General features: G+C 60.9%; 47 protein-coding genes. 22 read left to right on the forward strand and 25 right to left on the reverse strand.

What is annotated here, in order from left to right:
- The first annotated feature begins 274 nt into the window (after positions 1-274).
- Positions 275-664, forward strand: coding sequence for a hypothetical protein (locus VC35_RS24730; RefSeq protein WP_046043179.1), 390 nt, complete (start codon positions 275-277; stop codon positions 662-664).
- An 11-nt stretch (positions 665-675) separates the two neighbouring features.
- Positions 676-1,308, forward strand: a complete 633-nt coding sequence (locus VC35_RS24735; protein WP_046043180.1) for a BRCT domain-containing protein — start codon at positions 676-678, stop codon at positions 1,306-1,308.
- A gap of 38 nt (positions 1,309-1,346) precedes the next feature.
- Here VC35_RS24735 and VC35_RS24740 read toward each other — a convergent pair whose 3' ends face one another.
- Complete coding sequence (locus VC35_RS24740) at positions 1,347-2,330, reverse strand: GlxA family transcriptional regulator (protein WP_046043181.1); 984 nt, start codon at positions 2,328-2,330, stop codon at positions 1,347-1,349.
- Positions 2,331-2,419: 89 nt separating this feature from the next.
- On the opposite strand from VC35_RS24740, the gene inhA reads away from it, so the two are divergent.
- Positions 2,420-3,106 carry an isonitrile hydratase gene (gene inhA / locus VC35_RS24745; RefSeq protein ID WP_046043182.1) on the forward strand — a complete coding sequence of 229 codons (687 nt, stop codon included), beginning with the start codon at positions 2,420-2,422 and terminating at the stop codon, positions 3,104-3,106.
- Between the two features lie 286 nt (positions 3,107-3,392).
- Here inhA and VC35_RS24750 read toward each other — a convergent pair whose 3' ends face one another.
- Complete coding sequence (locus VC35_RS24750; RefSeq protein WP_046043183.1) at positions 3,393-3,881, reverse strand: SRPBCC family protein; 489 nt, start codon at positions 3,879-3,881, stop codon at positions 3,393-3,395.
- Between the two features lie 198 nt (positions 3,882-4,079).
- Between VC35_RS24750 and VC35_RS24755 the strand changes: the two genes are divergently transcribed.
- Together VC35_RS24755 and VC35_RS24760 are read left to right on the forward strand one after the other, a co-directional pair.
- Positions 4,080-4,478 carry a GFA family protein gene (locus VC35_RS24755; protein ID WP_046043184.1) on the forward strand — a complete coding sequence of 133 codons (399 nt, stop codon included), beginning with the start codon at positions 4,080-4,082 and terminating at the stop codon, positions 4,476-4,478.
- Between the two features lie 62 nt (positions 4,479-4,540).
- Complete coding sequence (locus VC35_RS24760; RefSeq protein WP_046043186.1) at positions 4,541-4,942, forward strand: lysozyme inhibitor LprI family protein; 402 nt, start codon at positions 4,541-4,543, stop codon at positions 4,940-4,942.
- 119 nt (positions 4,943-5,061) lie between these two features.
- Here VC35_RS24760 and peaD read toward each other — a convergent pair whose 3' ends face one another.
- The 5 genes from peaD to VC35_RS29660 form a co-directional block, all read right to left on the reverse strand.
- Complete coding sequence (gene peaD / locus VC35_RS24765) at positions 5,062-6,180, reverse strand: quinohemoprotein amine dehydrogenase subunit beta (protein ID WP_046043187.1); 1,119 nt, start codon at positions 6,178-6,180, stop codon at positions 5,062-5,064.
- Positions 6,181-6,203: 23 nt separating this feature from the next.
- A complete protein-coding gene (qhpC, locus tag VC35_RS24770; protein WP_008016081.1) occupies positions 6,204-6,527 on the reverse strand; it encodes a quinohemoprotein amine dehydrogenase subunit gamma in 324 nt (107 codons plus the stop codon).
- Between the two features lies 1 nt (position 6,528).
- Positions 6,529-7,959 carry a quinohemoprotein amine dehydrogenase maturation protein gene (gene peaB / locus VC35_RS24775; RefSeq protein ID WP_008056152.1) on the reverse strand — a complete coding sequence of 477 codons (1,431 nt, stop codon included), beginning with the start codon at positions 7,957-7,959 and terminating at the stop codon, positions 6,529-6,531.
- Positions 7,960-8,055: 96 nt separating this feature from the next.
- Complete coding sequence (gene peaA, locus VC35_RS24780; protein ID WP_046043189.1) at positions 8,056-9,636, reverse strand: quinohemoprotein amine dehydrogenase subunit alpha; 1,581 nt, start codon at positions 9,634-9,636, stop codon at positions 8,056-8,058.
- Complete coding sequence (locus VC35_RS29660) at positions 9,636-10,088, reverse strand: hypothetical protein (protein WP_185754850.1); 453 nt, start codon at positions 10,086-10,088, stop codon at positions 9,636-9,638. Before VC35_RS29660 ends, peaA begins: the two co-directional genes overlap by 1 nt.
- A 15-nt stretch (positions 10,089-10,103) precedes the next feature.
- Here VC35_RS29660 and VC35_RS24785 point away from each other — a divergent pair, with 15 nt between their 5' ends.
- Positions 10,104-11,594, forward strand: a complete 1,491-nt coding sequence (locus VC35_RS24785) for an aldehyde dehydrogenase family protein (protein WP_046043191.1) — start codon at positions 10,104-10,106, stop codon at positions 11,592-11,594.
- Between the two features lie 103 nt (positions 11,595-11,697).
- On the opposite strand, the gene VC35_RS24790 is transcribed toward VC35_RS24785, so the two are convergent.
- The 9 genes from VC35_RS24790 to VC35_RS24830 form a co-directional block, all read right to left on the reverse strand.
- Positions 11,698-12,696 carry an acyltransferase family protein gene (locus VC35_RS24790; protein ID WP_046043193.1) on the reverse strand — a complete coding sequence of 333 codons (999 nt, stop codon included), beginning with the start codon at positions 12,694-12,696 and terminating at the stop codon, positions 11,698-11,700.
- Between the two features lie 93 nt (positions 12,697-12,789).
- On the reverse strand, positions 12,790-14,088 hold the full coding sequence (qhpG, locus tag VC35_RS24795) for a flavin-dependent monooxygenase QhpG (RefSeq protein WP_046043194.1): 1,299 nt from the start codon (positions 14,086-14,088) through the stop codon (positions 12,790-12,792).
- Complete coding sequence (gene qhpE / locus VC35_RS24800) at positions 14,085-14,762, reverse strand: subtilisin-like serine protease QhpE (RefSeq protein ID WP_046043195.1); 678 nt, start codon at positions 14,760-14,762, stop codon at positions 14,085-14,087. The genes qhpG and qhpE overlap by 4 nt, the downstream gene beginning before the upstream one ends.
- Positions 14,752-16,470: an ABC transporter ATP-binding protein gene (locus VC35_RS24805; protein WP_046043196.1), complete on the reverse strand. Its 1,719-nt coding sequence runs from the start codon at positions 16,468-16,470 to the stop codon at positions 14,752-14,754. The genes qhpE and VC35_RS24805 overlap by 11 nt, the downstream gene beginning before the upstream one ends.
- A complete protein-coding gene (locus VC35_RS24810) occupies positions 16,470-18,374 on the reverse strand; it encodes a sigma-54-dependent Fis family transcriptional regulator (protein WP_046043197.1) in 1,905 nt (634 codons plus the stop codon). Before VC35_RS24810 ends, VC35_RS24805 begins: the two co-directional genes overlap by 1 nt.
- A 244-nt stretch (positions 18,375-18,618) precedes the next feature.
- Complete coding sequence (locus VC35_RS24815) at positions 18,619-19,644, reverse strand: histone deacetylase family protein (protein ID WP_046043198.1); 1,026 nt, start codon at positions 19,642-19,644, stop codon at positions 18,619-18,621.
- Positions 19,645-19,795: 151 nt separating this feature from the next.
- Entirely contained in the window at positions 19,796-21,025 is a 1,230-nt protein-coding gene (locus VC35_RS24820) for a Zn-dependent hydrolase (RefSeq protein WP_046043199.1), read from the reverse strand.
- Between the two features lie 25 nt (positions 21,026-21,050).
- Complete coding sequence (locus tag VC35_RS24825) at positions 21,051-21,233, reverse strand: hypothetical protein (protein WP_185754851.1); 183 nt, start codon at positions 21,231-21,233, stop codon at positions 21,051-21,053.
- Positions 21,234-21,634: 401 nt separating this feature from the next.
- A complete protein-coding gene (locus VC35_RS24830) occupies positions 21,635-22,408 on the reverse strand; it encodes a ParA family protein (protein ID WP_046043201.1) in 774 nt (257 codons plus the stop codon).
- A 179-nt stretch (positions 22,409-22,587) separates the two neighbouring features.
- Here VC35_RS24830 and VC35_RS24835 point away from each other — a divergent pair, with 179 nt between their 5' ends.
- The 6 genes from VC35_RS24835 to VC35_RS24860 all read left to right on the forward strand — a co-directional run bounded on the left by VC35_RS24835 (position 22,588) and on the right by VC35_RS24860 (position 28,452).
- On the forward strand, positions 22,588-22,857 hold the full coding sequence (locus VC35_RS24835) for a hypothetical protein (RefSeq protein WP_046043202.1): 270 nt from the start codon (positions 22,588-22,590) through the stop codon (positions 22,855-22,857).
- Positions 22,858-23,227: 370 nt separating this feature from the next.
- On the forward strand, positions 23,228-24,079 hold the full coding sequence (locus VC35_RS24840; RefSeq protein ID WP_046043203.1) for a sugar phosphate isomerase/epimerase family protein: 852 nt from the start codon (positions 23,228-23,230) through the stop codon (positions 24,077-24,079).
- Positions 24,080-24,093: 14 nt separating this feature from the next.
- Positions 24,094-25,164: an isopenicillin N synthase family dioxygenase gene (locus VC35_RS24845; RefSeq protein WP_046043204.1), complete on the forward strand. Its 1,071-nt coding sequence runs from the start codon at positions 24,094-24,096 to the stop codon at positions 25,162-25,164.
- A gap of 46 nt (positions 25,165-25,210) precedes the next feature.
- A complete protein-coding gene (locus VC35_RS24850) occupies positions 25,211-26,005 on the forward strand; it encodes an ABC transporter substrate-binding protein (RefSeq protein ID WP_046043205.1) in 795 nt (264 codons plus the stop codon).
- Positions 26,006-26,069: 64 nt separating this feature from the next.
- A complete protein-coding gene (locus VC35_RS24855; protein WP_046043206.1) occupies positions 26,070-27,617 on the forward strand; it encodes an amino acid ABC transporter permease/ATP-binding protein in 1,548 nt (515 codons plus the stop codon).
- A 46-nt stretch (positions 27,618-27,663) separates the two neighbouring features.
- Complete coding sequence (locus VC35_RS24860) at positions 27,664-28,452, forward strand: SDR family oxidoreductase (protein WP_046043207.1); 789 nt, start codon at positions 27,664-27,666, stop codon at positions 28,450-28,452.
- Between the two features lie 69 nt (positions 28,453-28,521).
- Here VC35_RS24860 and VC35_RS24865 read toward each other — a convergent pair whose 3' ends face one another.
- The 5 genes from VC35_RS24865 to VC35_RS24885 are packed head-to-tail and all read right to left on the reverse strand — an operon-like array spanning position 28,522 to position 34,238.
- Positions 28,522-29,355, reverse strand: a complete 834-nt coding sequence (locus VC35_RS24865; RefSeq protein WP_046043208.1) for a class I SAM-dependent methyltransferase — start codon at positions 29,353-29,355, stop codon at positions 28,522-28,524.
- On the reverse strand, positions 29,349-30,506 hold the full coding sequence (locus VC35_RS24870; RefSeq protein ID WP_046043209.1) for an acyltransferase family protein: 1,158 nt from the start codon (positions 30,504-30,506) through the stop codon (positions 29,349-29,351). The genes VC35_RS24865 and VC35_RS24870 overlap by 7 nt, the downstream gene beginning before the upstream one ends.
- A complete protein-coding gene (locus VC35_RS24875) occupies positions 30,503-31,369 on the reverse strand; it encodes a class I SAM-dependent methyltransferase (protein WP_046043210.1) in 867 nt (288 codons plus the stop codon). Before VC35_RS24875 ends, VC35_RS24870 begins: the two co-directional genes overlap by 4 nt.
- On the reverse strand, positions 31,366-32,670 hold the full coding sequence (locus tag VC35_RS24880; RefSeq protein ID WP_046043211.1) for a glycosyltransferase: 1,305 nt from the start codon (positions 32,668-32,670) through the stop codon (positions 31,366-31,368). The genes VC35_RS24875 and VC35_RS24880 overlap by 4 nt, the downstream gene beginning before the upstream one ends.
- Entirely contained in the window at positions 32,664-34,238 is a 1,575-nt protein-coding gene (locus tag VC35_RS24885; RefSeq protein WP_046043212.1) for a glycosyltransferase, read from the reverse strand. The genes VC35_RS24880 and VC35_RS24885 overlap by 7 nt, the downstream gene beginning before the upstream one ends.
- 424 nt (positions 34,239-34,662) lie before the next feature.
- Between VC35_RS24885 and VC35_RS24895 the strand changes: the two genes are divergently transcribed.
- From VC35_RS24895 to VC35_RS24935, 9 genes are all read left to right on the forward strand, one after another.
- Positions 34,663-35,577 carry a GDP-mannose 4,6-dehydratase gene (locus VC35_RS24895; RefSeq protein WP_046043232.1) on the forward strand — a complete coding sequence of 305 codons (915 nt, stop codon included), beginning with the start codon at positions 34,663-34,665 and terminating at the stop codon, positions 35,575-35,577.
- The gene (gene gmd / locus VC35_RS24900; protein ID WP_046043214.1) at positions 35,574-36,545 is read left to right on the forward strand and encodes a GDP-mannose 4,6-dehydratase; all 972 of its coding nucleotides are present in this window, start codon (positions 35,574-35,576) and stop codon (positions 36,543-36,545) included. The genes VC35_RS24895 and gmd overlap by 4 nt, the downstream gene beginning before the upstream one ends.
- Before the next feature lie 3 nt (positions 36,546-36,548).
- On the forward strand, positions 36,549-37,991 hold the full coding sequence (locus VC35_RS24905; protein WP_046043216.1) for a mannose-1-phosphate guanylyltransferase/mannose-6-phosphate isomerase: 1,443 nt from the start codon (positions 36,549-36,551) through the stop codon (positions 37,989-37,991).
- Positions 37,992-38,789 (forward strand): ABC transporter permease, encoded by a 798-nt coding sequence (locus tag VC35_RS24910; RefSeq protein WP_046043217.1) that lies wholly within the window; start codon positions 37,992-37,994, stop codon positions 38,787-38,789. It abuts the gene before it with no gap.
- Positions 38,789-40,048, forward strand: a complete 1,260-nt coding sequence (locus VC35_RS24915; protein WP_046043219.1) for an ABC transporter ATP-binding protein — start codon at positions 38,789-38,791, stop codon at positions 40,046-40,048. Before VC35_RS24910 ends, VC35_RS24915 begins: the two co-directional genes overlap by 1 nt.
- Complete coding sequence (locus VC35_RS24920; RefSeq protein ID WP_046043220.1) at positions 40,045-41,421, forward strand: glycosyltransferase family 4 protein; 1,377 nt, start codon at positions 40,045-40,047, stop codon at positions 41,419-41,421. The genes VC35_RS24915 and VC35_RS24920 overlap by 4 nt, the downstream gene beginning before the upstream one ends.
- Positions 41,405-42,535 (forward strand): glycosyltransferase family 4 protein, encoded by a 1,131-nt coding sequence (locus tag VC35_RS24925; protein WP_046043222.1) that lies wholly within the window; start codon positions 41,405-41,407, stop codon positions 42,533-42,535. Before VC35_RS24920 ends, VC35_RS24925 begins: the two co-directional genes overlap by 17 nt.
- A gap of 1 nt (position 42,536) precedes the next feature.
- Positions 42,537-43,667: a glycosyltransferase family 4 protein gene (locus VC35_RS24930; protein WP_046043223.1), complete on the forward strand. Its 1,131-nt coding sequence runs from the start codon at positions 42,537-42,539 to the stop codon at positions 43,665-43,667.
- A 145-nt stretch (positions 43,668-43,812) separates the two neighbouring features.
- Entirely contained in the window at positions 43,813-44,730 is a 918-nt protein-coding gene (locus VC35_RS24935) for a LysR family transcriptional regulator (protein WP_046043224.1), read from the forward strand.
- Between the two features lie 169 nt (positions 44,731-44,899).
- Here VC35_RS24935 and VC35_RS24940 read toward each other — a convergent pair whose 3' ends face one another.
- Genes VC35_RS24940 through VC35_RS24950 form a run of 3 tightly spaced genes read right to left on the reverse strand, consistent with a single transcriptional unit; the run spans position 44,900 to position 47,891 of the window.
- Positions 44,900-45,841, reverse strand: a complete 942-nt coding sequence (locus VC35_RS24940) for a 2-hydroxyacid dehydrogenase (RefSeq protein ID WP_046043225.1) — start codon at positions 45,839-45,841, stop codon at positions 44,900-44,902.
- Positions 45,838-46,593 carry a class II aldolase/adducin family protein gene (locus tag VC35_RS24945; protein ID WP_046043226.1) on the reverse strand — a complete coding sequence of 252 codons (756 nt, stop codon included), beginning with the start codon at positions 46,591-46,593 and terminating at the stop codon, positions 45,838-45,840. The genes VC35_RS24940 and VC35_RS24945 overlap by 4 nt, the downstream gene beginning before the upstream one ends.
- The gene (locus tag VC35_RS24950; protein ID WP_046043227.1) at positions 46,590-47,891 is read right to left on the reverse strand and encodes an MFS transporter; all 1,302 of its coding nucleotides are present in this window, start codon (positions 47,889-47,891) and stop codon (positions 46,590-46,592) included. Before VC35_RS24950 ends, VC35_RS24945 begins: the two co-directional genes overlap by 4 nt.
- 154 nt (positions 47,892-48,045) lie before the next feature.
- Here VC35_RS24950 and VC35_RS24955 point away from each other — a divergent pair, with 154 nt between their 5' ends.
- The gene (locus VC35_RS24955) at positions 48,046-49,005 is read left to right on the forward strand and encodes a LysR family transcriptional regulator (protein ID WP_008051112.1); all 960 of its coding nucleotides are present in this window, start codon (positions 48,046-48,048) and stop codon (positions 49,003-49,005) included.
- Positions 49,006-49,017: 12 nt separating this feature from the next.
- On the opposite strand, the gene mrdA is transcribed toward VC35_RS24955, so the two are convergent.
- On the reverse strand, positions 49,018-50,910 hold the full coding sequence (mrdA, locus tag VC35_RS24960; protein WP_046043229.1) for a penicillin-binding protein 2: 1,893 nt from the start codon (positions 50,908-50,910) through the stop codon (positions 49,018-49,020).
- Between the last annotated feature and the right edge of the window lie 170 nt (positions 50,911-51,080).

Genomic DNA, 51,080 nt, shown 5'->3' on the forward strand with positions numbered 1-51,080 from the left:
CTGCGCAGCAGTCGCAAAACCGCTTAAACACCAAACAACTGACAGATCACGCATGCAATTCAAGGGGTTGTTTCACAACCCAGCGGGACGGTGCGGCGATCCGACAAGCTCCCTCGCCAAAGGTGGTGTGTAGGCCTGAGTCCGACCTGTTATCAACAATATCCTGCCATTTCGCAGGAAATACCCGGTTGCCAGCTGTTACATCCCCACCTAACATCCTTGCTCTACGGGTACAGCGGAGCTGTCCAGAACCACCCGAATTCAAGGAACCAGAATGAGCCAACGCATCCAACGCAGCATCGACTCCCCGCTCCGAACCGGTTTGAACCGCGAAGAACTCTGGGAAGCCGGTGACAAGGGCCTGATCAAATGCTGGGAAGTCGGCCGCCAGCGCGCTGCTCGTTTCCCCGACCTCGCCCGACAGTGCCTTGCCGGCGAGTTGCCGGTACTGGGCTGGAAAGGCGGCGTGAGTCGCAGCCTGAAGAAACTCGAAAAATATGGCTCCCTCAAGTACCTCGCGCAGTGGCAAGGGTTGCGCGGGGAAGACCTGAACGTGGATCTAGCACAGGAACGGGCACTGACATGTGCTCGGACGGGCATGGTGGTGACGTTTACGCCGGATCGGGCGAAGTATTTCAATCAAATAGCGGAAGTTGAATCCTAGGAGCATGGACAATGGTCGATTTGCATCAGGAATTTCAAAACAGTGGATTCTTCCACGAAGCACGCATTGATAGACGTTCAGCCGACGCGCTGGTAGGCATTGCGGCTGGACTCGCTGCCGATGGCAAGATCAACCAGCAGGAAGCCGAGTTTCTCAAGAGCTGGATCGAAGTTCATTTGTGTCATCTGGGTGATCCAGTCGTGAACATCCTCTATAAACGCCTCGCCAACATGCTGAGTGATGGCGTGCTGGACTCCGAAGAATCGGCTGAGCTACTGGACATGCTGCACCAGTTTGCAGGTATGCCGGTTGGCTCTGACCAGATCTTCACAACACCTTGCAGTCTTCCACTCGATAACCCTGCACCCACACTGAACTGGATTGATCGAGTTTTCCTGTTCACTGGGGTTATGGCTTACGGTCCGCGCAAAGAATGCGAGTCGCTGATAGTCGAACGCGGCGGTCTGATTGGTGGTTCGGTCAGCAAAAAAATCAACTATCTGGTGGTCGGCAGCATCGGAAACGATCAATGGCTTCATAGCACTTATGGCACCAAGATCAAAAAAGCCGTTGAACTGAGAGAGAGCGGTGTTCCTATCGCGATCATCAGTGAAGAACACTGGCAAAGGGTGCTGTTCGGGTGACCGTGGGGTAACTGCATCGAGCTAAGGCGAAAAAGGGCTCAAGTCATTGCGGAATCTGCGCCAACACTGACCGAAAAACGCTCACGATAAGCCTGCGGCGTCACGCCCATGGCCCGCAGGAAGCTGCGGCGCAGGGTTTCTTCGCTGCCAAAGCCGCATTGCACCGCCACCCGTTTGATCGGCACGCCGGTATCGCTGAGCAAACGCCGCGCGGTTTCGACGCGGATCAGTTCGATGGCCCGGGCCGGGGTCTGGCCGGTGTCGGCGCGGTAGTGGCGCACGAAGCTGCGTTCGCTCATGCCGGCCTGCAAGGCCAGGGTCGGGATGCCCAGGTCGTGGGTCAGGTTTTCGCTGATCCAGGCGTGAAGTTCGTCGAAACGGTTGCCTTCCTGTTGCAGTGACAGGGTCACGCTGAATTGCGACTGACCACCCGGGCGCTTGAGAAACACCACCAGTTGCCGGGCGACTTCGAGGGCCATGGTGCGCCCCAGATCCTGTTCGACCATGGCCAGCGCCAGGTCGATGCCGGCGGTCACCCCGGCCGAGGTCCAGACCGGGCCGTCGTTGATGAAGATCGGGTTGGGTTCGACATGCAGTCGCGGGTGCTGCTGCGCCAGTTGCTCGCAGCGGGTCCAGTGGGTGACCACGCGCCGGCCGTCGAGCCAGCCGCTGGCCGCCAGCAGGAACGCGCCGGTGCACACCGAGGAAACCCGCCGGCAGCCACGGGCATGTTCGCGCACCCAAGCGACCAACGGCGCATCTTCGGCCGCTACGTAAACGCCCCAGCCACCGGCGATGATCAGGGTGTCGGTGCCCTCCTCCGGTAACGGTTCGGCCAACAGCGCCAAGCCCGCCGATGACATCACCGCCCCGCCGCCGCTGGCAATCACCGTCGGCGCATAGGGTGGCGGCAGGCCTTGCTGGCGAGCGATGTCGTTGGCCGAAGCGAATACCTGCAACGGCCCGGTGACGTCGAGCAATTGCACGTTGGTGAAAGCGAGCACATGGATGGTTTTCGACATTTGGCGTAATTCGTGGGGATATTGGCGTATACGCCAAAGCCTACGAGCCTAGAGTCAAACCGTCCACCCACTTCACGAGAAAAAACACCATGACGTTGCAGATCGGTTTTCTGTTGTTTCCACAGGTTCAACAACTGGACCTGACCGGCCCTTACGACGTACTGGCCTCGCTGCCGGATGTGAAAGTGCATCTGATCTGGAAGGACCTGATGCCAGTCACCGCCAGCACCGGCCTGCTGTTGAAACCGACCACCACTTTCGACGATTGCCCGGCACTGGACGTGATCTGCGTTCCCGGAGGCAGTGGCGTCGGCCCCTTGATGGAAGATGACCAGACCCTGGACTTTCTCAAGGCCCAGGCCGCCAACGCCCGGTACGTCACGTCTGTGTGCACCGGCTCGCTGGTGCTGGGCGCGGCGGGATTGCTCAAGGGTAAACGCGCCACCACTCACTGGGCGTATCACGAATTGCTCAAGCCACTGGGCGCAATTCCGGTGCAAGACCGAGTGGTTCGTGACGGCAATCTGCTGACCGGTGGCGGCATCACCGCCGGTATCGACTTCGCCCTGACCTTGGCCGCCGAGCTGTTCGACCAGGCCACCGCCGAGCTGGTGCAGTTGCAGCTGGAATACGCCCCGGCCCCACCGTTTACCGCGGGCAGTCCCGAGACGGCCCCGGCCAGTGTGCTGGAGGAGGCTCGCCAGCGGGCCGCCGGCTCGTTGAAACTGCGGGCGCAGATCACCGAACGCGCGGCGGCGAAACTCGACCGACAGTGAAGAAATGGCGGCGGGACCCCGGTTCCTGCCGCCACGACCTTTCATGCACCCACAAAAAAACCCGCCGAAGCGGGTTTTTCCAAGACCATGACGACTCCTTGTCGTAGCGTTCCTTGCATATGGTCGATCATCCATGATCCTGAGCACTTCCTGTGCTTCAGTGGGTAAGGCCAGAATACGCTTCGGATCCAATTTGTAACAGGCGATATCGCTACCATCGCGTGTAAGACATTCGCTATAAACCACCTTCCGAAAACCCCTAGACGCCTCAGGTTTCGAGCCGATTTCAGCCACTCTGTTGCTCGTGGGACTTGGCATTGTCGATCAAAAACTGCTCGATATTGTTCATTTGCTCTTCCCAGCCGCGACTGTCCATGCGGAAAGCCTTTTCTCGACGGGCCTGGGGAACGTGATCGAAACCGGATTCGGAGACCTTGAGCAACGTGCCGTCGTCCATGTCTTCGAGCTCGAATTTCACCAGGGTGGTGGGTTCCTGGGAGTAATCGACTTCAGGGTTCACGGCATACGGGTGCCAGCGAAACGAAAACAGCCGCTCCGGCTCGACCCGCTCCACCAGTACATTCCAGCGCAAATGCTCATAACCGGGATAGGTAATCTGCCCCTGGGTCCACTCGCCTGCCACAAAGCGCTTGCCCGCCAGCGCCACGCCAAACCACTGTCCGAACATTTCGGCATTGGCCAGCACACGCCAGACCTGCGAACGCTTGGTCTTGAGCAGGATTTTCCTTTCGATGCGATCAGATGCTGGGTTCATAAGTCACCTCCTGTACTTGAACAGTAGGTCAGTAAGACCACAAGACCAACTTTAAAGTTGTACCAATGGGGATGTGCAATCAATCATGCCTGAGATATTCGGTCGCATTTGCACGGATAAGTTCTGGGGCTATCGCAAAATCAGAGGGTCAAAACTGCTAACGTTCTGCCTCGAAACAGCATCGAAAAGGATAGCGACATGGAAAACCTGCGCGGCAGTTGCCTGTGCAAGGCCATCGAATACGAACTCGACAGCCTCGACATGCTCATCAGCCACTGCCATTGCCAGACCTGCCGCAAGGCACACGCAGCCGCTTTTGCATCGACCGCCGGGGTCATGCGCGAGCATTTTCGCTGGACCAAAGGCCAGGATCGCCTGAGCCGCCATGAATCGTCGCCAGGCAAGTTTCGGTATTTCTGTTCGGCCTGCGGTTCACACCTGATGGCCGAACGGCCGGCCCAGCCCCATGTGATCGTTCGGGTGGCGACGCTGGATACCGATCCACGGATGACGCCCCAAGCGCATATCTGGACGGCCCATGACGTGCCATGGCTGGAATACGATTCGGTGGAAAAACACACGCAATGGCAAGCGTAGCGGGCTGAATGCCCCTCAGCGCTACACTGCATTTCTCATTCGGTCACAACGAGCACTCCAGCATGAACCCACGCTTACTATTGGCGCTGACGCCCCTGTTGTTCACCTCCATGGCGTTCGCCGTGGATTGTGACAACGCCAACGACCAGACGACGATGAACAAGTGCGCGGCGCAGCAGAATGCGGCCGCCGACAAGGAATTGAATACGCTGTACCAGCAGATCACTTCGCGACTCAAGAGCCACCCGGACAGCAAGAAGCAGTTGGTGGGTGCGCAGCGGGCGTGGGTTGCGTTCCGCGATGCCGAGTGCAAGTTCTCGGCGTCCGGGGTGGAAGGCGGGAGTGTGTATCCGCTGATCTACAGCAACTGCACCACGGAGCTGACCAAGGCACGGGTTCAGACGTTCAAGAACTACCTGAAGTGCCAGGAGGGGGATATGAGTTGTCCGGTGCCGGGGGTTTGATTTTGCGTTGTTGTTGAGGGCCTCTTCGCGAGCAGGCTCGCTCCCACATTGGATTTGTGGTGTTCACAAAACCTGTGGGAGCGAGCCTGCTCGCGATAGCGTCAGCTCAGGCGTCGCAATTACCGGACAAAAATCTGCGCCGTGGTAATCGCCATGTCCCCGCCCGGCAACTTGATGCTGCCTGTCTGCTTCAGGCTGTCGGCATCGAAGATCGCCACGTCGTTGAAGGTCCCCGCCAGGTAGATCTTGCTGCCGTCCTTGTTGAAGGAAATGCAGTAGTAGGAATGATCGAGCGTGGCGGACTGGAGCATTTTCTTCTGTTTGATGTCGTACTTGGCCAGGCGGTTGAGCACGCCAAACATCAGGTTCGGGTCCTTGGGCGAGCGCATGCCGCTGAAGTAGATTTCGGTCAGAGGCCCGAAGTCGGTGGTTTCGGTCTTGCCGGTCTTCAGGTCAACGCTGAACAGGCCGTACAGGTATTCGGCGGTGGCCAGGTCCTGTTTCTTGTCCTTGAACTTCGCGGCGGTGTAGAGCAGCGAGAAGTCATGCCGGTAAGTCTGCTGGTTCCACACGTAGAGCACGTCCGGCGCACTGTAATTCGGGCGCTTCCAGTGGCGGCTGGGGATCAGCACGTCGAACTTGCCGGTTTGCACATTGACCTTGTAGACGTCCGCCCCGGCTACATACAAGGTGCCGTCGTCACCGCTCTGCATGATGGTCAGCTGGCGCGGCGCCGGGAAACTGCGCACCGGCTTGGCGTCCATGCCGGCGTCGGTCTTGTACACGTCGAGCCGGGGCTGCTGCACTTCGTAGCGATCGCTCATCATCAGCGTCGGGTTGGCGACGGTGTACAGCTCCTTGCCGTCGTGGCTGAGGGTGAAGGCGAACATCGAGCGCGCTTTCTCCCCCGGCTTCTGGGTGATGCTGGCGTGGAACACCTGCTTGCAACTGTCCAGTTCGACGCCGTAGACATCCGCATAGTGATTGTTCAGCACGTAGGCGGTCTTGCGGTCCGGCGACAGTTGCACGGTGCCGGGGCCGAAGGCATCGGGCATCTTGCAGGTCTTGAACAGGGTGTCGGTGGCCAGGTCGATTACGTGCAGGTTGTTCGGGTAGTTCGTGGTCAACATGTACTCGTGACCGTCTTGCAGTGCGGTGTTTTCATCGGCCAGGACACTGACCGAACAGCTGCTCAGAACGGCGAACGCGGCCAGGCCGCAGGCTTTGATATTACGCATGCTGGAATCCTTCTGATATCCGATCACTTGTCTTTCGGGAAGACAGTGCCGAGGTTGCGCCAGTTGTCGTTGGACGCCTGGGCATCCTTGTTCCAGTCCGGGTAGGTGCTCATCATGTCGGGCACCTGGGCCGGCCACCAGCAGGGGTCGGAGCAACCGTAGAGGTCGGCCTCCATCGGCTGGCACAGCGACGACACACCGCCGAACGCATCGATTTCCCAGCCCGGGTCGGTGGTCGAGGCACAGCCCGCCACGGAACTCATGGCCACCACTTCTTCAATGCGGTTTTCATCCGCGGCCTGATCCAGCTTCAACGCTTTGTTATTGATTGCCTTGAGATGTTTCATATCAGTGAGCCTTGCGCGGAGTGATGTAACTGCTGATGAACGCAGGGTTATTGGCCATGATCCGGGTGTAGACCTCGATGCCGAAGTCGACCCAGTCACGCATCAGTTCGCAGTAGTGATAGGTCGGGTGCGTCGGATCGCCGTAGCGGGCGTAGCTCTCGTGGTAGCAGCCGCCGGAACACAGGTTGCGGATCTGGCAGTCTTCGCACCCGGTGTTGGTGCGGTCCAGGCGCTGGGACAGGAAGTCGTTCAACTCCACCTGTTTCACGCCGCTGTGGACATTGCCGAAGGTCGGCAGGCTCGAACCGGTAAAGCGGTGGCACAGGTTCAGTTCGCCCTTGTGATCCACCGCCAGCATCTTCAGGCCCGCGCCGCATGGCAGGGCTTTCTTGTGGCCTTCGTGGATGTCGGTGATGAGCTGGTGCAGGTTGGAGAAACCGATGTTGCGGTGCTCCAGCGCCGCTTCCAGATAGCGTCGACCGAGGGCCTTCATGTTGGCGAACACCTGCACCAGTTCATCGCTGGTGAGGTTGAAGCTGCTGATGTCGCCGGAGGTCACCGGGGCGAAGCCGACTTCGGCAAAACCCAGTTCGTTGAACAGGTGATCCCAGATGGTTTCGACGTCGGTCACACCGGTGGTGAGCGTTACGCGGGCACCGACCGGACGGCTGTTGTAGCGCGACAGCAGCATCTCGGCCTTGCGCCGCACCACGTCGTACGTGCCCTGCCCGCCCACGGTGATACGGTTGCGGTCGTGCACGGTCTTCGGCCCGTCGATGCTCACCGACAGCCCGAAACGGTGGGCGTTGAGGTAGTCCACGGTTTCTTCGGTGAGCAGCGTGGCGTTGGTGGTCATGACGAATTCGACGAACTTGCCCGCCTCGCGAAAACGCTTCTCACAGTAGTCGACCATGTACTCGATCAGCTTGCGGTTGCTCAGCGGTTCGCCGCCGAAGAACACCACGGTGAAACGCTCTTCGTCCGGGGATTCGCGCAGCAGCATTTCTACCGAGGCGATCGCCGTTTCGACGTCCATCTTCTTGCCCGCCGACGGCTTGTCGAGGTCTTCCTTGTAGCAATACGTGCAGCTCAGGTTGCAGCCGGTGTTGACGTTGAGCACCACGGTATTGATCGCCGTGCGCTCGACACGCTTGGTGGCGATGTCCGGGGTCAGCGGCGAACCGTCGCTGACCAGTTCCAGGGCCATCAGCTCGCGCAGGGTCTCGGTGATTTCCTCGCCGTTGAAACGCGCGGCCAGGCGCTGGATCAGGTCGTCCGAGGAACAACCGGGCCCGCGCAAGGTATCGATGATGGTACCCGTCAGTTCATCGCTGGCGAACAGCGAACTGCTGGGGATGTGAAACAGCATGCGGTCTGCATCGACCTGCACTTCGTGCAGGTTGCGTTCGACCAGATTCAAGATAGCGCCCATTGCCAACCTCCTGTGCAGGCCCCGCTTGGCGGGGCTTGCGGTCATTCCGAAAAGTGTCTGTAGCCTTGAAGCCGTGTTAAGCCAAGGACAGCCAACTCATGGAATGGGTGGATTGTTCCAGCGTTGCACGGTCACGATCATGTGGCCTTCACCGGTCAGGGATTTCCCTGCGTCGTCGACGGCGGCGATCACCTTGAGGTTGCCGGCATTGTTGGTGGACATCTTGCGTGCCGGGTTTGGCCCGGCATCGCCCGGGGTGAACACGCCCGCGTCGGCCTGCATGGTGCCGGCGAACTTGACGTCTTCGTCTTCCTTGGCGCGGTCGTCGAAGGCTTCGACTTTCCACTGCGCCGGGAACACACCGATGCGATACGGCTTGCCGTCAGCGCCCTTGCCCCAGGCTTCCGCGTCGAAACGCCCCTGGACTTTCGGCGTCGAACCACCGCCCTCGCCGATCCGTGCCACCGAGAACTCCGGCACAACCTTGACCGAGGCAATCTTGCTGTACACCGACAGACTCGGGCCCTTCAACGCGCCGACGCTGACCGCGCGCACGCCCGGTTGGGCATTGGCGGCGGCCTTGAGCTTGACCTTGATCCGCTCAGGGCTCTGCTCGACCACTTCGAGCACTTCCACGCCTTTGCCGAAGTCCGGCTTGCCGCTCATGCCGCTGCCGATCAGGGTCACTTCGGTTTCGCTGCCAGCCTTCAGATAGCCCGGCTGCACCGCCAGCAAACGGTTGGAGCCTTGCTTGGCGGCGACGAAGTCCAGGCCGCGCTCGTCGTGCTCGGCCTCGAACATCCGGCCCTGCATCGCATTGCCTTGGGCGGCGAACACCTGGCGCATGGTCACGCCATCGATGGTCACGTTGCCGCGCCATTCGTAGCCGGTGTAGAGGATCGCGCTGCCGTCGCCATTGAACGGGCTGCCGTCGGCGTACTGACCTTTGACGCTGACCTTGAAGGTGTCGCTGCCATCGGCACTCACAGTCATGACACCGGCCAGCTCACCCTTGCCCGGCAAGTGGCCGCTGAAGCTCCAGTCGCCCACCAGAGCACCGGCTTTGGGCGCCGCGCTCTGCCATTTTTCCCAGGCCGGGTTGTCCAGCGGATAACGCTTGACCAGCAGCGGCACGATGTCCTTGCGGGCGATGTCGAACCAGTCGCGGTCCCGGGCCAGCGCCTGGTACTCCAGGGACGGCCACTGACCGAGGTGGAAGTTCACCAGGCGCTCCCACTCCTGGGCCGGACGCCGTTGCAGGGCAACCCGTGCACCGGAGTGGCAGCGGCCGCACATCTGGCTGGTCTGGTCGTCGAAGTGTTCGACGGTGTTGAGTCGCCGCTCCAGCGCATAACGCACGCCATCGGTTTCGCTCGGCGCCAGGCCCTGGGTGTCAGCCAGGTACTTGACCAGCGTGCGACGGTCGTCATCGCTGATCTGCAAACCGTGCATGGTCTGCATACGGGCGATGCTCATCAACCAGCCTTCCGGCGTTTTGCGCTGGTGGCTGATGCGGCTGAGAGCGTTATCGGCTTCGGGGGTGTGACAGCCCTGACAGGTTTCCTTGAGGATGGTCTGGGCGTCGCGGGCTGCCAGGCTATGAGGCGAATGCAGCGCTATACAAGCGGCTACGGCCAGCAGGCTGGCGCTCATGCCTGATCGGAGTTTTCTCTTCATCAACGTCGAACCTCGCACGGTGCGTTCTTATTGTTGTGGCTTATCGTTTTTATGGTTTCTGCCGCCAGCGGCGAACCGCTGACGGAGGCAAGAGAAACGTCTGCGATGAGCAATACACAGAGCGTGCCAGCTTGCGGATAAGCTTTTTTATCAATTACTTGCGTTGATTTGTCTGCATTGACCGGTGCGTGGATGTGGTCCGCTGCGTCTAGTTTCGCGACAGCTGTTGCAGTCTGAGACAGCATAGTTGCCCGGCCAAAACTGTTCATTGGCCCACGATTGACGGCCGTGGCGGACAGGTGCTGCGTTGTCTCAACGGCTGTCGCGAATTGCGACAAACCACCCGGTCTTCTCCACTGCCGTTCATCAAGCAAAACCACGCCAGCCAAGGCCGAACCAGCGTTCTCGCGGACTTGGCACAGCCATTGCGAAAGCCCGGTTCTCACGAACAACAAGAGGCCTCGCCAATGTCGCTCCCAAACCTGCTTCCCGCCACTTCGGCATTCATCCAGCGCGCCCCGCGCATGCTCATCGGCGGTGGCTGGGTCGAGGCCGCCGACGGCCAGACCATGCCCCTGCACAACCCGGCCACCGGTGAGGTGTTGTGCGTGGTGCCACGGGCAACCCCGGAGGATGTCGACCGCGCCGTTCTCGCCGCCCGCCAGGCGTTCGACGACTCAGCCTGGACCCGCACCCGTCCCCGGGAGCGGCAGAACCTGCTGTGGAAACTCGCCGACCTGATGCAGCGCGACGCCGAGTTGCTGGCGCAGCTGGAATGCCTGAACAACGGTAAAAGCGCGGCGGTGGCCCAGGTGATGGACGTGCAACTGTCCATCGACTTCCTGCGCTACATGGCCGGTTGGGCGACCAAGATCGAAGGTTCTACGGTTGACGTGTCGGCACCGCTGATGCCCAACGACCAGTTCCACAGTTTCATTCGACGCGAAGCGGTGGGCGTGGTCGGCGCCATCGTTGCCTGGAACTTCCCGCTGTTGCTGGCCTGCTGGAAACTAGGTCCGGCCCTGGCCACCGGTTGTACGGTGGTGCTCAAACCCGCCGACGAAACCCCGCTGACCGCACTGAAACTCGCCGAGCTGGTGCTGGAAGCCGGTTATCCCGAAGGCGTGTTCAACGTGGTCACCGGCACCGGCATCACCGCAGGTTCGGCCCTGACCCACAACCCGCTGGTGGACAAGCTGACCTTCACCGGCTCCACTGCGGTGGGCAAGCAAATCGGCAAGATCGCCATGGATTCCATGACCCGGGTCACCCTGGAACTGGGCGGCAAATCGCCAACCATCGTCATGGCCGACGCTGACCTGAAAACCGCCGCGGCCGGGGCCGCCAGCGCGATCTTCTTCAACCAGGGCCAGGTCTGCTGCGCAGGTTCCAGGCTGTATGTGCAGCGCAAGCACTTCGACAATGTGGTGGCGGACATCAGCGACATCGCCAACGCCATGAAACTCGGCAACGGCCTGGACCCGAGCGTCGACATGGGGCCATTGATCTCGGCGCGGCAGCAGGAGCGCGTCTACGGGTACATCGAAAAGGGCCGGGAAAGCGGTGCGACCATCGCCTGCGGCGGTGAACAGTTCGGGCCGGGGTTCTTCGTCAAGCCGACAGTGATTGTCGACGTCGATCAGAAGCACTCACTGGTGCAGGAAGAAATCTTCGGGCCGGTGCTGGTGGCGATTCCGTTCGATGACGAGGCCGATGCCCTGCGCATGGCCAACGACAGCCCCTACGGCCTGGGGGCGAGCATCTGGTCCAATGACCTGGCGGCGGTGCACCGGATGATTCCACGGATCAAGTCAGGATCGGTGTGGGTCAACTGCCACAGCGCCCTGGACCCGGCGTTGCCATTCGGCGGCTACAAGATGTCCGGGGTCGGGCGTGAGATGGGGTATGCGGCGATCGAGCATTACACCGAGCTGAAGTCGGTGTTGATCAAATTGTAATTTGCAGCGTTCTTTAGTCCGCTTTCGCGGGCAAGCCCGCTCCCACATCGGAATGCGTTCCCCGGTGGGAGCGGGCTTGCCCGCGAAGGCGCCCCCCCAGCCACTACGCCGCTGTTTTGCGGCCCTGCGGTTGACCCACCCCAGTTTTTGCGCCGGCCCGAAGCGCGTGACGAAGCTTCAGGGCCGGCCGTTCGACGCAGTAGTACGAAACGCCGCTGAGCAGCAACGACAAGGCCAGCACCGTTGCAACAATGGCCCCATCGTAGGCAACCGACCAGATAGCGTGCAGGAAGTACATCACCACATAGTGATTCAGGAACACGCCGTAGCTGATATTGCCGAGGAACTCGTCAATCCGGTGAAACCTGAGCTTTGTCAGCAGGTACACGGCCGGCACGCCCAGCGCTATGCCGGCGGTCACTTCGGCATTGAACGGTCGGCGCTCTATCCATCCCGCCATGATGGCCGCAAACATCAGGGCCGCCACCACGGTGGTGCCGGCAGCGATCGCCAGATCCTTCGGCTGCGCTTTGTACAGGTAGCTGCCGCACAGGAACATGAACAGTACGCCCGGCAATAGACGGTAGCCGTACAGGTCGGTGTTGATGAAACCCAGGCACGCGACCATGAAGACAACGACCGATAGAGCAAACGCAACGCCCCGCGCCCTGTAGATGATCAGGAAAGGGATCACCAGGTAGAAGCACATCTCAAGCCCCAAAGACCAGGCCGGCGGCAAGATCCACGATCCTGCCGCTCCGAACATGTAGAAACCGAGTGGCACAATAGCCAGGCTTGCGGCGATGTTGCGCAGCGTCAGCTCGGCGGTTTGAGGCGTGCCGGGCAGCAGGAAATAGATCACCGCACAGGAAACTGCGAAGTAGAACAGGAATTGAGGGTAGAGCCGCAGGGCGCGGTCCAGGTAGAACAGGCCGACTTTCTCCGGCGCCTTGTAGTTGCGCTCGATCAGCGAGGTCATCACGAAACCGCTGATGATCAGGAAGGACATCACGGCAATCACGCCGGGGTTTAGCCCCATGAACGTCTTGCCCATATGAGAAACGGCCACCAGAACGGCCAATAGCAGACGATAGACTCCCACTTACACCCCAAAATTCCTTGTCGTTATGGCGCGTAAATTACGATGCTTTGCGCTGGGAGAACAGGCTTTTCGCCGGCTCCGGAGGTTCTTCACTCAGGGTTTGAAACCCTGACCCAGCAACCAGCTGCGAACCATCCGCCCCTGCTCCACCGTCAAACCGGCCAACGCCTGCTCCGCCGGCTCTCCCTGCTTTAACCTCTGCACCAACGCCGCCACCTCAACCCCTTGCACATGCCAGATGCCCAGCGGCTGATCCGCAGTGATCACCACCTCGGCCTCATCGACAAAACCGTCACGCAACACTGGCGCCCGCTCAACCCTCAGCGCATTGAAATCCGCCTCGGCATGGGCCACCTCGGCGTCCGGCCAGTTCCGTCGTGCCTGCCAGAACGGCTGATCCAGCCAGCGTTGTTCATCGGCATAAAAATCCCGGCCGATCCGCGCAAACCGCAAAAACAATTGCTCCAACCGCTGCTGGTGGAAACGCTGGGCAAGAGCCGCCCGCTCAGGTTTGCACAGCAGCGTGTTGATCACTGCCGGCGCTTGCAACGCCGAAGACAAGGACTGAAAAATCCCGTTGCCCGACAACGGGTCGACCGCCATGGCCGCATCGCCGACCCGAATCCAGTTTTCGCCACACACCTGCGGGCTCAGAATCGCCGTGCTGCTGCGGGCGTGCAGCTGTAGATCAGCTTCCGCTTCGCCAGCAAAAAAAGCCGTGGCCAGCTTCGAACCCTGGCGCCGCTGTCGGCAGTAATCGAGCAACATGGCCTTGCCCGGCAACCCGGCGCTGGCCACGTCCACCGTCCATTGCCAGTAACACTGGCCGTCGGCGCGCCGTGCCATCCATGCCCAGCCATCCTCGAGGCTTTCCACGGCACTGGCGGTGCTGCCCGGCAAACCCTGCCAGCGATTGAGCAAACTGACCGTCTCGGGTCCACGCAAGCCCTTGCCGATAGCGGGGGCCTGACGTCCTCGAGCTTCCACCAGAAACGGTGCGAGCAGCGGTTCACGGCCGTCGATTTCGATTCGGTGGCCATTGGCCGATGACTGAACCGTCAGCACCCGGCCTTCGATCAGCTCGACCCCCGCCAGGCGCAAATCCTCACGCAGGCCTCGATCAAAAACCGGGCGGTCGAGCAAGTATTCGATGTTCTGCGCATGGTGCTGACCATTCCAGTTCACCTGGCGTTGAGACGGCAGCGCCGCTTCCGCCAACGCCTGATGCAGGCCCGCGCTGCGCAAGGCATCCAGAACCCGCACGGACACGCCTTCGAGCGCGGCAAACCGACGCCATTCGCTGATCAGCGTGACGCCATGGCCCAGCCGCCGCAATCCCAGTGCGACGGCGGCGCCGGCCGGTCCGGCGCCAAGAATGACGATGTCGGTCATGGCCCGAAGCGCCGTTCAGGGCCACGGTAACGGGCATGGTCGCGCAACCACTCGATGACTTGCGCATTGCTGGCGTCAGGCTGTTCGGCGAGGAACCCGGCGATGTGTCCGCTCAACGCCGCACAACCGAGGCTCGCCCCGGATTGCCCAGGGTAGGTGCCATGCACACAGGCGGCGAAATCCGCCTGGGCGCTGTTGAGCCACGACCATTCCTGCTCGGCGCACCGTGCATCGCCGGTCACCCGCACCACCTGCGGATAGTTCGCCGGATACACCCCTTCCCCTTGGGCCGGGCTCGACGCACACAGCAGCACGCCCCGTGCCACCGCCGCCGCACAGGCCGCACGCAACAGGCTGCGATCCTGGCGCAGGCCGAGGCTCAGATTGATCAGTCGCACGTCCTGCGTCAGCAGCCAGTCAATCGCCGTGGCGATCTGCAAGGCGCTGGTGACACCCCGCTGGTCGAACACCTGGGCCACGCAAAATAGCGCCGAAGGTGCACGCCGGCCGATCGCCTCGATCACCGCGCTGCCATGCCCCAGCGGGTCGTCGCGCAAGTCGCCCTCGGCCAGGCCGTCTTCAAGCAATGAAAAGCGCCGACCGGCGATCACTTGCACCCGTTGTGCCGCCGAGTGGCCGCTGTCCACCACACCAATGCGTAACTCAGGTTTCATGCAGCACCGTTTTCGAGGTCAGCACGCCGTCGAGCAATTCGAAGCGCAGATCGGCATCGGCCAGGGTTGAGGGGCGATGGCTGATCAGGATCCGCGTACGCCCGGCGAACAAGCGGTCGATGGCGTCGATGACTTCGCGCTCGGTGGCTTCATCCACCGCGGACGTGGCTTCATCAAGCACCAGGATCAAAGGGTCCTGCAACAGCGCCCGGGCAATCGCGATGCGTTGTTTCTGCCCTCCGGACAACTGCTGACCCCGCTCGCCCAACGGGCTGTCGAGGCCTTCGGGCAAGGACTCGATCAGACTGTCGAGTTGCGCCAGTCGCGCCACGTCGGCAATCGCCTCGCGGCTGGCATCCGGCACCGCGTAGGCCAGGTTGTCGGCGAGGCTGCCGCGAAACAGCACGATGTCCTGGCTGACGATGGCAATGCGCCGACGCAACTGGAACAGGTCCAGTTCACGCAGATCGACGTCGCCCAGCAGTACCCGGCCCGATTGCGGATCGTGATGACGTTGCAGCAGGTCGATCAGGGTGGATTTACCCACGCCCGAGCCGCCACTGAGGGCCACTTTCATACCGTAGGGAATCCGCGCTTCGATGCCGCGCAGGGTCGACTGACGGCCGGGATGGGCGAAGTGCACGTTGTCGAACCAGAGATCGCCGCCATTGGGCATCGCCCGTGGCGCGGCGGGCGTCAACACGGTCGGTTGTTCCCCTCGCAGTTCCATGACCCGGCCGAGGCTGACGGTCATCCGCTGAATGGCGACGTAGAGCCCGAGCAAGCTCTGCACCGGCCCCACGGCCATGCCCAGGTAAGTGGAAAACGCAATCAGCGCGCCGAGTTGCCAGGTGCCCTGCACCACCCAGTAACCGCCGATCAAGAATGCGCAGGCCCGGGACAGCGAGGTCAGGGTACCGGGCACGGCCTGGGTGAAAAATTCGGTGACTTGCAGACGCAGCAACTGGCTCATGTAGCCCTGCCCCAGCGTCTCGAGGCGCCGTGCTTCGCGCTGTTGCTGACCGGCGGACTGGATGAATTTCATCACCGGCAGCGTCTCGACCATGAACGACGACATGTCCGCCGAACGCTCGCGCAACTGCCGCACATCGCGCTCGACCTTGCGCCGCATCCAGCGCAGCCAGAGGACATCGAGGGGAATCAGCACCAGGGCCAGCAACGAGAGTTTCCAGGACAGCGTCAGCAGCATCGCGATGGCGACCACCAGGCCGATCACACTCGACACCGCCGAGAACAGCGAGTCCACGGCAAACCGCTGGATTTCCGCGACGTCGCCATCGAGGCGCGACATCAGGTCGCCGATGCGCCGCTGGCCGTAAAAGCTCGGCGACAGGGTTTGCAAATGCCGGTACAGGTCGTCGCGCAGAGCAAACAGCATGCGCCCGGACAGTCGCGTGTGCAGGTAGCGGTTGATGCCCGAGAGCGCCGTCCCCAGCAACCCCGCGACGATCATCAGCCCGGCAATCAACACCAGCATCGGGAAGTTGCGCGCCAACAGGCCATCGTCGATCAGCAGTTTGGTCAGCCACGGCTGCACCAGCACCAGCGCCGAGGCGCAGACCGACAAACCCAACAGCCCGGCAATCGCCAGGCGATGGGGTCGCACGAAGCTGTACAGCCAGCGCAGCGATGCTTGCAGGGCCTCGGGGTTCTGGCTGTCGATCAGCCGAACGATCAAGCGCTGCATCACGAACGCAACTGTTTGAGCTTGCGATAAAGCGTCGCGCGGCTGATGCCCAGGGCGTCGGCGGCGGCCGAGACGTTGCCCTGGTGCGTGTCCAGGGACTGACGAATCAGCTCCAGTTCGTTTTCCCGGATGCTGCCGGCCTGGGGCCGTTCGCTGGCGGTCAACTCGTCGAGCATGCTGTCGGGCAAGTGATCGAGGGTCAGCACGGTTTCGCCCGGTTCGCGCATGGCCAGCGCGGTGCGCAGGACCATCTCCAGTTGGCGGATGTTGCCCGGCCAGTGATAGCCGCTAAGCAAGCGATCGAGATCGTCGTGCAGGACCACGGTGGGGGCGCCCAGTGTTGACAGCATGCGACTGACCAGCGCGCCGAAATCCTCGCGTTCGCGCAGGGCCGGGAGCATCACGCTGATGCCGTTGACCCGGTAGAACAGGTCCTCGCGAAAGTGTTTTTCTTCCACCAGGCGCTTGAGGTCGCGGTGGGTGGCGCAGATCAGCGCGACGTCGATGTCCTGCTCTTCGCCTGCGCCCAGGGGCGCGACCTTGCGATCCTGCAACACCCGCAACAGCCGGGCCTGCAAGGCCAATGGCATGTCGCCGATTTCATCAAGGAACAAGGTGCCGCCATGGGCCTGCTGCAAGCGCCCGACCATGCCGCCCCGGCGTGAACCGGTGAACGCGCCTTCGCGGTAGCCGAACAGTTCGGACTCGATCAGGCCTTCGGGAATGGCCGCGCAGTTCACCGCCACGAAGGGTTTGTCACAGCGCGCTCCGGCCATGTGCAGGGCGCGGGCGATGACCTCCTTACCGGTGCCGGTTTCGCCCAGCAACAAGACCGGCAACTCATTGGCCAGGCCTTGACGGGCCATGCGCAAGGCTCGGGCGTAGCGCGTATTGCTGCCGGCCAGCGCTTCCAGATCCGGTTGCGCCTTGGGTGTTTTCGCCGCAGTGCGCGGCGGGCTGCTGACATTGATCGAGCGTTGCGGCGCGCGCAGGGTTTTGTAGAAGAATTCACCCTTGGCGGTTTGCAGGCTGCCAGCCCCACCTTGATGCAGGCGCGCCAACAACTGCAGGCCGTCGACGCCGAGAAACTCCTCGCAGCGCCGACCGACCAGGGCCGAGCGCTCGGCGTGGAGCAACTGGCAGGCCTGGGCGCTGACCGCCAGGATCTGCCCGCCGAGGCTCACGGCCAGCAGGCCTTGCCACGGGGACTCCAGGTATTGCCTGCGGCTGTGGAACGCCAGGACGATTTCGTCCGGATAACTGGCGTTGAACACCCGGCTTTCGATCTGGCTGACCGCCATGGCCAGCAGCGCGGTGCTGTCGTGGGCGCGACCGAGGGGGCCTTCGCGGGTCAGGTCGAGGACGCCAAGAATGTCGCCTTGGGGGCAATGGATCGGCACCGAAGTGCAGGAAAAATCACTGAGGCGATCCAGATAATGTTCGCCGCAATCGATCAGGGTCGGCCGGGCTTCCACCAGCGCCGTGCCGAGGGCGTTGGTGCCGCGAACCGCTTCGCTCCAGCAGGCGCCGAGGGTGATGTCCTGCAAGCCACTGCCCTTGAGACGGTCGGCGCGGCCTTCGACGGCGAGGATAGTGGCGTCGGAGTTGGCGAGGATGATCAGCCCCTCCTTGCCCTGACGCTCGGCCAGGTAATCGATCGCTGGTAGCGCGGCGTCGATCAGCAAACGGTTGCTGGCCAGCAACACGTCGAGGCTGGCACTCGATTCCAGCGCCAACTCATGCTTGGCATTGAAATGCACGCCATGGCTCAGGCTGCGCCGCCACGAGGCATCGATTTCCGCCCGCAGGACGCCATCCGGCACTTCGCCTTCCAGGTGCAGCTTTTCCCGGGCCAACCGGGCTTCGCGATGCAGTTTGGGGGAGTTTGTTTTTATTAGCGTCATCAAGCGCTCCGGGTCGTCCACCCTGCGCCTTCATACGTCGGCGCCCTGGAGCAATCTTTACGTTAACGTAAGGGCTATGGCAAGTGCCGTAGGGCGCTTGTGTTCCGTCAGGTAGACCACGTTATCGTTCTTCGCGAGCAAGCCCGCTCCCACAGTGTCCGAGTAGAACCGCAGATTTGTGGACGACGCGAAACCTGTGGGAGCGGGCTTGCCCGCGAAAGCGATCTTCCAGACACCCAAGATCTCAGAGCTGCCAAACCTCAGTGCTCACAAAAAACGCTCGCGCATTGTCCTCCAGACTCTCCAGGTGATACCCGCCCTCCTGCACAATCAGGCACGGCAACCCCAGGCTGCGAATCCGCTCCCCGAGCACGGCAAAACCTTCGCGAGTCACCGCCACTTTGCTCTGCGGGTCCAGTTCGAAAATATCGAAGCCCAGGGACAACACCAGCACCTCGGCGCCAAAGTCCTTCACCTCCTGCAGCGCTACATCCAATTGCTCGAGAAAATCCGCCTCGCTCGCGCCATGGGCCATCGGCAGGTTGAGGTTGAAACCCTCCCCCGCCCCGACACCGCGCTCATCGGCGAAACCTGCGACGCCCGGATAGAAGTTGGTCGGATCGCCGTGCACCGACACGTAAAGCACGTCATCGCGGTCGTAGAAAATCTCCTGAATCCCCTGGCCGTGGTGCATGTCAGTATCCAGCACCGCCACCCGCGAAAAACCGCCGCGCAATACCTGCGCCGCCACCGCCGCATTGTTCACATAACAGAAACCACCCGCCGCTTCCGCTCGGGCGTGGTGACCCGGTGGACGGCACAGGGCATAGGCTGCCGGCTCGCCATCGAGCAACGCCCGGGCCCCGGCGATGGCGCTTTGCGCCGACCAGTAGGCCGAACGCCAGGTCTGCTCGCCCACCGGGCAACTGCCGTCGGCCAGATAGCGCGCCGCCTGCGCGAGAATCCCGCGCAGGGCATTGGGCTCGCGGACGAAGATGTTAGACATCACCTCGTCGCCCCAATCCTCGGGAATCTCTTTCCAGCGCTGATGGGCTTCCTGCAAAAACGTGAGGTACGGCGCACCGTGCACCGCCAGCAGCGGATCGAGCCCGGCATCGGCCGGTTGCTCGACGGTAAACCCCAACGCGTGAGACGCCTGCACCAGGCGCTGTGCGCGCTCAGGCACTTCCTGCGGCGTACGCATCTGGCCACGGGAGTAGTAACTGCGGGGATGGTGGAGTAATTGTTCTGGGTGGAAAAAACTGCGCATGGAATGAATACCTGTCAGTTAACGAAAATCTTGAAACCGGACACATCCCTCTGTAAGAGCGAGCCTGCTCGCGATGAGGTCGGCACATTCAACATTGATGGCGACTGATCCACCGCTATCGCGAGCAGGCTCGCTCCTACAGGGATTGTGTTTAGTCGGCTTTCCCGGCTCGAGCCAACACCGCGTTGAGCAACACATCGGTGCCCTGCCGCACATCTTCGGGCAACACGTCTTCGGCTTCGTTGTGGCTCAGGCCACCCACGCACGGGATGAACACCATGGCCGTCGGGCAGTACCGCGCCAGGTGGATCGCGTCATGTCCGGCGCCGCTGACAATCGACTGTTGAGCGTAGCCCAGCGCATCCACGGCCTGTTGCACCGCCGCCACGCAGTCCGCGTCGAACGGCGTCGCCGGGCTGATCCAGTGCGGGGTGATCGCCAGGTTCAAACCGCGAGCGTCGGCTATCGCCTGCAGCCGCGTACGGACCTGTTGCTCCATCGCCTCGATGGTTTCATCGCGGTGATGACGCAGGTCGACGGTGAAGTTCACCAGCCCCGGAATGGTGTTGCGCGACGACTTGTTGATGCTCAACTCGCCGACCGTGGTCAGGCCTTCGGGGGCGAAGTCCGCCGCCAGGCCTTCGATGGCCTGGATCATCTGCGCCACGCCGTACAAGGCGTCCTTGCGCAGGGGCATAGGCGTGGTGCCAGCGTGAGCCGCCATGCCTTCTACCCGTACGTCGAGCCAGCGAATCGCCTGGCCGCCGCTGACGACGCCGATGCTCTTGGCGTTGTCTTCGAGGATCGGCCCTTGTTCGATGTGGGCTTCAAAGTACGCATCCACCGCGCCGCCCAGCGGGCGCTCGCCGGCATAGCCGGTGCGTTGCAGCGCCTCGGCGACGCTGACGCCATCGATGTCGCGCACCGCCAGCGCGGCGTCCAGCGCCATGATGCCGGTGAACACCGCCGAGCCGAACATCGCCGGGGTGAAGCGTACGCCTTCTTCGTTGGTCCACACCGCCACTTCCAGCGGCTTGCGGGTCTGGATGCCCAGATCATTCAAGCATCGCACCACTTCCAGGCCGGCAAGCACGCCGTACACGCCATCGAACCGCCCGCCTTCGGGCTGGGTGTCGAGGTGGCTGCCCATCATCACCGGCGCAACGTCGGGATCAGTACCGGCGCGGCGGGCGAACAGGTTGCCAATGGCATCCACGCTCAGGGTCATGCCGGCTTCGCGGCACCAGTGGGCAAAGAGTTCACGACCGGCCTTGTCCTCATCGCTCAGGGCCAGGCGGCAGCTGCCGCCACGGGCGGTGGCACCGATTTCGGCCATCGCCATCAGGCTCGCCCAGAGGCGTTCGCCATTGATCTTCAACATGAGTTTCTCCAGGAAAATTCAGGGATCAGGCCTTGGCCAGTTCCACGCGTTCGGCGCTGGCATGGCGACGGGCAAGGGACAGCACACACAGCAGCGAAGTCGCGGCGATCAGGCTGTAGAACACCGCCCCGCCCCACTCGCCACCCACGGCGAACGTGCCGAAAGCGGCCATGGTGCTGAACTGTTTGTCATCGGAGGGAAAAAACAACGCGCCGAACACCAGCACGGCGCGGCTGGGACGAAGCGGGAGGCTTCATGGGGGACTCCTTTGGTTATTTTTCTGGCAGGAGAGAAACGGAAAATCCACGGAGCTCTGGCGGCGCCGGTCTGGGGATGATTTTTCGTTCCGGGACCATGATTAGTCAATTTTCTATTTATTATTCTAAGTATTAATACAGCTTATAATTGAGAGCAGCAGCCACTTGTGAACTTCGACAAGCCGGGGACGAAATGCAAAAACTGCAAATGCGGCGTCCAAAAAACGCTGGCAAAAAAAGGCCGCCCCAAAGGCGGCCAGGAAAACAGGTGTTGATTCAAAGCAGAAGCTAGCGATTGCGCGCGAGTTATCGTACTGGCCTTTCGATTGCAATTTTATGTTCAGCGCACGGATTAACCGGCTCTTTCCAAAGCGGAAAACAGGCTGACGAATTCCAATGAAAGCTTATGGTGTGGCGCCAAATGGATCATGGGCACCGACGCTTCATGGGACTCACGCATTTTGACCGTGCTGCTCAAATAATCCGGTAACACGGGCAAGCCCTCGGCCACCAATTCGTCGATCAGCATCTGGTGCACGCTGGCACGTGCCACAAACTGGTTGACCACCACTCCTTCCACGATCAACGACTCATTATGGTCAGCCTGCAACTCGGCCACTTCGGCGATGACGCTATAGAGCGCCTGACGGGAAAAGCTGTCGCAATCGAATGGAATCAGCACGCGGTCGGCGGCGATCAGTGCGCTGAAGGTATAGAAATTCAAGGACGGCGGAGTATCGATATAAATGCGTTCGTAATCTTCGGAAAGCTCCACCAACAAGCGGCGCAGCTTATTGATCTTGAATTTTGACTCAAGCTTTGGCTGCAGATCGGCAAGCTCGTGGCTGGCCGTGACCAGGTGCAGATTGTCGTAGCGAGTATCCGTGATGGCCACCCGATTCTTTTTGCTGGCCGGGCCACTGGATAAAGTTTGCTTGAAAAAATCGGCGATCCCCATGGGGATATCATCGCCTGTCAGTCCGGTCAGGTATTGGGTCGAGTTAGCCTGGGGATCGAGATCCACCAGTAGCGTCCTGTAGCCTTCGGCAGCACTGACAGCCGCGAGATTGCAGGCGATGCTTGATTTTCCAACGCCTCCTTTTTGATTGAACACAGCTCGACGCATGGGGGAGGTAACCTGAAAAAGATCTCCCTCGATCATAGGATTGAAACATTTCAGTAATATTTCTACGCGACAATTTTGTTTCATTTTTAAGACAGCAACTGCCATTCCCTGACTGCGCCATCCGACATGCAGTTAACGATAGGCGTGTCTGTACTTATGGCATTACAAGGAGGTCGACAATGCAATGTTCACTGGATGAAATACGCCACCAGATCCTGGACGCACAACCCGTGTTGAAACGACTCGATATCGAGATGGAAGGGATTCAGTTTGATCCGCTGGTACCTTCAAGCGTCACCGCTGCCTACGCCAAGGTAGATCGGGTGATTGAGCATCTGTTGGCCCGGTTCAAAGCAAACCCCATCCTTGGGCCGTTAACGACAGAGCTGAGGTCCCAATATCTTGATGGCATTCGAGCGAAGGTAGCGCATGCCAGGAATGGCAAGTAGCCTGGAACTTCGTCGGCAGCGACCGGTTGAATCCGGTCAGTCTGGAAGGACCGTCTTTTCAGCAGAATCGAGCAAATGCCAACCCTCAGCGGCTTGGTGTCGCTTGGGACTCTTCAAAATGATGCCGTAACAATGGCATCTCTCGCTAATAGCCAACGTAGACACGTTCTCGCCGATAAAATCCCTCCTTTGCAGCACTATAAGTAGCTAGCTATTTGTTAATGAAAGTCTGAAGTATTCATTTGAACTTTCGGATTCTTTCAGTCTGCGGCCTGTGCCTAACATCGGCTCCACAGCGAACCAGCCTCTTGGCAGCCTGGCGCCGTCGAAGTGCTTTTGCAGCAGGCCCTGGGATTTTTGAGGATCACCGATGAAGCTGGAAATTTTTCGCACGCTGTGGGGCTACACCGCCAGCAAGGCTCAGGCGCTCGAGGAGTTGCTGCAAGCAGGCTTTGATGGCATGGAAGCACGCCTGCCACTGGACACCCGTGAACGGGCCGAGTTCGCCGCCTTTCTCCAGGCCAATCGCCTGGGCTATATCAGCACGGTCTTCACCGCGTACGACGTGCTGCCGGATCAGTCGGCAACCCCTGCCGTCCACCTCAATGACCTCGACCAGAAACTCGCCTGGGCCGCCGAACTCGGCCCACGCTTCGTCAACGTGCTGGCGGGCAATGACCGCTGGTCCTTGCCACAGCAAGTAGAGTTTTTTGGCCATGCGCTGGAACTGGCGCGCAAGCACGGCCAGGTCTGCAGTTTCGAAATCCACCGCTCGCGTTCGCTGTTCAACCCCTGGGTGACCCTGGAGTTGATCCGGCAACTGCCCGAGCTGCTGTTTACCAGTGACATCAGCCATTGGGTGGTGACCTGCGAGCGCCTGTTGAATGACCCGGCCGATGACCTGAGCGCTTTCATCGAGCGGGTTCACCATATCCAGGCCAGGGTCGGTTATGACCAGGGACCGCAGGTTCCGCACCCGGCGGCTCCCGAATATGCAAGGGAACTGGCCTTCCACCAGCAGCACTGGGAAAGCATCTGGCGCTCGCAGCAAGCCCGCGGTTACCAGGTCAGCACCTTGACCCCGGAATTCGGCGCCGACGGCTACCTGCATCACTTGCCCTTCACCAATGTCCCGGTCGCCGACCTGTGGTCATTGAACGTGTGGATGGGCCAGACCGAGCGCGAACACTTCGAGCGTTTCAGCCACTCAAGCCATCCTTAGGGAGCCGATGCGTCATGCCTGACAACAAAAACAACAGCGCAAGCACTGACTCACACAAAGCCAACTTCAACAGCATCCCGGTGGTCAACATCGCCGGTCTGTTCAGCTTTGAACTGGAACACCGCCTGGCCGTCGCCGAACAATTGGGGCGCGCTGCCAGCGAGGTCGGGTTCCTCTATATCACCGATCACGGTATCGACCCGCAACTGATCGCCAACCTGCGCAAGGCTGCCAAGGACTTTTTCGACCAGCCGCTGGACGCCAAGATGCGCCACTACATTGGCACCTCGCAAACCCACAAGGGCTTTGTGCCCGAAGGCGAAGAGGTCTATTCCAAGGGCAAGCCGGACCACAAGGAAGCCTTCGACGTCGGTTTCGAAGTCCCGGCCGATGACCCGCTGGTGCTGGCCAACACCCCATTGCTGGGGCCCAACGACTGGCCGCAGCTGCAAGGTTTCAAGGCGTCGGTGCAGGCCTACTATGAAGCCATCTTCGCCTTGGGCCGGCGCCTGTTCGGCGGCTTTGCCCTGACCCTGGGCCTGGAAGAAAACTACTTCGACAGCCTGGTTACCCGTCCACCGTCCAAGCTGCGCCTTATCCACTATCCCTTCGACGGCGCAGCCCATGACGCACCAGGTCTTGGAGCCCATACTGATTACGAGTGCTTCACCATTCTTTTGGCCGACAAACCGGGCCTTGAGGTGATGAACAATCTTGGCCAATGGATCGATGCACCACCGATTGCCGATGCCTTTGTCGTCAACATCGGCGACATGCTGGAGGTGATGACGGCAGGCGCTTTCGTTGCCACCGCGCACCGGGTGCGCAGCGTGAAGGAGGAGCGTTATTCCTTCCCGCTGTTTTATGCCTGCGACTATCACACCCAGATCAGACCGCTGCCCGGATTCGCCCAGGCAGGCAACGACTACGAAGAAATCACCATCGGCGAACACATGTATGGCCAGGCGTTGCAGACCTATCAGTATCTGCGCCAGAGGGTGGCCAACGGGGAAGTTCAACTGCCAGGCAAGGCACGAAAGCCCGCCAGTTTCGGACATTTGAAAAATCAGGCTCAACCGTCCTGATTGAAGTTTTCAGCTAAACCCCTACCTACGCCGGAGTCAGCACGTCATGAAAAACAACAAGAAAAACCTTTTGAGCCTGGCTGTATTGGCAGCCGGCATGTTCGGCGCCTCGGTGAGCATGGCCGCGGCAGACACGTTGAAGGTCGGCATGGAGATCACCTACCCACCCTTCGAGTCCTATGACAAGGACAAGAACGTAGTGGGTTCGGACCCCGAACTGGCAACGTCACTGGCCAAACACATGAACGCCAAGGTGGAGTTCGTCGACACCAAGTTCCCGAGCCTGATCCTGGGCCTTAACTCCGGCAAGTACGACGCGATCATTTCCGGCATGTACATCACACCGGAGCGCCAGACCCAGGCCCAGACCATCGCCTATGCCAATACCGGTGCCGCGGTCATGGTGCCCAAGGGCAGCGAGATCAATGCAAAAAAGCCTGAAGACCTGTGCGGCCTGAAACTGGGCCTGGAACAGGGCACCACTTGGGTCAAGGAATTCAAGAAGCTCTCCGATGAATACTGCGTGCCGAACAACAAAGGCGCGATCACCGTCAGCGAGTACCCTTCGGCACCTGAAGTGACCCAGGCCTTGCTGTCCAAGAACATTCAGGCCCAGGTTGAAATCGCCGGTGCGGCAAAAATGATCGCGGAAAAGACCAACGGCCGGGTAGTGATCACCACCGAACATCCGATTTATCAGCAAACCCTGGGCATCTTCGTCAAGAAAGGTAACGACGAAACCTTCCAGGCCGTGCAAAAGGCCTTCGAGGAGAGCAAAAAGAGCGGTGAATACGCGGCAATTCTCCAGAAATATGGCCTGGAAGAACCGACTGCCAACTAAGAACCTGTCCTTGTAGTCTGGTCATCTGCCTCCCCTGCACCGGGGCGGCAGTTCGAGGTGCCCCATGCAATTCGATTGGTCGTATTTCTTATCCCTGTTCTCCCTGCCGGACTTCTGGAAGGCCTGCGTCACGGTGGTCCAGCTCAGCGCCCTGGCCTGGTTCATCGGCATGCTGCTGGGTTTTGTCCTGGCCTCGGCCAAGCTGTCCCAATCGCCCTTGCTGCGCATTCCCGCAGCGGTCTACATCTGGTTCTTCCGCAGCATCCCGTTGCTGGTGCTGGTGGTGTTCGTCTACAACCTGCCGCAATTGTTTCCCGGTAGCGGCCCGATTCTGTCCAACCCCTTCTACGCAGGGTTGCTGGCCCTGGTGGTCACTGAAGCTGCGTACATGGCGGAAATCCATCGTGGTGGCCTGATCTCCGTGGCCAAGGGCCAGAAGGAAGCCGGGCGCGCGCTGGGTGTCGGCCCGTTCGGCATGCAACGCCTGATCGTGATCCCCCAGGCTTTCCGTATTTCGCTGCCCACGCTGATCAATGAATACATCACGGTGGTCAAGCTGACCTCGCTGGTCTCGGTCATCTCCCTGACCGAAATCCTCACTGTCGGCCAGCGCCTCTATGCCACCAACTTCCTGGTCATGGAAACCCTGGCGGCGGTAGGCGTCTATTACGTGTTGATCGTCACCGTGTTCGGTTATTTCCTGCAGCGCCTGGAGCGCTATCTGGACCTGAACTTCCGCAAGCCGCACACACTCGACGAGGCCACCATCGCCAGGTTCAAGGCCAGCGCCGAAGCGTTGCCCGACACTGCGCGCAAAGCCGCCGGCAACAGCGCGACGCCCATCCTGCAACTGAAGAACATCCAGAAGAGCTATGGCACCCACAAGGTGCTGATGGGTATCGACCTGAATGTCGAATACGGCCAGGTGGTCTCGATCATCGGGCCATCCGGCTCCGGCAAGACGTCGTTGATCCGCACGGTCAACGGCCTGGAAACCATCGATACCGGCGACATTCTGTTGTTCGGCGAAAAATTCATCGAAGCGTCGGACAAACCCAACAGCACCCGCCTGCGCAAAGGCGTGCGGCACATCGGCATGGTGTTCCAGAACTTCAACCTGTTCCCGCACCGTACCATTCTCGACAACGTCACCCTGGCACCGCGTTACCACGGACAGCCGGGCGAGCTGAGTGAACATCGTGCTTATGCGCTACTGGACAAGGTCGGCCTGCTGGCCCATGCCCACAAGTATCCGCACCAGCTCTCCGGTGGGCAGCAACAGCGCGTGGCGATCGCTCGAGCCCTGGCGATGGAGCCGCAGATCATGCTGTTCGACGAGCCGACCTCGGCCCTCGACCCGGAACTGGTCAACGATGTGCTGAACGTGATACGCGACCTGGCCAAAGAAGGCATGACCATGCTGATCGTGACCCACGAAATGGACTTTGCCATGTCGATATCCGACCGGGTCGTATTCATGGAGAACGGTAATATCCAGCTGGATGCCGCACCGCAAACCATACGATGCGAAGCCGAAGGAGAACGCGTGCGGCGCTTCATGGGCATCAGTACTCGATCGCCGAACCTGTCTGCAACGCTGGATCATGCATGAGCAGGCAAGCACTTTCTTCGAACGTCCTTCTTTCAGGAAAACGTACATGAATCTGGGAATAGCAGGACGCTGGGCACTGGTGTGCGCCGCCAGTAAAGGTCTGGGCAAAGCCTGCGCACAGGCACTCGTTAACGAAGGCGTGAACGTGGTGATCACCGCACGGGGCGAACAGACGCTAAATGAAACAGCCCGTCAGCTCAGGGCGATAAACCCTGAAGTGACGGTCATCGCCGTCGCCGGAGATATTTCGACGCCCGAGGGTCGAGCGGCAGCGCTCAAGGCCCATGAGCATTTCGATATCCTGATCAACAACGCTGGAGGCCCTCCCCCCGGGGATTTCCGCGAGTGGAATCGCGACGCCTGGCTCAAGGCGCTGGATGCCAACATGCTGACGCCTATCGAGTTGATCAAGGCCACGGTAGACGGTATGGCGTCACGTGGATTTGGTCGAATCATCAACATCACGTCGAGTGCCGTGAAATCCCCGATCGAAAGCCTGGGCCTGTCCAACGGCGCGCGCAGTGGTCTGACGGGGTTTGTCGCAGGGCTTGCCCGGCAAGAAAACATTGCCAGTCGCAATGTGACGATCAACAACCTGCAGCCGGGCTCATTCGACACCGATCGACTGCGTGACAACCTGGTCGCTGCTGCTGAAGAGTCGGGGCAAGACAGTGAGGTATTCCTGGACGAATGCCGTAGCGAGATTCCCGCCAAACGCTTCGGCTCACCAGAAGAGTTCGGTGCGCTGTGTGCCTTCGTTTGCAGCAGCCATACGGGCTACCTGACCGGGCAGAACCTGTTGATTGATGGTGGGGCTGTTCGCTCCAGCCAATAATTGGCCGCCAACCGGATCGGCACCCGTGGCGGTGCCGGACGNNCGTCCGGCACCGCCACGGGTGACTAATCAGGGTTTACGCGCAATGATCACCTGACTTTTCGCCACCACCGCATCCAGCGCCTGCTTGATCTGTGCACCCCGTGGCGAGGCCAGGATCGCCTGCCAGGTATCCGCCCAGTGGTTGAGCAGCGGATGGTCCGGGTTGCTGAAATCGACCTTGGCTTCCCAGAACAACAGCATCCACATCGACCAGTAGAATCCGTACTGACTGTGGCTGATCACTTCCAGGCCGGCATCGCTGACCATGGCCTTGAACTGCTCCTCGCTGATGATGCGGATGTGGTTGGGCTTCTGGAAATACTCGGCCGCCGCGATATCTTTCTGCAGGTCTTCGGAGCTGGGATGCGGGACGCTCAGCAGATACAACGCGCCCGGTTTGCCGACGCGCACCAACTCTGCGAGGAACTGCGCCGGATCGTCCACGTGCTCGATGACCTCGGTGGACACCACCCGGGTGGCGGTCCCATCGGCAATCGGCAGCGGGTTGCAGTCGGTGACATGGCATTCGACGTCGCGGGCCGGTGTATCGCCCAGGCGCTGGCGGGTCGCCTCGACCTTGGCCGCGTCGATATCGGCGATGATGATCTTCGCCCCGCGCATCCCGCAGAAATGCACGTTACCACCGTCGCCGCAGCCGACATCCAGCAGCGTGTCTTCGGGGGTCACCGGGAAGCCGGTGAACAGTTCGCCGGTTTGCTGATTGAACCAGCCGCTGAGCATCGCGTCGTGCAGGCCGAGCATGTAGGGATCGACCTTCTGGGCCACTGGCGCCGCGGGCGGTGTCTCTGGCTGCACAGGCGTGGGCGTGCCCGCCGTGAGTTTCTTCAAAAGGCTCAGCATGAGGTGGCTCCAGAGGATGGGACGGCTGTTCGGGAGTTGCCCAGGCGTTTGACCAGCGAGGCGCCGCGGTTGCGCATGGGCATTTCAATGAAGCGATAGTTGAGTTCGCTCAGCAGCACGATCAGGCCGCCAGCCATCAGCAACATCAGAATCGGATGGCCAGCCGGACTGGGCAGCCCGGCAGCCTGTAAACGGAAAATGAACTCACGAACCAGCAAGTAGGCCGGGATATGGATCAGGTAAATCCCGTAGGAGCGGCTGCCGACCCAGGTCATCAGGTTCTTGAACATTCCCTTGGGCATCAGGTAATCGCGGTTGTAGGACGCGATCCACACCAGCAGCGCACACAGCAGCGCAATCACACCGATTCGGTAATGGGTAAAGGTGAAACGGTCCGTCGCCATGAAACCGAGCACCAGTGCAATCCCGACCAGTGCCGACAGGCCGGCCCAGGAGCGACGCAGGAAAGTCGGCTCCCAACGCCGGTACGAAGGCTGCGCGCTCCACATCGCCAACAGCACGCCAAGGGCCAGCGCGTCGGTGCGCACCACCATCAGGATCGGTGTGCGCAAGGTCAACAACTGCACCGCCACCAGCGCCAGCAACGCCCACACCAAGTGCTTGCGAAACAGCACGATCATCAGCGGAAACAGCAGGTAGAACTGCTCTTCCAGCGACAGGCTCCAGTACACGAAACTGGTGCCGTATTCGTAGCGATAAAAACTGTCGGCAAAGCGGAAGTTGGCGTACTGCGCGATGCCGGCCAGGGTCGCCTGAATGTTCGCCTGCAGGGTGCCGAACGCGCCGGAGCGGTTGAGAAAAAGGCACGCCAGCAACATCAGCGCCAGCCATAACCAGGCCGACGGCAGCAATCGAAAGGCCCGGCGCAACCAGAAGTTGCGCGTCTGTTGCCAATACTCCTGACGCGTGGTGCAGCGGCGCAAGGCCGGGATCAGGCTGCGGGCAATGACAAAGCCCGAGATCGCGAAGAACAGATCCACGCCCCACCACGGCTGACTGTACAGCGTGATGGCCTGCAACAACGGCACAGCCGCCGCAAACAGGCTGTCCTGCAGGTGATGAAACAACACGCCAAGCACCGCAATGCCGCGCAGCAACTCGATGTCCATGATCCGTTTTTCGTTGCTCATGCACCCTCCTGGACATGAGGTTTGCGAGCAATGATCACTTGGCTCTTGGGCATGAACCGGTCCAGCATCTGCTTGATCGCCAACCCGTCGGGCTGGGCCAGCAAGTCCTGCCAGGTTTTCGCCCAGCTCTCCATCAGCGGCGGATACGGCGCCTGAATCCGGTCGCGAACCGCACCGCCCAATTCACGCCCGGCAGCCCGCTCACTGGCCCAGAAAAAAATCATGCCCATGACCCAGAAAAACCCGGTGGCCTGGCGATGCTCGATGACCAGGCCCGCGTCTTCCACCAGCGCGGCGAATCGCTCGGGGCTGAAAATCTGCACGTGATTGGGCGATTGAAAATAGCTGGCCGGGGCGATGCCTTTCTGCAGATGCTCGCCCACCGGGGACGGTACGCTCAGCAGGTACAGTGCACCGGGGCGGCCCATGCGCACCAGTTCGGCCATGAAGGGTTCTGGCTGATCGATGTGTTCGAGCACTTCCATGCACACGACTTTGCTGGCGCAGCCCTCGGCCAATGGCAGCGGCAAACTGTTGCTGACCAGCCCCAGGTTCGGCTTGTCTGATTGTGCCGCCACTTGCCGGGCAAGCTCGCGGACCTTGTCGTGTTCACTGTCGGTGAAGATCACCGAAGCGCCCTGCCGGACCGCGAACAAGGTCGCCACGCCTTCGCCGCAACCGACATCCAGCAAGGTGTCGTCGGCGGTGATGGCAAACCCCTTGAGCAATTCGCCGCTGTCGCCGAGAAACCAACCGTCGAGCAGGGCATCGTACAAACCGATATCCCTGGGCGATACCCGCGTTTCTGGCTGGGCGACCACTACCGGTGCGGGCCGTAACTTCGCAAGCAGGCGCCGAATCATGTGCCCGACGCTTGTGCGCAGTTTGCTTCACGCCGTTCCAGCACCTGCTCGAGCACCGCCTTCAGGCGCTGTTCGGCAACGGCCTGGCTGCAGAATCCCTGCAGACTACGCACGGCATGGGCCGACATCCTTTGATAGCGCTCGACGTCCTGTCTGGCAACGTCATGGCTGGCGGAAAAAGCCGTACACAGCGAGTCCCAATCCGTGACGTAGCGCAGGGTACGATACGCGGCGCGAGGATCGTGGGGCCAGGATGTCAGTTCATCGGTACTGTCGACGATAAACGCGTTGTCACGGTCGATGTAGTCGGCCATGGCGGTGTTCAGCGGCGCAATCGCCGGCTTGCCGCAGGACATGAACTCCATCAACGGCAGGCATTGCCCTTCGCCGTAGGAACAATTGACGACGTAACTGGTGGCCTCGACCAGGCGCTCGTAGTCGACGTCGGACAGATAGCCGTGGATCAGCACGATGCGGCACTGATAGGACTGATTCTTGTAGACATGGTGCAGCATGTCGTTCAGCGCGTTGGCGATGTCATGGTGCGTGAGCTTGAGCACCAGGGTCGCGTCGGGCCTGTCGCGAAAGGCGGTGCAGAACGCACTGATCATGTCCTTCCAGTTCTTGCGTCCGTCGTAGGGATTGAACACCGAGGTGTAGACCACGCCCTCGAGCAGCAGCTCACAGTCGCGCGGCGGCTGGTCGAAGGCAATCGGCGTGCCCTCGCGCAAACGTTCCGGGCCGTAGGGGCGCAAGTCCGTGGTGCGACTGTCGATCAACAACCCGCGCAGGTTCAAGCGCGTAGGGCCCACGACCGGACGCTTGTCCAGAAGCTCGCCACGGGCGGCAAAACGGTCCCAGACAGGCGCCGCGATAGCGCAGATCGGGTAATCGGGGCCCATCACATCGCGCACGGCATTCACGGTAAAACTGGAGTGGGTGATCGCCGTCCCGCTGGCGCCCAGCACCGTCCGCCAGTCATGCCGTGGTTCGCCCTGCCAGCTCTCGGTGGGAATGGTGCTGAACTCCCAGGCGAACACCGGAATCGTCGGGCACGCGTAGTGGACCGGCGTGCGATGCGGTGGCGAAAAGGACAGGAACACACAGTCTTCGCCCCGGCTCTGGCAATCGAAATACAGCCGATCGACCAGTTCGTCCGGGTTGCTGACCTCAATCACCTGCCCGAGTCGTTCGAGCACCGGACGGAATTCCTTGAGGACGAAGTAATAGCTGTACTCGGGCCGCCCCAGGTTCTGCTGGATGTTGCTCTTGTTGGTTTCCGAATGAATGATGATCAGCACGATGCAGCCCCCGTTTCGGCAACCACCGGCACGACGTCACGGGCAGGTTCCTGTTTGAAGAACAGTGCCAGTCGCTGCTGCACCGGGGCGAAGCTGCAGTACTGGTGCATGCGTTCGCTGGCCGCGTCCGCCATGGTCTGCCAGGCGTCCGGTTGGTTCTTTGCCATCGCGTAGCTGTTCTCATAAGCCATTTTCAACGAGCCCCAGTCCGGACGGTGGCGCAAGGTGCGGTACAGGATGCGCGCGTCTTCCGGCCAGATCGTCGGCTCCTGGCTGGACTTGACGACGAAAGCCACGCGCTCGTCGATGTAGTCGCGCATCGCCGTGTGGTTCGGGGCAATGACCGGCCGGGCGCAGGACATGAACTCCATCAGTGGCAGGCACAGACCTTCGCAGCGCGAAGCGTTGACGTAGTAACTCGCCGCGCCATAGAGCCGGGCGAACTGCTCGTCCTGCAGATAACCGTGCATGACCACCACGCGACAGGCGAAGGGCGAGAGCTGGGACAGCAAGGTGATGAGTTCGACGTAATAGGTCGACAGGTCGTTCTGGGTCATCTTCAACACGAGCGTGGCGTCTTGCACATCACGCAGCGCCCAGCAGAACGCCGTGATCAGTTGGTGCCAGTTCTTGCGCCCGTCATCGGGGTTGAACACGCTCACGTAGATGACGCCATCGACCTCGATTTCGACCGTTTGGCTGGTGTCGGGGAAAGCTGCTTGTGGATGCTCGTCCTGCGCGGAGGTTTCGCTGATGACAGGTTCATCCGCCACGGGCGCTTCGCTGACTGCGGATTCGACCGGCAACGCTTGAGGCGTCCGAAATCTGGCCAGCCATGGGCGAACGGCATCCGGCACCAGATCGCGAATGGCTTCGCGATACCACAACAGCAGGTAATGCCTGGTAATGAAGAGGCGTCGACGCAGGGTCAACGGCGGCACCGGAGGTTCGGGTTCGGGTTCGGGTTCGACGATTTCCTGCGGCGGTTGCTCGATGAGCGGCGCGATCAAACCATCGGCGGACAATCCCATCGAGCGACTGTCCAGGATGCAACCCTTGATCTGCAACGTGGCGCCCGCGTTAACCGGCGTACCGGGATATTGCTGGCGAATGTCGGCGAATCGTTCCCACAAAGGCGTCGGCAACACCAGCACCGGGAAGTCGTCACCCAGGGTCCGGCGGATGGCTTCGGCGGTATGGGTGGACAAGGTGATCACCCGCCCCAGACGTGCCAGTGTCTGGCTCCAGTCCTGACGCGGATCGTTGTCCCAGTGCTCGGCGGGAATGGTGTCGAACTCCCAGGCAACCACGCACACCATCGGGCATTGCAAGTCGGTGGGAGTCTTGTGCGGTGGCGCGAACGAAATGAACAGGCAGTCCTGACCGGCCTGCTGCAACTGTCGATATAGCGGATCGACCTCGGCGGCCGATGACACCACATGCACCGGTCCGAGGCTTTCGAACAGCGGTCGGTACGCCTTGAGTACGAAGTAGTAACTGTACTCGGGACGGCCGAGACTCTGGCTGATGGAGCTGTCGTTGACGTCGGAGTAAAGAATAAAATTCATGGCATCCCACGGTGACGCCGCCAATCCGGCAGCCTCACGCTATGACGGGGAGGACAGGGTTCGAGCCAGTGTTCACTGGCGCTCGTCCATTGTCTTACTGCCCGTCTTCGTTCTTGTTTTAGTGGTCAGTTCCTCGCAGTTTCGAAGCGACGCTGCCGAACCCTGGATCATCGTGACGAGGGGCATTCTAACCACATCCGTTGAGGATTCGTGAACCGCTCGACGAGAATAAATCAGGCTACGCTGACGAGAACTGACCAGTCACGGTTGGACCTGTTGAAATTGCCGAGCAAATGGCACAGATTGGCTACCAAACAACTACAACAAAACATTTCACCTGTCTTTGCGAGCGATCCTGTTGATTCGTGAGACCCTTCCATTAAGTCTGTAGGAATGGATGAAATGCATGACCGGGGGGTCGCTGTTGAAAAAACGTCTGTTTGTCACGGGCCTGACTGGATTCGTAGGACAACACATCCAATCGCGCTTGCAGGCTGATGCCTCGGAGTGGGCGCTTCTGCCTGTGCCTTGCCAGTACGATCTCGCCGTGCCGGACAGCCTCGAAGGCTTGTGGCCGGAAATGCCCGATGCGGTGATTCACCTGGCCGGCCAGACCTTCGTCCCGGAAGCCTTTCGTGATCCGGCGCGCACCCTGAACATCAATCTGCTGGGCACCCTGAACCTGCTGCAAGCGCTCAAGGCGCGCGGCTTCACCGGCACGTTTCTGTACGTCAGCTCCGGTGATGTCTATGGCCAGGTCACTGAAGCCGATTTGCCCATCACCGAATTGCAGCCACCCTGCCCGCGCAACCCATACGCCGTGAGCAAACTGTCGGCAGAGTTCCTGAGCCTGCAATGGGGCCTGAGCGAAGACTGGCCCGTACTGGTCGCCCGCCCGTTCAACCACATTGGAACCGGGCAGAAAGACAGCTTCGTCATCGCCAGCGCCGCCCGCCAGATCTGCCGGATCAAGCAAGGCCTGCAAGGGCCACAACTGGAGGTCGGGGACATCGACGTCACGCGCGATTTCCTTGATGTCGGGGACGTGGTCTCGGCCTACCTGGCATTGCTGGAGAACGGTACGCCGGGGCAGGTCTACAACATTTGCTCGGGACGCGAGCAGAGCATTCGCAGTTTGATCGAACAACTGGCAGATCTTGCCCAGGTCGACCTGCAACTGGTCCAGGACCCTGCGCGACTTCGCCGCGCGGATCAGCGTCGTGTGTGTGGCAGCCCTGCGAGGCTGACCCAAACCACCGAATGGAAGCCTGAAATCACAACACAACAATCCCTGCGGGCGATCCTGTCCGACTGGGAGAAGCGAGTACGACAAGAATGACTAAAAGTGCATTGATCACAGGTATCACCGGCCAGGATGGCGCTTATCTGGCCAAACTGTTACTCGACAAGGGCTACAAAGTCCACGGCCTGGTGGCGCGTCGCAGCAGCGACTCGCGCTGGCGCCTGCGCGAGATGGGGGTCGAGGCGGACATCGTCTACCTGGACGGCGACATGGCCGATGCCTGTTCAGTGCAGCGCGCGGTGATCAAGTCGGCGCCGGACGAGGTATACAACCTTGCCGCGCAAAGCTTTGTCGCGGCCTCCTGGGATCAACCGGTGACCACCGGCATCGTCGACGGTCTGGGCGTTACCCACCTGCTCGAAGCGATTCGTCAATTCAGCCCGCACACGCGTTTCTACCAGGCGTCCACCAGTGAAATGTTCGGTCTGATCCAGGCCGAGCAGCAGGACGAGAACACTCCGTTCTATCCGCGCAGCCCTTATGGCGTGGCCAAGTTGTACGGCCACTGGATCACCGTGAACTACCGCGAAAGTTTCAACCTGCACGCCAGCAGCGGCATTCTGTTCAACCATGAATCACCGCTGCGCGGCATCGAGTTCGTCACGCGCAAAGTCACCGACGCCGCCGCCCGCATCAAGCAGGGCAAGCAGCAGGAACTGCGCCTGGGCAACATCGACGCCAAGCGCGACTGGGGCTTTGCCGGGGACTACGTCGAAGCCATGTGGCTGATGCTGCAACAGGACAAACCCGACGACTTCGTGGTGGCCACCGGCGTGACCACCACCGTGCGCGAGATGTGCCGGATCGCCTTTGATCACGTGGGCCTGAACTACCGCGATTTCGTGAGGATCGACCCCGCGTTCTTCCGCCCGGCCGAAGTCGAAGTGCTGCTCGGCAACCCGGCCAAGGCCCAGCGTGTGCTGGGCTGGAAACCAAAAACCGATCTGGATGCCTTGATCCGCATGATGATGGATGCGGACATGAAACGCGTCGCCAAGGAGTAGGCCATGCTGATTCCCGTGATTCTCTCCGGCGGTGCCGGTACAAGGTTGTGGCCGGTGTCGCGTGAAGGCCATCCCAAACCGTTCATGGCATTGCCCGACGGCCAGTCGCTGCTGGGCAAGACCTATCGGCGTGCCGCGGACCTGCTCGATGGCTGGGGCGATATCGTCACGGTGACCAACCGCGAGTACTACTTCCAGAGCAAGGATCACTTTCGGGACGCGCACCTGGGCCGGCATCGCGGGCACTTCCTGCTGGAGCCGACGGGTCGCAATACCGCGCCGGCCATTGCCGCTGCCGCCCTCTCCCTCCAGGCCCTGCATGGCGACGACGCGATCATGCTGGTCATGCCCGCCGACCATCTGATCGTCAATGTCGACGCGCTGAAGGACGCGGTCGAGCATGCCGTGACATTGGCCAGGCGCGGTCACCTGGTGACCTTCGGTGTCGTGCCGACCGCTCCGGAAACCGGTTTTGGCTACATTGAAGCCGGCACATCACTGGACGACAAAGGCGCGGCCAGCGTGCGGCGCTTCGTCGAAAAACCCGACCTGCAAACCGCGACGCATTACGTGGAAAGCGGCAACTTCCTGTGGAACTCCGGGATGTTCTGCTTCTCGGTCGCCAGCCTGCTGGCCGAACTGCAAACCCATGCTCCCGCCTTGCTGGAGCAGACGCAGACCTGCATGACCGCCAGCGCTGCGGTGGAAAACGCCGGTAGCCTGCAGCAGGAACTGTCGCCGGCCCTGTTTGGCGAAATCATGGATATTTCCATCGACTACGCGTTGATGGAGCGCTCCGACAAGGTGGTCGTCGTGCCGGCCCGTTTCGACTGGAGCGACATCGGTTCCTGGAGTGCGGTGGCCGCGCTGGTACCGGCGGATGCTCAAAACAACCGCGCCGTCGGCGAGTCGATTTTCATCGACAGCCACGACAACTTCGTCCAGAGCGATAACCGTCTGGTCGCAACCGTGGGCGTGGACAACCTGATCATCGTCGACACCGCCGACGCGGTGCTGGTGGCCCACGCCGACCGCGCCCAGGATGTGCGCCGGGTGGCCAGGCAGCTCAAGGATAAAGAGCACGAAGCCTATCGCCTGCACCGTACGGTCAGCCGGCCATGGGGCACCTATACCGTGCTCGAGGAAGGCCCGCGCTTCAAGATCAAACGCATCGTGGTCAAGCCCGGCGCCAAGTTGTCGTTGCAGATGCACCACCATCGCAATGAACACTGGGTGGTGGTCGAAGGCATGGCCAAGGTCACCAACAATGGCACCGGCACGCACCTGGTGGCCAAGAACGAATCGACCTTCATTGCCGCCGGTCACAAGCATCGCCTGGAGAATCCCGGCGTAATCGATCTTGTGATCATCGAAGTGCAAAGCGGCGAATACCTGGGAGAGGACGACATCGTCCGCTTCGAAGATCAATACGGCAGGACGGTTTGAATGCTGCGTAATCTTTACCAATCGCTGTGGAATTACCGGGGTTTCATCCTCGGCAGCGTCAAACGGGAGTTTCAGGCGCGTTATCGCAACTCGCTGTTCGGTGCCTTGTGGACCGTGCTCAATCCGCTGTCGATGATCCTCGTCTACACGGTGATCTTTTCCACCATCATGCGCGCCCGCTTGCCAGGCGTGGACGACGGGTTGGCCTATAGCGTCTACCTGTGCGCCGGCCTGCTGACCTGGGGACTGTTCGCCGAGATCACGACGCGCAGCCAGAGCATGTTCCTGGAGAACGCCAACCTGCTGAAGAAAATCAGCTTCCCGCGCATCTGCCTGCCGGTCATCGTGCTGCTCAATGCCGGGATCAATTTCGCAATCATCCTGGGGTTGTTCCTCGGCTTTCTGCTGATCAGCGGGCGGCTGCCCGGCATGGCATTGCTGGCGCTGGTGCCGTTGCTGGTCCTGCAAGTGATCTTCGCCGCGGGGCTGGGGATGATTCTGGGCGTGCTCAACGTGTTCTTTCGCGACGTCGGGCAGTTTTTCGGCATCTGCCTGCAATTCTGGTTCTGGCTGACGCCCATCGTTTATCCGCTGTCGATCCTGCCGCCGGGCATCCAGCGCGTTATCGAGCTGAACCCGATGACCGCACTGATGAACAGCTACCAGAACCTGTTTCTCTACAATCAATGGCCAGACTGGAGCTCGCTGGTGCCGTTGCTGGTGATCGGCCTGTTGTTCTGTGGGATGGCGCTGCGGCTGTTCCGCCAGCGTGTCGGTGAAATGGTGGACGAGCTCTGATGGGACATATACGTGTCAGTGGCCTGGGCAAGGCCTACAAGCAGTATCCGAATCGCTGGAGCCGGCTGTTCGAATGGCTGGTGCCGTTTTCCCGCACCCGGCATCACCTGCACTGGGTGCTGCAAGGGGTCGATTTCGAGATTCAGCCGGGCGAAGCCGTGGGCATCGTCGGGGTCAACGGAGCCGGCAAAAGCACGCTGTTGAAGATGATCACCGGCACCACCCAACCCACCTGCGGCGACATCCGGTTGCAAGGTCGCGTGGCGGCGCTGCTGGAGCTGGGCATGGGCTTCCACCCGGACTTCACCGGTCGGCAGAACACCTTCATGGCCGGGCAGTTGCTCGGCATGCAGGTCGAAGAAATCGAAGCGCTGATGCCGGAGATCGAGAGCTTCGCCGAAATCGGCGAGGCCATCGACCATCCGGTTCGCACCTACTCCAGCGGCATGCAGATGCGCCTGGCCTTCAGCGTGGCCACCGCACGGCGCCCGGACATCCTGATCGTCGATGAAGCGCTGTCCGTGGGTGACGCCTATTTCCAGCACAAAAGCTTTGATCGCATCCGCAACTTCCGCAAGGCCGGCACCACGTTGCTGATCGTGTCCCATGACCGCTCGGCGATCCAGTCGATCTGCGACACCGCGATCCTCCTGGAAAACGGGCGCATGGCCATGCGCGGCAAGCCCGAAGAAGTGATGGACTACTACAACGCCATGCTCGCCCAGCGCGAGGGCCAGACGGTGCGCCAGGAAATGCTCGCCAACGGGCAGGTACAAACCATTTCCGGAACAGGCGAAGCGGGCATTCTCAGCGTCCGCCTGCTTGACCCCAAGGGCCGTTCGGTAGAGGTGGCGGAAGTCGGTCAGGCGATGGTCCTGGAAGTGCAGGTCGAGGTGCGCCAGGACATCGAGCGACTGATTCTCGGTTTCATGATCAAGGATCGGCTCGGCCAGCCCATGTACGGCATCAATACCCACCGGGTCGACAAAGCCCTTACCGACCTGAGTGCCGGCGAACGCATCACCTACCGCTTTGCCTTCGACATGCGCCTGGGCAAGGGCAATTATTCGGTGGCCCTGAGCCTGTCGCGGCTGGATTCGCACCTGGATCGCAATTTCGAATGGCGTGACTACGGGCTGGTCTTCCACGTGATCAACAATCGCCAGGAAGACTTCGTGGGTTGCTCCTGGCTCGAAGCGCAGACCAGCGTGACCCGTTCCAGTGAGAATCGGGTGGAATCCATTGGGGAAACACGATGAGCAGACTGTTGGTGGAATGTACCTACGTCTTCGAACACCCGGATGCCAACTCGGGCATTCAACGGGTCGTTCGCAATGTGATTCAGCAACTGCCGGCCGCCGATGCCCAGCGTGAATGCATTCCGGTGGTGATGATCAATGGCGCGTTGTTCGAGGTGAAAAGCCTGGCGCCCTTGCCGACCGTCAAAGTGGACCTGATGAGCCTGCGGGTGAAGCTCGAACAGTTCGCCAATCAATTCTGGCTGCGCCACCGCACACTGGAACGACGCCGCCCTTTCAGCCAGTCGAAGTTCGCCCGCCGGGTGCTTTACGTCGGTTGCCGTCTGACCGCGTTCGCCTGCCTGAGCCTGCCGATGCGCCTGCTCGATCGCGCACTCAAGGGCAAGAAGGTTCCCGAACGCTGCGTGCCGTTGCAGCATCGCGCCGGCGATCAACTGGTGCTGCTGGATTCGTCCTGGCACGCCAACTTCTTCCCCCTGGCCGAGCAACTCAAGCGTGACGGGGTGGGCATCGTTTCGGTGATCTACGACCTGATTCCCCTGACCCACCCGCAGTTCTGCGACGCAGGATTGGTGAAGGTGTTCAACGAATGGTTCGACTGGATCGCCCGCACCGCCGATGGCTACGTGGCGATCTCGACCACCATCCGCGACCAGGTTCGCCAGGAGATGACCCGCAGGATCGGCTCCACGCAGGTGCAGCAACGCTGGTTCGACTACTTTCACCTCGGTTCCGAACTCGACTTGACCGATGCCCGTTCCGCCGTCGACCCGGGGCTGCTGCAGATGTTCAAGACACCGGATCCTGTGTTCCTCATGGTCAGCACCATCGAGCCGCGCAAGAACCATGCGTATCTGCTGGACGCGTTCGAGCTCGCCTGGGCGGCCGGGTCAAAAGCCCGGTTGTGCATCGTCGGCAAGATTGGCTGGAAGTGCGAGGTGCTGATCGAACGTATCCGCCGGCATCCGCAATTGAACCAGCGCCTGTTCATGTTCAACACCCTCTCGGACAAGAGCCTGGAACACGCCTACTCCCACGCGACATCGCTGGTGTTCCCCTCCTACGTCGAAGGGTTCGGCTTGCCGCTGGTGGAAGCCATGCAGCGAGGCCTGCCGGCCATGGCCAGCGATATCCCGGTGTTCCGCGAAATCGGTGGCGAGTACATGGCGTATTTCGACCTCGCCGACCCGCAGAACCTGGCCGACCTGGTCACCGACATGGAAAGCGGCGGCGCGTTTCCCGCCCCCCTCAACCTGGATAACTGGAGTTGGCTGAGCTGGCGCGAGGCGAGTGCACAACTGGTCGGACGCATCCAACGCAACCTGCACAGCGATGCGAAGGTGCCTGAGAGTCAGCATGCGAATTGCCCTTAACGCCCGCATCCTCCAGGCCCCGCGCACGGGCATCGGCCACTACGTCGCCGAACTGGCGACGGCCCTGGCCCGCGAACCGGACGTCGAGTTGTCGTTGTTCCATGGCTGGGGCTGGAGTTCGACCCTGCCTGAGGCAGCGATGCCCGGTTACTCGCGTCTGACGCCGTTGCTGCGCCAGATCCCGGGAGCCTATCAGGCGCGGCGCTGGCTGGAGCAGAAACGCTTTGATCAGGGCCTCGCGCAAGCCATCGACCTCTACCACGAACCGAGTTTTTGGCCGCTGTCGTTCGACGGCCCGACCGTCATCACCCTGCATGACCTGACTCACCTGCACTATCCCGAAACGCAGCCACCGGCGCGCTTGCGAGAAATCGAACGGCGCGTGGCCGACGGCGTGCGACAGGCAAGCCTGATTCTTACCGACTCGCAATACATTGCTGACGAAACCCAGGCGCATTTCGGGTTACCGGCCGAGCGCTTCGTGGTAGCACCGCTGGGTGTGGCCGCGCGCTTCCACCCCCGTGAACCCGAGGCCATCGATCAGGTCCTCAAGGCACACGGCGTCGAGGCGCGGGAGTATTTTCTCTGCGTCGGCACCCTGGAGCCGCGCAAGAACCTGCCCCTGGCCCTGCGCGCCCATGCCCTACTACCGGAAACCGTGCGCCAGCGTTTTCCGTTGCTGATCGCCGGCATGGCCGGCTGGCAGCGCCAGCAGCTCAACGACGAATTACGCTCCGCCCTCGCGTCAGGTCATGTGTGCCTGCTGGGGTACCTGCCTGACGAGGATCTGGCGCAGTTGCTGGCCGGTGCCCGGGCGCTGGTCTTCCCTTCGTTGTACGAGGGGTTCGGCCTGCCGGTGCTGGAGGCCATGGCCAGTGGCACCCCAGTGATTCTGACGGGTGAATCGGCGATGCCGGAGGTGGCTGGCAATGCCGGCAACTACATCGAGGCGCACGACCCCGACACCTTGCGCGATGCCCTGCAGCGGTTGATCGACGACCCGGCGCATTGGCAGGTCTGTCGCGAGATGGGCCTGCAGCGAGCGAAGCTTTTTTCCTGGGAGCGTTGCGCGACGGTGACCGCCCGCGCCTACCGCCAGGTAATGGAGAACTGATATGCGCGTTCTGCACTTTTATAAAACCTACTTGCCCGACTCCATAGGTGGCATCGAACAAGTCATTTTCCAGATGAGCGAAAGCGGTGCCCGCCATGGTGTCGTCAGCAGCGTGCTGACCCTGAGCAATAACCCGGCACCGGGCGTGTTGCAAATCCGCGAGCACCAGGTGCATCAGGCCAGGCTGGATTTTCAACTCGCCTCCACCGGTTTTTCCTACAGCGTGTTCAAGCAGTTTCGTGAGCTCGCGGCTGAAGCCGACGTGGTCAACTATCACTTTCCCTGGCCCTTCATGGACCTGGTGCATTTTGCCAGCGCCACCAAAAAACCCAGCGTGGTGAGTTACCACTCCGACATCATCCGCCAACGTCATCTGCTCAAACTGTACCGGCCGTTGATGCGTCGGTTCCTGGACAGCGCGGATCGAATCGCCGTGGCGTCCCCCAACTACTTTCACACCAGCGACGTGCTCAAGGACTACCAGGACAAGACCCGAGTCATCACTTATGGCCTGGACAAGTCGGGTTATCCGAAGCACGACGCAGCACGGACCGAGCGCTGGCGCCAGAAGCTGGGGGACAAGTTCTTCCTGTTCGTCGGTGTCATGCGCTACTACAAAGGGCTGCACATCCTGCTCGACGCGATGCAGGGGCTGAACTATCCCGTGGTAATCGTCGGCGCCGGCCCGCTGGAAGCGGAGCTGCATGCCCAGGCCAGAGCGCTGGGCCTGCAGAACCTGCACTTCCTCGGCTTCCTGGGCGACGAAGACAAGGTCGCCTTGCTCGAGTTGAGTTATGCGGTGGTGTTCCCGTCGCACCTGCGCTCCGAGGCCTTTGGCATTTCGCTGCTGGAAGGCGCGATGTATGGCAAGCCGATGATCTCCAGTGAGATTGGCACTGGCACCAGTTACATCAACATCCATAACGAGACCGGGCTCGTGGTGCCGCCGAGCAATCCATCGGCATTTCGCGAGGCGATGCGTACGCTTTGGGAAAACCCGGTGCTGGCGGCGCAAATGGGCGAAAAAGCGCAGGCCCGTTATCAAAATCTGTTTACAGCGGACGAAATGGGTCGTAAATGGGCTGCGCTGTATGAGGAACTGCTGGACGAAAAAGCCCTCGCCTACGCATGAGGCTTTTTGGCTGGAACCGACTTGTCTCTGCTGCGGCTTTCCAACAGTGATACGATCCCTCGACTGTAGATTTTCCACGGCTTGCGCACGATGTGTGCAAGCCGTGGACATTCCCTATTGACCCCTGACTTTCTGCTGACCGCCTATGCAACGTCTGCTCAATGACCGCCTGGACTGGAACCTGCTGCGCACCTTTCGGGTGATTGGCCAGGAGCAGAGCATCAGCCGCGCCGCCGCCCGCCTGCACCTGACGCAACCGGCAGTGAGCCAGGCACTCAAGCGCCTGGAAGAACAGCTGGGCCGCCAACTGATTGCCCGTCGCGGGCCACGTTTTGCCCTGACCGAAGTCGGCGAGCAGATCTTCGCCCTGGCCGGGGAAATCTACGGGCAAATGTCCCAGGTCAGCAGCGTACTGGAACAACCGGCCGACGAAGTGATTGGCAAAGTGCGGTTGCTGATCATCAGCCGGATCTTCTCCGAGCGCTTTGATGACTTCCTCGCCGACTTCCACCGCCAGTACCCGCGAGTGGATCTGGAAGTCGACGTGATGCGCAGTTCCGACATCGTCAGCGCACTCCAGGAAAAAACCGCGACCCTTGGCCTGAGCCTCAATCGACGCCCACAGCCACGCCTGGAGCAGCGTTTGTTCCTGCGTCAGCGCTATGCGTTTTTCTGCGGCAAGCACCATGGAATGTTCGGCCAACAGGATGTCGCCGAAGGGGATTTGCAACGGGAGAACTTCGTCAGCTTCACCAGTGACCAGATCGGCGGCATGCTCTCGCCGCTGACGATTTTTCGCGATCAGCAGGGTTTCAGTGGCCGCATCGTCGCGTCGTCACCGAGCCTGGAGGAAGTCCGGCGACTGGTGATCGCCGGCTTCGGTATCGGCTGTCTGCCCGAGCACGTGGTGGCGGCCGACGTTGACGCCGGATTGCTATGGCGCCTGCCGCCCCACGAGGGGATTGCCGATGTGGACATTCATTTGCTGTGGAACCGCGAACAACGCATGAGCCGGGCCGAGACGATCTTTCTCGAAAGCCTGCAACAACGGCTCACGGACTAAACGCGCAAGACCCGCGCCACCGGCCCGCAAGCGTTCAAGCAGGCGCAGTGTATGGGCTGATTGATGACGCTGTCGCCGCGACCGTGCAGCTTGGTGGTCAACATTATGGCTCGCCCAATTGAGCGGGCGAGTTCGCAGGGCATTTTTTATTGGTTGGATAGCGGTGGGTTCAATAACCCAGTAGACGGTCCGCACAGTTCAATAACGGTTCGCCGCTATTCAATCGACGGAAGTTCTCCGCCACTTGCTCGGCAATGCAGTCATGGGAAGCCGCCGAAGCCATGTGCGGGGTGATGGTTACACCGGGCATATTCCATAGCCGATGTTCGAGCGGCAGAGGTTCCTGTTCGAAGACATCCAGCAAGGCGCCGCGCAAGTGCCCGCTCGCCAAGGCCTGTTCGAGGTCATCGATGTTCAAATGACCGCCCCGGCCACAGTTGACCAGTGCCGCGCCGTTGGCGAGCTGCTCGAAAGTGGCTCGTCCGAGAATCCCGCGGGTTTCGCTGGTCAGCGGGAGCAGGTTGATCAGCAACTCGACGCCGTCGAGAAACGGATGCAACGCATCAGCCCCGGCGAACGTGCACACACCCGGCAAGTCCTTGCTGCGCCGTGCCCAGCCGCGCACGTCGTAACCGGCTGCGACCAGGTCCAGAGCAATCGCGCTGCCCAGCGATCCGAGCCCCATTACTCCGACCTTGAACTGCCCCGCCGCCCGTTGCAGCGGCCGCTCCCAGCGCTGCTCCCGCTGTTGCGACAACACCTGATCAAAACCGCGGTGATAGTGAATCACCGCCCAGCGCACGTACTCAGTCATGCCCTGGCGATGGCCCGGGTCGACCACACGGCAAACCGGCAGGTCCGGGCATGACGGATCGTGATCGAGGTGATCGATACCGGCAGCCACCGAGTGAATCACCTGCAGGTTCGGCAATGCGCCGAGACTGCCCGGCAAGGGAAACCAGCACGCCGCCACCTGCGCATTGGCGGCCCGGGGATCATCGGCTAGCACGGCGGTGAGTTGCGGCGCACTGCGGGCAAACGCCGCCTGCAATTGCTTGAGCAGCAAAGTGTCGCGGGACAGCAGAACCACGGTATTGATGACGGCGTTCATGACAAATAAGACTCGCGCTGGGATTCGATCAACGTCAGTGCGGCCTCCCAGGCCAGGTCGATGATGTTGTCCTGCTCATCACGGTCAAACTGTTCGGCGGTGTGCGCGCACACTTCCGGTGACGGGTAATGCAGGGCTGAACCACCGGCCAGCGCCTGCACCTGGGCCTGACAGGCGCGCTCCAGGAAGTGGATTTCCTGGAATGCCTGGGCCACGCCCGAGCCCCCCACCAGCAACCCGTGGTTGCGCAGGATCATCGCCCGGTGCGGACCGAGGTCGGCGATCAAGCGCTCGCGCTCATCCAGCGACAGCGCGATGCCCTCGTAGGTGTGATAGGCCAGCTTGCCGTAGAACTTCAGCGCATGCTGACTGATCGGCAGCAAGCCCTGCTTCTGCGCCGCGACCGCCATGCCGGCCGCCGTGTGAGTGTGGATCACACAGTTCAAGTCCGGACGCGCCATGTGGATCGCCGAGTGAATCACGAAGCCGGCGGCGTTGACCCGATGGCCTGCGTACTCCGGGTCGACCACCCGCCCATCCTGATCGATGCGCACCAGGTCCGAGGCGCGCATGCGGTCGAAGATCACCCCGTAGCAGTTGATCAGGAAGTGGTGTTCAGGCCCCGGTATCCGCAGGGTGATGTGGGTGTCGATCAGGTCGGTCATGCGAAAGTGCGCGACCAGTCGATACAGCGCAGCCAGTTCGCAACGGGCTTGCCATTCAACCGGGTCGATGTGTGCAGGTTTACTCACGAATACACCTCTTTGGCAGCGTGGGTGACGACCGGGTTGGCGCGCAGGCGGGCCAGGCCGCAAACACCGATCAGGGACAGGGCCGAGAGCAAGGTGAAGAACACCGCCAGCGGCAACCATTGTCCGGAAAACTTGCTGGCCAGCAGGGTGCCGATCAGCGGTGTGGTGCCCCCGGCCACGGCGCAAGCCAATTGGTAGGCGATGGAAATGCCCGAGTAGCGCAGGTGCACCGGGAAGGCCTGGGTCATGTAGCCGGCGATCACCGCGTACAGCGCCGAGAGAATCACCACCGCCAGGGCAATGCCGGCAGTCATGAACACAATGTTCTGCGTGCCCACCAGCAGGAACATCGGGTAAGGCGTGACCATGCACAGCAACGCGACCCACTTGAGAAAACGACCTTCACCGATACGTTCGGCCATCAGCGCCGAGAGCGGTTGCGAGAGCAACTGGATGACGGTCACCAGAAACAGGCAATCGAGAATCGTCGAACGGGCAATGCCCTGGTATTGGGTGACGTAGGTGATCATGAAGGTGTTGGTGAAGAAGAACCCCGCCGAGCCGATGGTCACGGCCGCGGCGGCGAACAGGATCTGCCGCCAGCAGGTGCGGATCACGTCCATCACCGGGTACTTGGCGGTCTCGTTGTTGTCCCTGGCCTTGGCGAATTCCGGCGACTCGTGAACCCCGGAGCGGATCAACAGGCCGACCATCATCAACACGCCGCTGGCGAGGAACGGCAAGCGCCAACCCCAGGCTAGGAACTCGTCCGGCTCAAGGGACGTCACCAGTCGGAAAGCGATCAGTGCCAGCAACAAACCGGCCGGGCTGCCGAGCTGGGCGAACGACGCATAGAACGTCTTGCGCTTGGCCGGCGCATGCTCGCTGGCCATCAACACCGCCCCACCCCACTCGCCACCGACCGATATGCCCTGGATCAAACGCAGCGCGATCAGGCCAATGGGCGCCCAGATGCCGGCGCTGGCGTAGCTCGGCAACAGGCCAATACCCGCGGTGGCGATTCCCATCAAGGCCATGGTCGCCAGCAGCATTTTCTTGCGCCCGAGACGATCCCCCAGATGCCCGAACACCATCCCGGCCATGGGGCGGGCAATGAAGCCGACGGCGAAACTACCGAATGCAGCGAGAGTACTCATTACCGGGTCGCTACTGGGGAAGAACACTTGCCCGAGGACCAACGCCGCCGCGGTGGCGTAGATGTAGAAGTCGTAGAACTCGATAGTCGTGCCAATGAAGGCAGCGGCCGCGGCTCGGCGCGGTTGGGGAGTAGTGTGCATGCAAGGACCCTGTGTACTTATAGTTTTGGGCAGGTGTTGAGGCTGGCGACGATTGCGCTCTGTGGCGCTTGTGGGCTTTATCGCTTCCATGCCAGGATTAGTCAATTTTCAAATTCTTATCTTTACTATTAGCACTGCTACTGCATGAGGTTTTATGCCTTCCACTTCCAACCCTTGGGTCGGCCGGCGCTTTCTCAATGACCGCCTCGACTGGAACCTGCTGCGCACCTACCTGGTCATCGGCCAGGAAGGCAGCATGAGCCGCGCCGCCGCGCGACTGCACATCACCCAGTCGGCGGTCAGCCAGGCGTTGAAACGACTGGAAGAACAATTGGAATGCGTGTTGATTGCCCGCAGCGGACGACGCTTTGACCTGACGGAAACCGGGGAAGAAGTCCTGCGCATAGCGGCAGATATCTACGGGGATATTTCACGCCTGGGGACGGTAGTTGAGAGTCGTCACGACGACGTGGTGGGCAAGATCCGCATCCTCACCGTCAGCGGAGTTCAGGCGCGGCATTACGATGATTTCCTCGCGGACTTCCATGAAACCCACCCGAAAATCGAGCTGGAAGTCGAGGTGATGGGCAGTTCGAACATCATCAGTTCGCTGCTGCAAAAGACCGCAACCATCGGCGTCGGCCTGTGCCGCCTGCCGCAGCCGCGGCTGGAGCAACGGGTACTGTTTCGAGAGACCTATGCTTACTTTTGTGGCCAGCGTCACCGGCTGTTCGGACAAGAGAACCTGACCCTGGAACAACTGGCGGCGGAAAACTTCGTCAGCTTCACCAGCGATCAACTCGGCGGCAATCTTTCCCCCCTGACGCTGTTCCGCGACCAACAAGGCTTCACTGGCAAGATCGTCGCCTCTTCCACCAGTTTCGAAGAAATTTATCGCTTGATCTGCGCAGGTTACGGCATCGGTGCCTTGCCCACCCATCTGGTGCGCCGGGATGTCGAGCAAGGTCTGCTCTGGCGCTTGCCGCCGGAAGACGGGGTGGTGGATTTCGATATACAGCTGTTGTGGAATCGCGAACAGAAGATGAGCCAGGCCGAAACCGTGTTCCTCGAGAGCTTCCAGCACATGCTCAGCATCCGTGAGCCTGTGCTGTGAAGCCATGGGAGTTCAGACGTGAGGATCGCCTGGTGCCTTGCTCGGCGCTGCGTATTGCGGCTTGAGGTGTCCGTCCTGATCCAGTAGCCAGGCATCCATGATCTCCCGCACGACCGGTCCGGCGACGCGACCACCGGCCTCGCCGTTTTCGATCATCACCGAAATCACGATTTTCGGGTGCTCGGCCGGGGCGAAACCGACGAACAAGGCATTGTCGCGGTTACGCTCGCGGGTTTTCTCCCGGTTGTAACGCTCGCCCTGCTTGATCGCCACCACTTGTGCGGTACCGCTCTTGCCAGCAATACGGTACTGCGCCCCCGCCGCTGCGGCCCGGGCAATCCCGCGGGCATCGTGCATCACCATCTGCATGCCGTGGTTGACCTGCTCCCAGTCGCGAGGATCCTTGAGCAGGATGTTCGGCATCGGATGCTCATCCACCGGCGCGACACCGTCCACGGTTTTGGCCAGGTGCGGGCGATTCCACACGCCTTTGTTGGCAATCAGCGCCGTGGCCTGGGCCAGCTGCAGCGGCGTGACCTGCATGTAGCCCTGACCTATGCCGAGAATCACCGTCTCGCCCGGGAACCAGGCCTGACGACGGGTGGCACGCTTCCAGGCCTGGGATGGCATCAGGCCGGGGGATTCTTCATTCATGTCCAGGGAGACTTTCTCACCGAGTCCGAACATGGCCATGTAGTCGTGCAGGCGATCGATACCGAGCTTGTGTGCCAGGTCATAGAAGTAGGTGTCATTGGAACGCATGATCGCCGCATCCATATCCACCCAGCCGTCGCCGCTGTGGTTCCAGTTGCGGTACTTGTGATCGAAATCCGGCAGTTGGTAATAACCGGGGTCGAACACACGGGTCTGTGGCGTAACGACACCGGCATCGAGGCCGGCGATTGCCACTTCCGGCTTGATGGTCGAACCCGGCGCATAGAGACCACGCAGCACACGGTTGAACAGCGGCCGATCAATGGAGTCCCGTAGCGTGGAGTACTCCTTGGAACTGATACCGGTGACGAACAGGTTTGGATCGAAACTCGGGTTGCTGACCATGGCCAACACCTCACCGGTCGACGGATCCAGCGCGACCACCGAGCCACGACGATCCCCCAGGGCTTGCTCGGCGGCTTCCTGAAGCTTGACGTCGAGGCTCAGGACAATGTTTTCGCCTGGCACCGGGTCAGTGTGCTTGAGCACCCGCAGCACGCGGCCCTGAGCATTGGTTTCGACCTCCTCATACCCGACATGGCCGTGCAGTTGCGCCTCGTAGAATTTTTCGATCCCGGTCTTGCCGATGGATTGGGTACCCCGGTACTCGACGTTATCCAGAGCCTTTGACTCTTTTTCGTTGATACGTCCGACGTAGCCGACCGAATGAGCGAAGTGCTCGCCCAATGGATAGTGCCGAACGAACTGCGGCTCGACATCGAGGCCCGGCAAGCGGAACTCGTTGACGGCGAGTACGGCAATCTGTTCTTCGCTCAACTCATAGAACAATGTCACGGGTACGAAGGGGTGACGTGCCTGCTTCATCGCCTTGTCGAACTGCGAGCGGTCTTCGGCGGGCAAGTGCAGGAGATTGACCACCTCGTCCAGCTCACTTTTAACATCGGTGGCGAGTTCGCGGGTGATGGTCAGATTGAAGCTGGGACGGTTGTCCGCAAGGAGTACGCCGTTGCGGTCATAGATCAATCCGCGGGTAGGCGTAATCGGCAGGACGTGGACGCGGTTGTTTTCGGAAATGGTCGAGTGATAGTCGAACTCGACCACTTGCAGGACGTACAGGCGTACCACCAGCGCACAGGTAATGGCGGCAACGAACAAGGCGCAGGCCAGGAGTCTCTTGTTGACCAGGCGTGTTTCTTTTTCGTGGTCCTTGATCGGTATCGGTTCAGGCACTTGTACAGCAACTCTTTGAAAAGAACGCCGATCCGTGGGCGCAAACTCAGTCCATTAAAAATGGACTGCACCATACCAAAAGCGTGGTGCCTGGTTTGTGTGATTTTTTTCACAATTGACCTTGGCTGGCTCGGCCCTTTTTTCGAGCGCAAAAACAAAACCCCAACTGC

Origin of the sequence: Pseudomonas fluorescens, from assembly GCF_000967965.1 — a bacterium.
Taxonomy (GTDB): domain Bacteria; phylum Pseudomonadota; class Gammaproteobacteria; order Pseudomonadales; family Pseudomonadaceae; genus Aquipseudomonas; species Aquipseudomonas grandcourensis.

What these genes read in the sequence shown, in the direction of transcription:
- VC35_RS24840 (WP_046043203.1), top strand. Translation starts at nt 23,228, where the DNA reads ATGAAGCTGGAAATTTTTCGCACGCTGTGGGGCTACACCGCCAGCAAG.
- peaD (WP_046043187.1), bottom strand. Translation starts at nt 6,180, where the DNA reads ATGCGTAATATCAAAGCCTGCGGCCTGGCCGCGTTCGCCGTTCTGAGC.
- VC35_RS24875 (WP_046043210.1), bottom strand. Translation starts at nt 31,369, where the DNA reads ATGATTCGGCGCCTGCTTGCGAAGTTACGGCCCGCACCGGTAGTGGTC.
- VC35_RS24740 (WP_046043181.1), bottom strand. Translation starts at nt 2,330, where the DNA reads ATGTCGAAAACCATCCATGTGCTCGCTTTCACCAACGTGCAATTGCTC.
- VC35_RS24815 (WP_046043198.1), bottom strand. Translation starts at nt 19,644, where the DNA reads ATGCGCAGTTTTTTCCACCCAGAACAATTACTCCACCATCCCCGCAGT.
- VC35_RS24885 (WP_046043212.1), bottom strand. Translation starts at nt 34,238, where the DNA reads ATGAATTTTATTCTTTACTCCGACGTCAACGACAGCTCCATCAGCCAG.
- VC35_RS24735 (WP_046043180.1), top strand. Translation starts at nt 676, where the DNA reads ATGGTCGATTTGCATCAGGAATTTCAAAACAGTGGATTCTTCCACGAA.
- VC35_RS24785 (WP_046043191.1), top strand. Translation starts at nt 10,104, where the DNA reads ATGTCGCTCCCAAACCTGCTTCCCGCCACTTCGGCATTCATCCAGCGC.
- peaA (WP_046043189.1), bottom strand. Translation starts at nt 9,636, where the DNA reads ATGAAGAGAAAACTCCGATCAGGCATGAGCGCCAGCCTGCTGGCCGTA.
- VC35_RS24905 (WP_046043216.1), top strand. Translation starts at nt 36,549, where the DNA reads ATGCTGATTCCCGTGATTCTCTCCGGCGGTGCCGGTACAAGGTTGTGG.
- gmd (WP_046043214.1), top strand. Translation starts at nt 35,574, where the DNA reads ATGACTAAAAGTGCATTGATCACAGGTATCACCGGCCAGGATGGCGCT.
- VC35_RS24940 (WP_046043225.1), bottom strand. Translation starts at nt 45,841, where the DNA reads ATGAACGCCGTCATCAATACCGTGGTTCTGCTGTCCCGCGACACTTTG.
- VC35_RS24860 (WP_046043207.1), top strand. Translation starts at nt 27,664, where the DNA reads ATGAATCTGGGAATAGCAGGACGCTGGGCACTGGTGTGCGCCGCCAGT.
- VC35_RS24810 (WP_046043197.1), bottom strand. Translation starts at nt 18,374, where the DNA reads ATGACGCTAATAAAAACAAACTCCCCCAAACTGCATCGCGAAGCCCGG.
- VC35_RS24730 (WP_046043179.1), top strand. Translation starts at nt 275, where the DNA reads ATGAGCCAACGCATCCAACGCAGCATCGACTCCCCGCTCCGAACCGGT.
- VC35_RS24845 (WP_046043204.1), top strand. Translation starts at nt 24,094, where the DNA reads ATGCCTGACAACAAAAACAACAGCGCAAGCACTGACTCACACAAAGCC.
- VC35_RS24935 (WP_046043224.1), top strand. Translation starts at nt 43,813, where the DNA reads ATGCAACGTCTGCTCAATGACCGCCTGGACTGGAACCTGCTGCGCACC.
- VC35_RS24760 (WP_046043186.1), top strand. Translation starts at nt 4,541, where the DNA reads ATGAACCCACGCTTACTATTGGCGCTGACGCCCCTGTTGTTCACCTCC.
- VC35_RS24855 (WP_046043206.1), top strand. Translation starts at nt 26,070, where the DNA reads ATGCAATTCGATTGGTCGTATTTCTTATCCCTGTTCTCCCTGCCGGAC.
- VC35_RS24925 (WP_046043222.1), top strand. Translation starts at nt 41,405, where the DNA reads ATGCGAATTGCCCTTAACGCCCGCATCCTCCAGGCCCCGCGCACGGGC.
- VC35_RS24755 (WP_046043184.1), top strand. Translation starts at nt 4,080, where the DNA reads ATGGAAAACCTGCGCGGCAGTTGCCTGTGCAAGGCCATCGAATACGAA.
- qhpG (WP_046043194.1), bottom strand. Translation starts at nt 14,088, where the DNA reads ATGACCGACATCGTCATTCTTGGCGCCGGACCGGCCGGCGCCGCCGTC.
- VC35_RS24910 (WP_046043217.1), top strand. Translation starts at nt 37,992, where the DNA reads ATGCTGCGTAATCTTTACCAATCGCTGTGGAATTACCGGGGTTTCATC.
- VC35_RS24915 (WP_046043219.1), top strand. Translation starts at nt 38,789, where the DNA reads ATGGGACATATACGTGTCAGTGGCCTGGGCAAGGCCTACAAGCAGTAT.
- VC35_RS24830 (WP_046043201.1), bottom strand. Translation starts at nt 22,408, where the DNA reads ATGCGTCGAGCTGTGTTCAATCAAAAAGGAGGCGTTGGAAAATCAAGC.
- VC35_RS24870 (WP_046043209.1), bottom strand. Translation starts at nt 30,506, where the DNA reads ATGAGCAACGAAAAACGGATCATGGACATCGAGTTGCTGCGCGGCATT.
- qhpC (WP_008016081.1), bottom strand. Translation starts at nt 6,527, where the DNA reads ATGAAACATCTCAAGGCAATCAATAACAAAGCGTTGAAGCTGGATCAG.
- inhA (WP_046043182.1), top strand. Translation starts at nt 2,420, where the DNA reads ATGACGTTGCAGATCGGTTTTCTGTTGTTTCCACAGGTTCAACAACTG.
- VC35_RS24835 (WP_046043202.1), top strand. Translation starts at nt 22,588, where the DNA reads ATGCAATGTTCACTGGATGAAATACGCCACCAGATCCTGGACGCACAA.
- peaB (WP_008056152.1), bottom strand. Translation starts at nt 7,959, where the DNA reads ATGGGCGCTATCTTGAATCTGGTCGAACGCAACCTGCACGAAGTGCAG.
- VC35_RS24805 (WP_046043196.1), bottom strand. Translation starts at nt 16,470, where the DNA reads ATGCAGCGCTTGATCGTTCGGCTGATCGACAGCCAGAACCCCGAGGCC.
- VC35_RS24930 (WP_046043223.1), top strand. Translation starts at nt 42,537, where the DNA reads ATGCGCGTTCTGCACTTTTATAAAACCTACTTGCCCGACTCCATAGGT.
- VC35_RS24750 (WP_046043183.1), bottom strand. Translation starts at nt 3,881, where the DNA reads ATGAACCCAGCATCTGATCGCATCGAAAGGAAAATCCTGCTCAAGACC.
- VC35_RS24865 (WP_046043208.1), bottom strand. Translation starts at nt 29,355, where the DNA reads ATGCTGAGCCTTTTGAAGAAACTCACGGCGGGCACGCCCACGCCTGTG.
- VC35_RS24820 (WP_046043199.1), bottom strand. Translation starts at nt 21,025, where the DNA reads ATGTTGAAGATCAATGGCGAACGCCTCTGGGCGAGCCTGATGGCGATG.
- VC35_RS24950 (WP_046043227.1), bottom strand. Translation starts at nt 47,891, where the DNA reads ATGCACACTACTCCCCAACCGCGCCGAGCCGCGGCCGCTGCCTTCATT.
- VC35_RS24920 (WP_046043220.1), top strand. Translation starts at nt 40,045, where the DNA reads ATGAGCAGACTGTTGGTGGAATGTACCTACGTCTTCGAACACCCGGAT.
- qhpE (WP_046043195.1), bottom strand. Translation starts at nt 14,762, where the DNA reads ATGAAACCTGAGTTACGCATTGGTGTGGTGGACAGCGGCCACTCGGCG.
- VC35_RS24850 (WP_046043205.1), top strand. Translation starts at nt 25,211, where the DNA reads ATGAAAAACAACAAGAAAAACCTTTTGAGCCTGGCTGTATTGGCAGCC.
- VC35_RS24955 (WP_008051112.1), top strand. Translation starts at nt 48,046, where the DNA reads ATGCCTTCCACTTCCAACCCTTGGGTCGGCCGGCGCTTTCTCAATGAC.